Raw genomic sequence first — 56752 nt, 5'->3', positions numbered from 1 at the left:
CGCCGTCTTGCACGACGAGGAACGGGAATCCGCCATTGACGCGCGAGTAGACTAACTGGTCGCGAATATTCTCAAACGCTTTGTCGGTAATCTTCCACTCGTTGCCTTTCTTCTCGAACACATAGAGATCCAAATCAACGGCAAGATCTTTGGTTAAGTAGTTCCGGATGAAGGAGGTATCGGAATCAAATTCCCGTACCTCAAAGATCTTGGTGCGCCCCTGCCCTGGCGTACGATGCAATCGGTCGCGTTCTTCGGTAGAAGGACGGTCCCAACGCCGTTCAATGTCCTCGAAGATCTTAAGTCCAAGATAGTAAGGATTTAAGCTGTTTTTGGACGGCTGTACAACCGATGAATTCAGCTTGGCGAATTCAACCGTCTCCTCACTTGTTAAATCGAGCTCACGTATGATGCGTTGATGCCAATAGGAAGCCCAGCCTTCGTTCTGTTAAGGTGCTTACGAAACAGAGGGAAATCCTGATCCGTCTTGATTGCTAGATCACATCTAACTCGATGTCCAGTTCCTTCTCCCCGTGTACGGTCACTTTGAGAATCAACGTCCCAAGCAGGGATTTGGCCTCTTCAACGGGAAGAATCTCGATGGCCTCGATTAATGTACTGATTTTATTTCCTATTATTTCGCTAAGCTGCTCGATAGGTAATTTTTCGATCATGTTGCTCTGGCTTTGATTTTCTAACAAGATTCGGTCCCTGCGCTGTTTTTCCTCTTCGAGATCGGATAAATCAATCAGTCCGGATGTATAGGCTTCCACTTTACGTTTGTAACGATTTTTGGCAGCTTGTATTCGTTGATGGATTTGATCAGCGGGACTGTTCTCTTTCTCGGCGAATTGGGGGATGAGTTCAAGCGAGAGAGATTGCGATAACATGGATAGGCCGCTCAAAAACGATGACTCCACTTCATTCGCCCGGTATTGTTTGCTTGTACACGTTCCATTATTTTTGTTCGCGGAACAACGGTACACACGATACCGCCGATTGGGGGAACCCGACCAACCAATACTCATCCCAGCACCACAATGGCCGCATTTCAGCAGCCCGCCAAGTAAATGAGGACTGGTTTTGGCACGAGGAGCTATGTTTTGTTTGGTCATTTTGGCTTGAACGCGATCCCACATGACCGTCTCGATAATGACAGGCAGACAGTCGTCGATGACAATCCACTCGGCATCGTCTTTTAACTTGCGTTTTTTCTTGCTAGAATCTGTGCGGTTCCAGACGAATGTCCCTTTATAAACGGGATTGGACAGCATCAACTTGATGGAGCGAATGGACCACTCTTTGTTCTGTTTGGAGGGAAGCCCTTCTTCATTCAATCGCTTCGCAATCGCCAAGAACCCCAAACCTTGATTCAGATACAAATCGTATACCCGTCGGACAATGCTCGCTTCAGATTCATAGATGACAAGCTCTTTTTGTTCGAGATGATACCCGTACGGACTCTGCGTTAGCCATTTCCCTTGGTTAGCCGCATGGAACATATTATCAAGGACCCGTTCACGAATGCGTTCGCGTTCAAATTCAGCTACGGCACCTAATACTTGCAGGGTTAATCGGCCGGATGGTGTGTTCGTGTCGAAGGATTCGCTAATCGAAATAAAAGAGACCTGATGTTCCTGAAACATATCAATGAGCGTAAGTAAATCCAAGAGTCGACGGCTCATGCGATCCAGCTTGGTGACCATGACTTTGGAGATTTGTTCCTTGCGGATGTACTCCATCAAGCGATTAAGCTGAGGTCGATCTGTGCTCTTGGCTGAAAATCCATCATCGATGAAAAGAAGGACCTCTTCTGCCCACCCCATCGCTCGACAATAGGCTTTAAGCCGCTCCTGCTGTTCATCCAAGGATACGCCTTCCCGGGCTTGTTCGTCGGTGGATACACGGCAGTATATCGCTACATATCGGGTTGGGTTGTTATTACCCTGCATAAGATCACCCCCGTTGAGATGGACTGATTTCTCATGTATATGCGCTCGATGTGAAGTTTAAGAATTTGTAGGTTTGTCCTTGCCATTCCTGTACATATGGTGTATTAAGGAGGAGGGGAAATAATGGATGCGAAAATTCGTTTTATTGTGGGGACTTCTTCTCATCAGGTGATATTTACCCAAATGGAGCAAATCGACCAACCCATGATCACGGCGAAGATCATCGAACGTTACTCCGTATTGGAACAGAAAATAAAAGAAAAAGCAGCGTACCACCTCTTGTCGAATATCGTGGGAGCCGAGCATGCGGGCTTCTACACCGTATCTTTCTACGAAGCGAAGCGGGAGTCAACCTGACAAGGTCTGACTCTCTTTTATTTGATCACAGGGCCTGTGTATGTGCCCCATTCGTGTTCGATTTACGGACAAGCTCACCTTGAGTCAAGAGGTGTATACGAAAGTAAAGACTAGTATATAGATGGGGATCTTTCCCTTTCCTATACTAGAACTAGGAAGAGAAGCTGCTGCAAGTAAGCAGCTGCACTAACTATTTTGAGACAATGTGGAGGGGTAGTATGAAGAAAAAAAGTAGAATACTTTTAATCGTCGCATTGATCCTATGCTTGACCATCACTGCATGTGGCAAAGCAACGAAAGAAGTGGAGAAACAGCCGGAGGTGAAGCAGCCGGACACTACTGTAGAACAAAAAGATGAAGTCGTGGAAGTTTCGACCGTTTCGGCAAGTGATCAGTATCTCAAATTTGATTCTGGCGAGAGTTTTGACAAGAACGCGGTCTATGATGCGTATGAGAAAGACGTTGGCGTAAAGATCACGAACAAATGGATAGCTGCCGATGACAATCAATTCAAGGAAAAATTGAAGATGTCCATCGCCTCCAATGATATTCCAGACTTCATGCGGGTCAATGCTACACAGCTGAAAGAGCTGACAGAAGCGGATATGATTATGGATCTGACGGAAGTGTATGACAAGAATGCAACAGACGAAACGAAGAAGTTCCTGATGATGGATGGCGGTATGCAAATGAAGACGGCCACTTTCGACAATAAGTTAATGGGGATTCCGAGTTCGTATAACCCGTACCAATACCAGTATATCTTTCTTCGTACGGACTGGTTGAAGAAATTGAACCTGCCGGAACCGAAGACGATGCAAGATCTATTGACGATCGCCGAGGCGTTCAAAACGAAAGACCCTGGCGGCACCGGGAAACCGTATGGAATTGCAGTAAGCAAAGATCCATTTAACGGGAACACAGGTGTTACAGGACTAAGAGCATTCCTGAATAGTTACCATGCCTATGAAAATATGTGGATTGAAGATGGAAACGGCGGTTTGGTCAATAGTGACATCCAGCCGCAAGTGAAGGACGCGCTTAAGGCATTACAGGATATGTTCAAAAAAGGATTAATTGATCCTGAGTTCGCTGTTAAAGATACGGAGAAAGAAGCAGAGCTCCTCTACAACAACAACATCGGTATCGTATACGGTCAGTCTTGGGTACCGGCTCAGCTCGTTAAAGGTGCTGTGAAGGACGGTAAGGTCGTACAAGAGTGGGGCGTATTCCCGATTCCATCGGTGGATAGCAGTCCTGCACAATCGCAAATCGGATTGGGTGTTGACGAATATTATGTCATCTCCAAGCAAGCAAAACATCCAGAAGGCGTTATCAGGCTGTTAAATCAATACATCGTTACGCAAGCACATCCAACAGAAGAGCAAAAAGTATATGAATACGGTAAGGATAAAGTTGAAAAAGGCGCAAACTACTGGTTGCTTAATCCGCTTCGCGTTGGTAGACAAATAGACAATAACGGCGAAATTCTGCCAAAAGCTATTGAAACCAAAGACGCAAGCATTCTAGAAACAAAGGACCAAAAAACACGGTATGAGCGTGCTATGAAATATGTTGATGGCAGCGATATCAACATGTGGTGGGAATACCTAATTTCGGGACCAAAAGGTGCGGTTTCGAATGTGCCTGCAATTCAACAAAATAAACAGTACCTACAAAACAAATTCTACGGCGCACCGACACCAACGATGGCGGATAGACAGGAAATTCTCATCAAGAAGCGTGATGAAGTCTATTTCAAAATTATGATGAATCAAGTATCTGTAGATGAATTCGATAAATTCGTAGCTGAATGGAAAAAACTTGGCGGCGATGAAATGACAAAAGAAGTCAACGAATGGTACGCAGCTAACAAATAACGAAAAGCAGGTGGATCGAGGGGTTGGACAAAAACAATCCCTCTTTTCTTTAATCTGGTTCCTATTTAATAGTCATACAGCGAGGTGAATGGCATGAATGGTTTAACACGCATGTGGAAGAGAGAGTGGCCGCTTCACTTGATGTTGGTTCCTGGGATCGCATTGGTCCTCATCTTCAGTTACATCCCGATGGCCGGCATTATGATGGCCTTTCAGAAATACGTTCCGAATAAAGGTTTGTTCGGCTCACCCTTTATTGGTCTCAAGAACTTTAAATTATTGATCGAGTACCCGGATATCGGCCGTATATTCTTCAATACGGTATACATTGCCTTGATGAAAATTGTAGCAGGTTTGTTCGTTCCAATCACTATTGCAATATTGCTGAATGAATTGCGGAAAGAATGGGTCAAACGGACCTTCCAGACGCTCGTTTACTTGCCTCATTTTCTTTCATGGGTCCTGTTAAGCGGTATTTTAATCGACGTGCTGTCTCCATCTTCCGGTATTCTCAATCAAGTGCTTGGCCTGTTCGGCATCGATCCAGTTTTTTTCCTAGGAGACAATAAATGGTTCCCTTATGTCATGGTCATATCGGATGTATGGAAAGAGTTCGGATTCGGTACCATTGTCTATCTGGCTGCACTCACGGGTATCAACCCGTCACTGTATGAAGCAGCGGAAATCGACGGTGCAGGACGCTTTAAGCAGACGTTACATGTGACACTGCCTGGGATGCTCCCTATTATCATTTTGATGTTTACGCTCAATATCGGGAATGTGCTGAATGCCGGATTTGAGCAAATCTTCAACCTGTACAGTCCTCCGGTCTATGAAAGTGCGGATATTATCGACACGTTCGTATACCGTATGGGAATTCAGCAAGCACAGTTCGGTTTCGCTACGGCCGTAGGGCTGCTGAAATCCGTCGTCTCTTTTATATTCGTATCTATGTCCTATTTCATTGCCTATCGTGTAGCGAATTACCGCATTTTCTAGTGTAATCGGCGGTAATTCAGAAGGGAGACACATCGTGCATACTAACAGATCATTCGCTAGAAGATTGTTTTTAGTCATCAACTTCATCGTTCTGGCATCTATATCCTTTTTATGCCTTATGCCTATTATTCATATATTAGCAATTTCGTTCAGTTCCGGGGCGGCAGCCTCTGCCGGAAAAGTCACCCTGTGGCCTGTTGAATTCACAACAGCTGCTTATGATAACGTATTTGGAAAACCTGAATATTTGCGCGCATTCTGGGTATCGATTCAGCGTGTTTTTCTTGGAACGGCGGTCAGCATGCTGCTGACAATTATCACGGCCTATCCATTATCCAAAGATTCTCGGCAATTTCGGCTGCGGACCTTCTATGCATGGTTTTTCGTGTTCACGATTTTATTCAGCGGCGGTCTTATTCCCACGTATTTAACCGTTAAGAATCTTGGAATGCTCGATACGATATGGGCTTTGGTACTGCCGGGAGCCGTTGCGGTGTTCAATGTTATTTTGCTGCTGAATTTCTACCGCAATCTGCCCAAAGAACTTGAGGAATCTTCGCGCATCGATGGGGCAAGTCATTTTACAACCTTATGGAAAATATATGTGCCGCTATCGTTGCCGGCACTGGCAACGACAGGTCTTTTCACCATGGTGGGACATTGGAATAGCTGGTTTGATGGTATGATTTATATGAATCATCCCGAGAATTATCCACTGCAAACCTTTTTGCAGACAGTCATTATCAAAATGGATTTTCGTTTTATTAAACCAGAGAATGCCGAATTGATGGTTAAGTTATCCGATCGTACGAGTCGCGCAGCTCAAATTTTCGTAGCGGCATTTCCGATTCTGATCGTCTATCCGTTCTTGCAGCGGTTTTTCATTAAAGGAATTGTGATGGGTAGTGTCAAAGAATAATATCAGAGCACTCTACTAAAACACAGCAGGAGAACAAATGATGAAAAGCCAATTTTTCCTAAAAGACTCCTCCATATTCAAGAAAATAATGGCTGCCTTTCTGGCAGCCTTGTTGCCGCTCATGGCGATCACGTGGATGATTAATGAAAAAGGTTCAGAGAATATTCGAAGCGAAATCTCGGAGTCTGTCCTGAATACGACGCGCTTCTATCTGGATTCGCTCGACAAGGAGGCAGACCGGATTAGCCGTTATTTGCCGAACTATGTGATGGACAGAGACTTGATGGAGATTGCAACCACGGGCAATGACATAAGTTATTACGAACGTGCACGAAAAATACTGGATATCCAGAGACGGCTTGAACTGATGAAGAATTCAAGTCCATTTATTAAGGAAACAAGGGCCTATATCCCTGTAATCGAACGAACGATTCTTAGCAATAAATTCGAAACCTTCCTGAATGAGCAGGAATATGCATCCATGCAACAATATGCGAAGCTGTACGAAGAACCATTCATTTACTGGAATGATCGATTATTTATTTCCATGCAATACCCCATAAATACGGTTAAAAATCCGATATATATTGTAGCGGTTGAATTATCTACGAATAAAATCAAAGAAACATTATCTCAAATCGGGAGCTCGCGAGGCGGTCAAAGCGTGTTGCTCAATTTGGAACGCGGTTGGGACATTGAGAGTGATATGGACCCTGCATTGTTAGAACAGATGAAATCCTTCGCTTCAGATAAACGGGAATTGCAAAAGGACGAAGGTTACGAGACGCTTCTGTATGATGGTAAGCGGTTTCTTACGGTATATAAATACTCTAAACTTTGGAATTCCTATTCCATTACGTGCATTCCTGAAGAGAAAATCTTAGGTTCCCTCCATATGTATCGAACGTTGTTCTGGTGGGCATGTGCACTCGCTGTAGGCATTGTTGTTTTCTTTTCCTATTTTCTAATACGATTCATCTATCGACCGTTAATGAAGCTTGTACATTCCTTCCGGCGCGTACAGCAGAATAGGTTGGAACCCATCGTGATCGATCGCGGAGCCGATGAGTTCGGATATTTGTACCAAGCATTTAACGATACGATCCGATCCTTGAAAACACTAATCGAGGAAAATTACGAGCAGCAAATCAGGAACCAGCGTTCCGAACTGAAACGATTGCAATCGCAAATTAATCCTCATTTTTTATATAATTGTTTTTTTGTGCTATGCCGCTTGATTAAATCTGAGAATCAGAAGGAAAAAGCTTATCAATTCTGCCTATACATCGGGCAATATTTTCAGTTCATTACCCGCAATGACGAGGATGATATTCCGCTGGAGCTAGAGGTTAACCATTCTCGTACGTATGTAGACATGCAATCCATATGCTATGGAGACCGCATTCAAGTCCAGTTCGAAGGGGATGTTCCCGATATCCATGTACCAAGGCTGATTCTACAGCCAATCATCGAAAATGCTTATAAGCATGCCTTGGGCAATATGATTCAACAGGGCGAGCTATGGGTTCATAGTGAACGTGTGGACCATGTGTTTACCATCTATGTCGAAGATAATGGCAGAAGCATCACCGATGAGGAAATCGAACAACTTCAGAAACGGCTGCGTCAATCTTCCAATCGCATGGAGGAGACAACGGGGATTATGAATGTGCATCGCAGAATACAACTACGTTACGGAGAGGAATATGGCATTACGGTGTCACGTTCTGCTCTGGGCGGACTTCAAGTAAAAATCAATCTGAGCGCGAACTAGAGGAGGAATCAGCATGTACCGACTGCTTATCGTCGATGACCTTCCCATCATTGTCGATGGTCTTCTGGAGTTATTCGAGCAGACCCATCATTTGCAACTCGAGGTTATGAAGGCTTATTCAGGTGAAGAAGCTCTGGAGGTACTATCACAACATCGCATTGATATCGTGATTTCCGACATTAAGATGCCTGGACTGGAAGGGATTGAGCTGCTGCAGGAGATTAAGTCCCAGTGGCCCGCCTGCAAAGTTATTTTCTTAACAGGCTACAACGATTTCCAATATGCAAGGAGTGCGATTACTTTCGGTGGCTTCGATTACATTCTGAAAGTCGAAAGCGATGAGAAAATTATTCAGTCCGTAGAACGGGCTATCGAGAAAATAGAGGAAGAAAATAATCAAGAACAGATGATCGCAAGGGCGCAATCCAAAATGAGACTGGCATTGCCCTCGCTGCAAAAAGAGTATATGTGGGGACTTTTTCAAGGGAAGCAGGTAACAGATAGCCAGTTAGCGCAGGCATTCAAAGAAATCGATATCGAGCTCGATGCGACAAGGCCTGTATATTTGCTTATTGGCAGGGTAGACGCTTGGAGAGAGATGTTCACGACGCCGGATAAAGCGTTGTTGACCTATGCACTGCAGAACATTTGCGATGAATATTTGTCTTCCCATGTGAGATGTTATTCTGTCGTCTTCGAGTTATCCAAAATCGTCTGGATGATTCAACCGAAGGTCTCGGATTCACTGTCTGCCGATGCCATCGATGACCAGGATTGGGTTCGAGCGCATCGATATACGAGCGGCATTCTGGAGACCGTACAGGAAACTTGCAAGCGGTTGCTGGGTTTATCGGTTTCTTTCCTTCTAGGAAACGAGGCAACGACATGGGATAACGTATCGGATCGGTTCCACTCGATCAAATATGGTCTCATGCAAGGACACGGATTATTTAATGAAGTTATATTGACCGATAAAGACATTCAAAAGAATGAGGACGGCAATAAATATGGAAGTTATCACGATGGCTTCTACCATGCCCGCGTTCAATTGCTGATGTCTTGCTTAGAGAATAATCATCGGGAGCAATTCAATAAGCTGTACGTCGAGCTGACGTCCATTTGGAATGATCCGGGGATAACGTATGAGCGAAAGACGGAATTGTATCATTCGCTATCGGCTGTATTTCTTTTCTATATTCACAAGAACCGGGAAATTCGGGATTACATAAATACGCAGATGGAATTGGATAAGTTATACCGTCACGGGGATTCCGCTTCATGGACGGAGTTGATCCAATACTTCTGGCAGATGGCGGATTGCTTTTTCGAATGGAATGCGATGCGGGGTACGCAATTGCCGACAGAGGTTGTGAATAAGGTGCACCGCTATATCGAAGAGCATATTGCTACCGATATTTCCTTAAATGCATTAGCGGATTACGTCAGCTTGAATCCTTCGTATTTGTCCCGACTTTATAAGCAAATAACCGGGATTGGGTTATCGAAATACGTGAACGACTATCGAAACCTGACCGCGAAAGACATGCTGTTGAACACGTCGATGAAAGTGAATGAAATCGCGGCTGCCCTGGGGTATAATTCGGCGCTCGCGTTTATACGCTTCTTCAAGAAGCAGAACGAAACGACACCGCAAGATTATCGCATGACTCGGTCTCAGACACCGAATCAAGGTCAATAAATGTATATGAAATGTCAGCAACGATCTCTTTTGCCTCTTCTTCTGCCGCCTTACAATTGAAGTACAAGGTGCACAAGAGGAGGAGAAGTCTTGAAAACATTAACAGCCGTATTACTTGGCGCTGGCAGTCGAGGAAGATTTATTTATGGGCCTTACGCAGAGAAGTTTCCGAATGAATTAAAGATTGTTGCGGTAGCGGAGCCGGACGATGAACGTAGAACTCGGTTTGCCGAGATCCATCAGATCGCGCCAGAGCATGTCTACGATACTTGGGAGAAAGCCTTCGATCAAGGACGTATTGCCGATGTAATGATCATCTGTACACTCGATCGGATGCATTATATACCAGCGATGAAAGCGATGGAGTTAGGGTATCATGTGATGCTGGAGAAGCCGATGTCTCCATCGATGGAAGAATGTATCGAATTAGAGCAAGCTTCGCTTCGCCATAAACGTCTGCTTGTCGTAACCCACGTCCTTCGATATTCCCCGTTCTGGTCTGGGATCAAAAAATGTATCGAAGACGGCGAGCTTGGAACCCTAGGTACGATTCAATTAACCGAAAACGTGGGTTACCTGCACATGACGCACAGTTATGTCCGTGGGAATTGGCGCAATTCGGAGGAGACGAGTCCGATGATTCTGGCTAAATCATGCCATGATCTAGATCTTATCTCATGGCTTATGAATCAGCCATGTACAAGCGTTAGCTCGTTCGGTTCTTTGCTGCATTTCAGAGCGGAGAACGCTCCGGAAGGCTCTACGGATCGTTGCATCGACGGTTGCGAGGTTGAAAGGGAATGCGCCTTCTCCGCGATGAAGATGTATATGCAGCCGCCGGAACATCCTTGGGCTCGCTATATGACGAATGATTTGTCGCAAGAGGGGATCTTGAAGGCGCTTAAGGAAGGACCGTGGGGACGCTGTGTGTATCGCTGCGATAACAATGTCGTGGATCACCAGGTGGTCAACATGGAATTCGAAAACGGAGCGAATGCATCGTTCATTATGTCGGGGCTGACGCAGAGCGGTACGCGTCGGGTTCAAATCATGGGAACGCAAGGCGAGATCATCGGGGATATGGACAAGGGATCCTTTACACTATACCGGTATGTCACGGGCGAGAAGGTTGAGATTGGCTGCAATGTGGCAGGCGATGGCCACGGAGGCGGCGATGAGCGCATGGTAAGCTCATTCCTGCGGAATGTGCGTCAGTTCGATGTGAATCCATCGGCAGGCTTAACTTCGGCGACGGCATCCCTGCAGAGCCATTTGATCGCGTTCGCGTCGGAACAATCGAGATTGAACGCAGGTCAGGCCGTTAAGCTTTCGGACTTACAGAAGAAAGAAGAAATGTCTGTTTAAGTTCAAGATACTAGGAAACCTCTTTCTGAAATGATGGGATACATCATGGATGAGAGAGGTTTTTTTGACATTCAAGAATGTATAACTTTTCGAGAGATTGCCGAAATCAAATTAGGGTGCAGGGAACGGAGCGCGAAATGAACGGACACAGGAGACCTTAATTATGCCAAAAGCACTCAAAATGCAGGGTGAACGGACACAGCAGCTCTTATCATGCTAAACATAAGCTATATACTCATGATTCGAATGGAATAAGAGCATCTAGGTCCGCAACAACGGCTAATCTATGAGCATAGCAAACAATAAGGTCTCTCATGTCCGTAATGCACAAAGAGCTTATTTAGTTTGTTAAAATTTCGTATCTACGACTGCTGAAACTGAAACACCATCATAAGTAACGTACCAATATTAGCAACAGTCCGCTAGATCATAGTACAATTAGTAAAGTTTTAACTGTCATAATCAGAAGGAGGTCGAACATCGTGTCAAATCCGGATGAGAAGAAAATCCATACGTATCATGATTGGCTAACCTGGAATGGATCTTGAGAGTTAATTAACGGAAAAGCCTATACTATGTCGCCGACGCCGACTTCATTACATCAATTTATTGTAGGAGAGCTTCACTTCTCGCTGCGGACATTCTTTCAGAATCGGAGTTGCTTTGTGTTCGTTGCCCCATTTGATGTTTTTTTAGCGAAAGCGGGGAGTATGAATCGCCCGACCATGTCATACAGCCGGATCTTTCGGTTGTTTGTTCGAAAGATCAAATATCCAAGAATGGCTGTCATGGTGCACCAACTGTAATTATTGAAGTGCTGTCACCATTTACCGCCTTGAAGGACTTTAATGAGAAATTCAACTTATATCAGAAGAATGGCGTGCAGGAATATTGGATTGTCGATCCCGGGAATCGAACGGTCCATGTGTATTCGGTGCAGGATTGTGCTTATCAGGTGAGAAACCTGTATATGGAACACGAAACGGTTCAATCTAATGTCTTTAAAGATCTGCAAGTGCCTATGAACAGGCTATTTAGCCTAGAATAAATAGAACAAAAATAACCGGCGAGATGTGTTCTCGATCGGTATACCGGATCTCTGACCTGATAAGGAAGGAGTAGGTGGCAGGTAACTCGATGTAGAACAGAAGAGGGAATGGGTATGGGGGTGGAAAAGCGAAAGCGTCCGCCTTTGAAATTGTGTTATTACCGCTTAAATAAATTCAAACAACACGATTTCAACAGCGGTTGGAACCCCATACCCATCCCTCCCCGAGCGGGAAACGTATGGGTTTGCACATAGAGGTTTGCAGCAGCCCGTCAACGAGATCAATTTTCATATTGTACGACTCCCCGTAAGCCTCGAAGGGCACGAATCTCGATCTTCAGTTCTTTATTCGAGGTATGGGAAACAATGACTCCGTCTTTCGAACGAAGTAATTCTTGGGTTGCCTCCTTGGGATCATGGATCGCTTTAATTAAGGCGACTTCATCCACATATTTGGTATTCCCATCGATATGGGATGCGAGAATTTGCAGCTTAACGTATTGATCAGGGTAAATCTTGCGAACTTCTTCCCATTGCATAGTTGACACCTCCACTTTGGTATTGGTAATTCCATTGTATCAAATAACTAGCAAGAATAAAGCTATCCAGACGATCGTTGATCGTTCGTGGAGAGCTTATTTGCGTAAGCACCTTAGCTCACCGAAGCCCAGCCTTCGTTCATGATTTTCGTCTCCATCTGCGGCCAGAAGTAGAGCATCTCCTCACGCAGCATCGACATGATATCTCGCTGCCAGTCTTCCAGTACAGGTGAGTGTTCTTGAATGAACCACACAATATCTTTCTCCGGTTCCGGAGGGAATTGATTCTGTTGCGGTTGGTCGGTTTTATCCAAAATACTAGCTGGGTCCAAGTCCCATAGATCATCGTACTCTCCGGCTGCTTTGTAGGGTGGGGAGCCATCTTTATTTTGTCTAATGAGTTCATCTGTGTAACGTTTCTTGTCGAGTCGCTTCGGCTTGATCAGTTGGGGGTCGATATGCTCTTGTATGGCTAAGACCGCATCGATGAAACTCTCGACGGCCGCTGTTCCATGCTCCATTTCATATTGGCTCACCCGTTCTGCCGTGGCAGACATACTTTCTACCATGTTGCGGTTGGAAGTGGAGAATCGGATGTTATTTTTGAAAAAGTCGCAGTGAGCTAAGACGTGAGCGACAATCAGCTTATTCTGGATGAGCGAGTTGCCGTCCAACAGAAAGGCATAACACGGATTCGAGTTAATGACGAGCTCATAGATTTTGCTCAGGCCGAAATCGTATTGCATTTTCATTTTATTGAAGGTTTTAACGAATATAAAATTAAATGAAAAATAATTAATATAAATTCCATTCTATTTGTGGAGTCCCGTTTTTACCGTACAGGATAACTGATTTGATGATTTTTCGAATCGCCATTTTCTTTTCTTCATCAGAGAAAAATTCCCAAGCTTCACCAATCTGTTTCACCAGATCATATGCGGACTGTTCATCATGTTTGCTTGGTATTTCTTCAATAATGTCATCAATATCATTTTCAATTACCTCTCGTTGCTCTTCTAAATGTCTAATACGATCACTAACTGCCGATGCTTTTATGTCACCATTTTGAATTGCGTCATAGAGGTTTTCTAAATTTGATGATATTTTTTGTAATTGATCTTGCAATTGACTAAGTAATAATTCATTACTATTTTCATTCACATCAGTAACTGCAAGAAAAATCTCTTTAAATTTTTCTGGGTAAATTCCAATTGATTGTATTTGGTCTGTAACATATTTTTCGACGTTACTTCTATGTGCATAACCTAGTTTACAATTTAGCGTTTTTGCATCTTTTTTTCTAACATGTTGTGCAGCACAAACATAAAACTCATAAAAATATGTTTTGTTATTATTTTGAGTATATCTTTTGACATGAACAATGTTACCACCACAACCACCACATCGAAGTAAACCTGTTAATAAAAAGTCACCTAGTGGCGTAATTCCATCCTTTCGCTTTTTTGATTCAATTTGAGCAGCTTCCCACGTTTCTTCATCGATTATTTCTTCATGGATTCCGTCTACGATTTTCCCTGCATTATGGAATTTCCCTTTATAAACTGGTCTTGCTATCATATCCCTAATGATATTATGATACATGGCACGGTTATTAACTCTTGCTGATGCCCACTCAGATATAGATAAACAAGAGTGTCCATTAAGATACATATTAAAAATTTCTTTTACTATCCTGGCTTCCTCAGGGACAACAAGTAATTGTTGTGTTTCTTTATCCCATGAATAACCAAAGGGGATTCGACCTCCATACCATTTCCCTTCATTTACTCTTTGCCTTCTTCCTGCGGTCAATCTTTCAATTATCATATCCCGATCTAATTGAGCAAATACTGCCAAAACTCCTAACATAGCTTTTCCAAACGGTGTAGACGTATCAATTTTTTCTTGGTGTGAATTAAACGAAACATTATTTTTTTCAAAATGATCTTCTATTAGTTCCAAGATATCTTTTTGTTTTCTACTCAATCGATCTAATTTATAAACGAGAACTGATGTTATTTTTTTTTCTTCAATGTGTCTTAAAAGACGTTTCATGGCCGGTCTATTAATATTCGTTCCTGTATAACCGTCATCAATGTAGAGTTTATAATCTTCCCATCCCTGAGACTTACAATAAAGAATCAGTTTCTCTTTTTGAGATTCTAAAGAAAATCCCTGCTCGGCTTGTTCGTCAGTAGATACCCTAATATAAAGAGCTACAGTCATTGTTAACACCTCACATATCAATGACAATTTTTTTTAACTTGCCTATGATTCTTATGTGACCATCATTTTCAGTCTTGAACATTGGAGGGATCTCGCTGTTTTCAGATTGTAAAATAATCATGTCATTCGATTTAAATACACGTTTCAAGAAAATTTGTTCATCAATTGTTATAGCGGCGATCTCACCATCTTCTACATCATCCTGTTTTTTTATTAATAAAAGATCCCCATCATGAATACGTGCATTAATCATGCTATCACCGCTTGCTCTAACGTAAAAATGATCTCCACCACGTACCCATGTTTTTGGAGTTTCTTCATAACCGTCTATTTCTTCAAAAACAGTTATTCCATTTCCACATGAAACACGGCCAACAATCGGAAGATTTATTACATCATCATCAGAATCATACAAATCAAAAAGATCGGCTTGTTCTTCAAAAAGCTTGTTTTTTGCAACACCGAAATAACTCGATATCTTCTCGATAACACCAGCTCTTGGATATTTTTTTGCTTTCTCCCAATCAGAAATTGTAGAAACACCAACACCCAATACTTCCGCAAGGTCTCCTTGAGTCATACTTTTGCTTTTGCGTAATTTATGAATATTTGTTGCAAAAATTTCTTGAATATTTTTATCTCCCACTTTAGCCGCCCCTTAATATTTATTACATCTTATTATATCGCTAAAAACGAAAAATACAACGCTTTTTACGAGAAATATTTCGTTTTAAGCGAAAAATAATTGTTGCAATTTCGCTTTTAGCGTAATACAATGGGTTCCAAGGAGGTGAGACAAACATGAGTTCGGTACCTGTTTACATGATAAACACCTTGCGGTCATTGAGAACTAAGTTAGGATATTCTCAAAATGAAGCAGCTTTAATGCTTGGAATCAGTGTTAAGACATTGCAAGGTTGGGAAAAGAACGCTGAGAGAATTCCTTATGAAAAAATTAAGTTGATCGAACGAGTTTACAAAACGCCTCAAAACTATATTTTTTTTGGTAAGGAATCCGCTTTTAGCGAAATTTTAAAAAAGTACAAAGCGGTATAACTCCCAGGGTAGTCCTACTTAGGGCCTTGCATAAGTTAGAACAAGGGAGGGAGTGAAAATGCATATTTCTCAATTTCCGCAGGAAACTCAGGACTTTATTTATGAATTATGTTTTAAGGCTATAACCAGAGCAATAAAAGAGGGGAAGTATCCAAAAACAAAAAACCCGGACTATATTGACTCAGAGCCGAAAGGTGAAAAAGACGATTTATCACCCGCTAATTAGCGGGGTTTCCATAGTGGACAAGCCATAGAAGGGAGTATGAACATGCGTATCAGCAGAATTGAAGATTTTTGTTTTCAGCAAAGAGCTAAGTATCTGGATACACCAAACAATGAAATTGATACTGGTTCTTCAGACGTGATCGACTACTGCGCTAACGAAGAATGCGGCGCGGAGATATATGTTGGACAACCAGTATTAAAGATCGGCCATGAATTGGTTTGCACGGGTGCATGTCTGCTTAAGAAGCTTGGGGCTGTAACAGTGATCGCTGGGGAGGGGGTGAACCAAAAGGATGGACGAAGAACTGCAATGGCGGAAACTTGAGCTCAAACGTCTGCGTTGGAAGCTGCAAAGCGGACTCTACCAATGCGATCCTGAAGTGCTGCCGGCTGCGGTTGATTGGCTTAACGGAGAGATTTCAAGGATTGATAACGAAAAACAGCTTCTCGCGGGGTAGGAGCCCGGGAAGCTGCAGAACAAAAAAACAATAAGTTAAGGCCAGTTTATCACTGGTCGGAAGGAGAAGCAAGATGAAAGCTACTGGAATTGTTCGTCGTGTTGATGATTTAGGTCGTGTGGTAATCCCGAAGGAGCTTCGCCGGACACAGGGTATCAAAGAAGGAGATCCAATGGAGATTTTTGTTACTAGCCAAGGCATCGTCTTTCGGAAGTATGTACCTGGCTGCTTCTTGTGTGGTAATTTGGTTGATTTGGCGCTAGTCAATGGAAGAGATATATGTTTGTCCTGCCGCACTTCGGCAAGTCGAACGGTGAAGTAAATTGATCTATTTCAAGGGTGACGAGGTCAAGCTTAAGTCAGGTGAACTAGCAGAAGTTTTAGATACCTGGGGAGTTGCTAGGACTTGGCACAAATTGAAATCTAGCAATGGGAACATCATCTTCGCGATGAGTGAAAATATTGAAATGATCGTAAAACGTCAAGTCGACAAAAAGGGGAAAGGTTGGAAGGCAAAATGATTAAAATCAATAAGCTAGAAATCGAAAACGTCAAACGAGTAAAAGCGGTAAAAATTGAGCCGACATCTTCAGGATTGACAGTAGTTGGTGGTAAGAACAATCAAGGTAAAACCAGTGTACTCGATGCTATCGCATGGGGACTGGGTGGTAATAAATATCGTCCGTCGCAGCCTGATCGTGAAGGATCGGTGGTTCCGCCTTATCTGCACATTACACTATCCAACGGCCTAATCGTTGAGCGAAAAGGTAAAAATAGCGATTTAAAAGTCCTTGATCCAGGAGGCCAGAAAGGTGGCCAACAGCTTCTGGACAGCTTTGTGGAAGAGTTGGCCATTGACCTGCCGAAGTTCATGAATGCTTCCAATCGAGAGAAGGCAAACATCCTACTTCAAATCATAGGAGTAGGTGGCACGCTGTATGAACTGGAAACAAAGGAGAAGGAAGTATACAACAATCGGCGGGCGCTTGGTCAGATTGCAGATCAGAAAGAAAAGTTCGCTAAAGAGCAACCGTACTTTACAGACGCTCCGAAGGAACCTGTCTCCGCTTCGGAGTTGATTCGCCAGCAGCAAGGGATCTTAGCCCGGAATGGTGAGAATCAGCGTAAACGGCAGCGTGTGACGCAGATTCAGGCAGAGTTTGAACAGCATGGTCGTGAAGTGGTTCGGTTGACTGCGATGCTCAACGCTGCCCAAGAGAAGTATAGCCAGGCGCAGAATGACCTAGCGATTGCACAGAAAGATGCGCTCGACCTGATCGACGAGTCAACGGCTGAACTAGAGTCTAACATTCAGCAGATCGACGAGATCAACCGTAAGGTAAGGGCGAATCTGGATAAAGACAAGGCCGAAACGGATGCAGGCGACTACCGCCAGCAATACGAAACACTCTCAACCGAAATCACGGCGATTCGCAAGCAGAAAACGGACCTTCTGACAAATGCAAACTTGCCACTGTCTGGTCTGTCGGTTGAAGATGGTGAACTGATTTATAACCGCCAGAAATGGGATAACATGAGCGGTGCTGACCAGCTAAAAGTTTCCGCGGCAATTGTCCGAAAATTGAAACCTGACTGCGGTTTTATCCTACTAGACAAATTGGAACAGATGGATTTGGAGACATTGCAAGAGTTCGGCCAATGGCTAGAGCAAGAGGGACTGCAAGCTATTGCAACGCGAGTCAGCACGGGTGAAGAATGCTCCATCATTATCGAAGATGGTTATGTCGCAGGGCAGGAGATTTCAACACAGCAGCCTGTGCAACAACCGGAAGCAAAAACGTGGAAAGCAGGTGAATTCTAATGTTTGAGATTACTGGCGGAAAAGTACAGAAGGCCAAAAAGGTTGTCCTTTACGGACCTGAAGGCATCGGTAAATCATCGTTGGCAGCTCAGTTCCCGAACTCGGTTTTCATAGATACTGAAGGCAGTACAACCGAACTGGACGTAAAGCGATTCCCGAAGCCGACCAGTTGGGAGATGATCAATCAGCAAGTCAGATATGCCATTCAGCAAGGTCCGTCCCTGATCGGTACATTGGTCATTGATACCATCGACTGGGCCGAAATGCAGTGCAATGAAAGTGTATGTGCGAGCCACAACAAAAAGGGCATCGAGGATTTCGGATATGGCAAAGGATATATTTTCGCTGCCGAGGAATTTGGACGCTTCCTGAACCTTCTAAGTGATGTAGTCGAAGCCGGAATTCATGTCGTACTGTCGGCACATTCGCAGATCGTCAAGTTCGAGCAGCCAGACGAAATGGGCGCCTACGATCGCTACCAACTTAAGCTCGGGCAAAAGACGAGTTCCAGAACGGCAGCATTGGTCAAGGAATGGGCTGACATGGTGCTCTTCATTAACTACAAGACTTTCAGTGTTGCCGCTGACCAGAAAGGAACGAAGCACAAGGCCCAAGGCGGCGTGCGGACGGTTTATGCAACGCACCACCCAGCTTGGGACGCAAAGAACCGTCATGGCCTACCAGACGAGTTTACGTTGGATTACGGGCAGATCGCACATATCTTCGCTGGAGCTGCTCCAGTTTCACCGCCAACACAGATTGCGCCGCCTACACCGCCGCCGACCGCTGTTGTAGCGCAGACAACTCAAACGGAACCAGCCCAGGTGGCGAGCTCGTCGCAACAACCGGCAGCCGCAACGCCAGAGACGCAGGATGGTTTGAACCCGAATATTCCGCAGTCACTTCGTGATCTAATGGCGCAGCATCAGGTGCAGGAGTACGAGATCCAGTTGGTTGTTAGTCAAAAGGGATACTATCCGAATGATACACCAATTTGCAATTATGATTCATCGTTCATTGAAGGAGTATTGGTGGGGGCTTGGCAGCAAGTGTTTGGCATGATTCAAGATGCTAGAAACAAAATTCCATTTTCATAATACAGGAGGATTAACACATGAATCAAAACATGGAAAGAGAACTAGGTTGGGATGATCAGATTCAAAAGGACGGTGTGGACTTTGTTGTCCTTACCGCTGGTGACTATAATTTCACGGTTTCAAAATTTGAACGTGGTCGTTTTGCTGGTAGCGAAAAAATGCCGGCATGCAATCAGGCTAAATTGGAATTAACGGTTCATTCGCCGGAGCACGGTGATGTTGTCGTATTCCATAACCTGTTCTTGCATACCAAGACAGAAGGTTTGTTATCCAACTTCTTCGCGGCGATCGGTCAGAAGAAGAAAGGAGAACCGCTACGCATGAATTGGAATGCTATAGTCGGTGCAAGGGGTAAGCTGAAGCTGGAAATTAACACTTTCAAAGGCCGAGACGGTGCGGACCGTACCAATAACCAAGTTAAGTCCTTCTATTCTTACGAGGAACTGATGCAGCAACAACCGCAGCAGCCACAATATAATCAGGCTCCACCTCAATATAACCAACAGCAAGCACCATTTCCAACAAACCAGCAAAGCGGTGGATTTACACCCGGCCAGTTTTAGGAGGTAGCCTATGGAACTTAGACCATATCAACAGGAGGCACGTCAGTCTATTCAGACGCAATGGTCTGACGGTGTTCAGCGGACATTGCTTGTCCTACCGACGGGCTGCGGGAAGACGATTGTTTTTTCAAAGGTAATTGAGGACCGAGTGAGGCTGGGCGAGCGCGTGCTCGTCCTTGCCCACCGAAGCGAGCTCTTGGATCAGGCTTCCGATAAGCTGGAGAAATCAACAGGACTGAAAACAGCGACTGAGAAGGCGGATCAGACATCGATCGGTAGTTGGTACAGAGTTGTCGTCGGAAGTGTTCAGACGATGATGCGCGAGAAACGGTTACAGCAGTTCGATAAAGATTTCTTCGATACGATTATTATCGATGAGGCACACCATTGCTTATCAGATAGCTATCAGCGCGTGTTGCAGTATTTCGAGCAGGCGAACGTATTGGGTGTAACAGCCACGCCGGACCGCGGGGATATGCGAAATCTTGGATCATATTTTGAAAGCCTAGCCTACGAATACACGCTGCCAAAGGCTATAAAAGCAGGTTTCTTGAGTCCAATTAAGGCGATGACCATTCCGCTGCAGATCAATCTATCAGCCGTGGGTCAGCAGGCCGGAGACTTCAAAACACAAGACTTGGGTACTGCATTGGATCCATACCTGGACTCTATCGCCGCCGAGATGTGGAAAGTAGCAAGTGACCGGAAGATCGTCGTATTCCTTCCATTGGTTAAGACAAGCCAGAAATTCACCGAGATTTTGAATCGATTCGGCTTTAAGGCTACGGAAGTAAATGGAGAATCACAGGACCGTGCTGAAGTCTTGGCAGACTTCGACGCAGGCAAGTACAACGTTCTGTGCAATTCCATGTTGCTGACGGAAGGTTGGGACTGTCCTAGTGTGGATTGCGTTGTTGTCCTGCGGCCGACGAAGGTTCGCAGTTTATATAGCCAGATGGTCGGGCGAGGTACCCGACTCTTCCCTGGAAAAACTGAATTATTGTTACTCGACTTCTTATGGCATACCGAGCGGCATGAGCTTTGCCATCCGGCGCATTTGATCGCGGAAAATGAGGAGATTGCCAAAGCTATGACCAAGCAGATCGAAGAGGCTGGGATCCCGTTAGATTTGGAAACGGTCGAAAAGCAGGCTGCCGAGGACGTCATTGCGCAACGTGAGGAAGCACTGGCGAAGCAGCTTGAAGAGATGAAGCGACGTAAGCGTGCGCTGGTTGATCCGCTGCAATTCGAGATGAGTATTCAAGCGGAAGACCTGTCCAGCTACGTACCGTCTTTCGGTTGGGAGATGGCGCCGCCAAGTGATGCCCAGGTCAAGACGTTGGAGAAGCTAGGGATTATGCCCGATCAGGTCGACAACGTCGGGAAGGCGACAAAGCTACTTGAACGCCTAGACAAACGGCGTACTGAAGGGCTTACGACTCCGAAGCAGATCCGATTCCTGGAACAGCGCGGCTTTGAACATGTTGGTACGTGGTCGTTTGATTCAGCCAAACGCTTGATCGACCGGATCGCCGGGAACGGATGGCGCGTTCCGGAAGGCATTAATCCTCAAGAGTATCGTTAATAGTATTAATAAGGCGTATGTCCAGACAATTTTCATTGTCTTAACCACATTGGGGGAGGACGAGCAAATGGATGTCTCATACTATTACCCCCACCCGTTTAGTTTCATTAAGTTATAAATCTTCTCAGCCAACCTATACTCTTCATGTGGATTTTCAGTTACCAATAGTTTTGCCGCGACCCATTGGTTTAATAGCGGTGAATACTCGGGGAACTCACGTACAAAAGCGTGGAAATATTTTCTGTCTGTTTCATTAACTTGTCTCATTAAGAAGACCTCCTTAAATTTTCTAAAAGCATTATAAGTACGATGGCAACCGGCTTAACATTTTTGTGAAATCTGTTTACAGACCGGGGAAATTTCAATTGTGTACTTGCTTTGTAGGAATTATAAGCAATATGTAATTTGTTTTTAACAGAAAACTTGTCGAACCTGGTTCGACCATATGGGGAAGTGAAAGAGAATGAAAGCCTTAACGATTCATCAACCGTGGGCGACATTGATTGCCCTTCGAGAGAAAGCATTTGAAACACGGGGTTGGGCAACAAAGTATCGCGGACCACTTGCAATTCATGCCGGCCAGAAAATTGACCGTGAAGCGTGTGAGAAGGAGCCAATCCGGAGTGCGCTGGCGAAGTACGGCTACAAGGCGGACAATCTGCCGACTGGGGCGGTTGTAGCAACATGCAGGATAGAAGAATGTTGGGAGGTTAGTCGTTGTCTTCGTGGGGACGTAGTTCTTGAAAAAGAAGGGGGCAATACAATGCGGGAGGACCCGATCGGAAAGAAAGAAGAGTCCTTTGGTTGGTACGATGATGGTCGGTATGCCTGGGAATTGAGTAATGTTAAGAACTTGATACATCCGGTTTCGGTGAAGGGACAACAAGGTCTGTGGAATTGGGAGAGATAAGCTATGACTGTACCGCGCATTCTACATTATCCCGGCAGTAAGTGGAACTTGGCGGAATGGATCATAAATCATATGCCGCAACATGGGACGTATCTTGAACCGTTCTTTGGATCTGGTGCGGTGTTCTTTAATAAGCCAGCATCTAAGATAGAAACGGTAAATGACATGGACGGCGACGTGGTTAATCTGTTCAAGGTGATTCGTGATCGTGCAGATGAGTTGATTCGTTTGGTTGAGTTGACACCTTATTCGAGGGGAGAATATTACGCTTCTTATGAACAGGATCCTGAAGGAGACGAATTAGAAAGAGCAAGAAGGTTTCTTGTTCGGTGCTGGATGGCGCGTGGTGGAAAAACAAGTGATCGGACCGGATGGAAACACAATATCGATGCGAATAAATGCCCCAACAGCAATATGCCAATTCAATGGTCCAGAGTGCCGGAGCGAATAAGCATGGTTACAGATAGATTGCGTGGCGTGCAGATCGAGCAGCAGGTGGCCGTCGATCTGATCAAGCGATATAACAACAAAGACGTACTAATCTATGCTGATCCGCCGTACATCCTGTCAACACGAAGTAAACGATTGTACAAGTATGAGATGAAGAATGAGGACCATATTGAGTTATTGAATATCTTAGATGCTCATTCCGGTCCGGTATTGTTATCTGGATATGCTCACGATTTGTATGATGAGCGGCTTAAGCACTGGACACGAGAAACCAAGTCGGCAACTGCGGAAATGGGGAGAATCCGGACCGAAGTCCTTTGGATCAATCCAGTAGCTGCGGCACAAATGGGCCAGCTTGTAATGGATATTTAAGGACGTGACCAAACAATAGGGAGAGAAAGTAGGCTAGAGTATGGAACATAAGTTGGATCTAATTGCGCTGCTCACCTACGTTGACCCGGCCTACTTGAGTTATCAAGAATGGGTCAACGTAGGTATGGCATTGAAATATGAAGGTTACACGGCCAGCGATTGGGACGATTGGAGTAAGCGTGATATGGGGAGATATCATCCTGGCGAGTGCTTCAAGAAATGGACATCGTTCGAGGGAACAGGTAACCCAGTCACTGGTGCAACAATTACGCAGATGGCGAAGGACAATGGCTGGATGCCGCGTTCCGGTCGCGATGACCATGAGCTGGGCTGGGAAGACGAGATTTCCGGAGATTACGTGGTCGTTGATAAGAACTGGGTTGAGGGAAAAGAGATCCACGAGCCTAAAGACTGGAATCCAGTGCAGCAGCTGACCACGTACCTAGAAACGCTGTTCGAAGCATCGGAGAATGTCGGGTTCGTTACAGACACTTGGCAGAATGATGATGGCAAGTATCTGCCCACAAGGGGCGCATGGGACCGGACGGCAGGCGAGTTGATCCAGCTGCTCAATCAATGCGATGGCGATATCGGATCTGTACTGGGTGATTACAACCCGGAAGCAGGCGCGTGGATCCGGTTTAATCCGTTGGACGGCCGTGGCGTGAAGAATGAGAACGTGTCTGAATTCCGCTATGCGCTGGTCGAGTCCGACACGATGGACATTGAGAAACAGAACGCCATCATGCGGGAACTTGAGCTGCCGATCGCTGTCATGGTATACAGCGGTGGAAAGAGCCTGCATGCAATTGTCCGGGTCGATGCAGCCAACTATGACGAGTACCGTAAACGGGTGGATTATCTATATGAAGTCTGCCGGAAGAATGGAATAAATGTTGATAGTCAGAACAGGAACCCGTCCAGATTGTCCCGAATGCCAGGAGTGGAACGGAAAGGTAAGAAGCAATTCATTGTTGATACCAAGATCGGAAAAGGCAGTTGGGAAGAATGGCAGAATTGGATCGAGGACATTAATGACGATCTTCCGGATCCGGAGAAACTAACGGACTTTTGGGACAATATGCCGAAACTGGCGCCGCCATTAATTGAAGGTGTATTACGACAGGGTCATAAAATGCTAATTGCAGGGCCGTCAAAGGCTGGTAAGTCTTTCGCATTGATTGAGTTATCTATTGCTATTGGAGAAGGTGCTAATTGGCTGGGATGGGCGTGTACACAAGGTAAGGTATTATACGTGAATCTTGAGCTGGACCGGGCGAGCTGCTTACATCGTTTTAAGGATGTATATCAGGCGCTTGGGCTGCCACCGCGGAACATCGATAACATAGAAATATGGAACCTGCGGGGCAAATCGGTACCGATGGATAAGCTGGCGCCGAAACTGATCCGGCGAGCAGCCAAGAAGAATTATATTGCCGTCATCATTGACCCTATTTATAAAGTTCTGACGGGTGACGAGAACAGCGCCGACCAGATGGCACACTTTACAAATCAGTTTGACAAGATCGCTACGGAACTTGGTGCAGGCGTAATTTACTGTCACCATCATTCAAAGGGGTCCCAAGGCGGCAAGAAGTCAATGGACCGGGCCAGTGGCAGCGGCGTATTTGCCAGGGATCCGGACGCGCTGATTGACCTTGTAGAACTAGATGTGACGGAGGACCTGTTTAAGCAGGAGGAGAATAAAGCAATTTGCGCAATATACAAGCGATATTTTCAACAGTATAACCCGCAATACTTGGAAAATTCCGTCTCCCAAGATGATGAGCTTAGTGCGAAGGCGATGGAGGAACATTCACGCCGCGCCATCTACAACACAGAACAATCTGCAGCCCAGGAGGAAATAAAGAGAGCTGTGAAGAGTGTTCGTGGTCGATCTGCTTGGCGCGTAGAAGGCACGCTACGAGAGTATGCGAAGTTCGCGCCAGTGAACATGTGGTTCCAGTATCCGGTTCATAAGGTGGATGATGTGGGCAGCTTGAAGGATATCAATCCAGAAGGTGATGCACAGCATCCTTGGCAAAAGGCTGCTGGTAAGAGGAAGGACAAGGCAAAGGAACAGCGTAGGAGCAAGGCCGAGGAGTTCGAGGACGCTGTGAACAACTGTAACATGGGCGAGTCGCCGACAGTGAAAGATCTATCAGAATGGTACTCAACAACTGGAAAAACGGTAGCTGAACGAACAATAAGAGATTGGATTGCTAAGTACGGATACGTCATAGATAGAAATAACGGCAATGTTGTTGTTAAAAAGGACAGCGACGACCATGAAAATCCGCCGCAATAAAAACATGCCGCGCGGCGGCGGATAACATGAATTTATGGTCGTCGCCGAACGGCGGATATACGTTTTTTATGTTTCATGCCGAACGGCGGATATACGGCGGGGATTGGGTACGTTATGGTGGACGCCGCCGGGTGGCGGGGACCCTATATATAAATATATAAGGATAGGGAGTGGCGTGACGCAAGCGCCCCTCCCCCTCCCCTACATTTATTTGAAAGCCCGCCGCAAAAATATGGGAGAAAAATGGAAGTGATAGAATGATGACGGAATTCTTCATGCCGATGAAAAAGGTTCCGACTGTGACAGCTCAGCAAAAACAAGTCACCGTCATAAATAACAAGCCAGTGTTTTATGAGCCTGATGAGCTTAAGACAGCCAGGGCAAAACTAATGGCTTACCTCGGGCAGAATGTACCGAAAGTGAAATACACAGGTCCTGTTCGCTTGATCGTAAAGTGGTGTTTTCCGCTGGTTAAGGGACGCGAGGACGGACAGTACAAGCATACTAAGCCCGATACAGACAATTTGCAGAAGCTGCTAAAAGACTGCATGACGGATTGTGGATACTGGAAAGACGATGCCCTCGTTGTATCCGAGATCGTAGAGAAGTTTTGGGCAACGCTTCCTGGAATCTATATCAAGATCGAAGAGGTGTAGCCTATGGATTACAAAGTGTTTTACGAGGACGTTGTCGATTGGATCAACCAGGCAAATCAAGCTGCTGCTAGATTTGGGATGAGTAATTCAGAGTTTTGGCAGTGGGTGGCTGAGTCGTCCGGGGCATTATGCCTGAAATATCAGGACAACCGGTTGGTAGTGAAGCAAATGGCTATGATGGTCGAATGGCTCGAAGAAGTTTACGAAAGTAGGCAAACAGCATGAACTGGAAAGGCATACGTGAGTGAGGTGAAAATTATGAAAATGACGACAGCTTATGCTTTCATATGGATTTCGTGTTCAACAGCAATTACAGCAGGGATCGTTGTTACAGGAAGTCTAGCGCCGTTATGGGCTTTGCTTATTCCGGCAATGATTTCGGTAAGCGCTAGAACGGAGGATGAAAGTTGAGTAAAAAACGAAGACCATATAATTTGCGATTTAAGGTTTGTATCAAATGCCATAAGCGCTATAGATTAGCGTATTTTACTAAGAATAAATGTGAGGTGAAACTAGATGGATGAACACCATGTAATTGAACAGTTGAGTCAGTATCGGCAGAAGCTAGCGCGGATCCGTGTGCTTTCGACCTATGATATCGGATCAGGTATAACAGTCTCCCGATTGAACGGGGACGATCAGCTGCAGGAACTGCATCGCAAATTGCGCTGTGTGCCATCATACATGTATCTGAGCAAGCGTGAGCAAAAGCTGGAGACAACGGCACATGCATACTTGCAGCGGTATCCTTCAGGAGTAAAATCGCAGCTTGCAGAGATTCCGACACAAGGAACTGATGGAGAGGATAGCAAGCTGCTTCGAGAAATCAAGCAGAAGATCGAGAAGGTAATTGCGGCCCGAGGCTGGGAGATGAATGACCTTGATGCAGTGCTTGAGAGATTGGCGGAGTTCCAGGATTTGCAGGCCGAAGTGAAACGGATTGATACAGTGATTGAGGCGTTGGAAACGTATAAACCTGATTACGTTCGGTTGTTAAGATTCGTCTATCTCGAAGATAAATCAGTCCAGGAGGCATTGGATGGACTAGGAGTTTCCAAAACTACATTTTACGATCTCAAGCGAAAAGCGCAAGCAGAATACGTGCTTCTAGCGCAGTGATAATTTTTCCGTACAAATTCCGTACTAAACACGAACAAAGACAGGAACACAAGCCATTTTTTCCGTGATATTATGATAGTGTCAGAAGAAATATAGATATTAAATAATTCTTTAGTCCTACGTTGTGTGAAATTAGAAAATAATGTATAGTATAAAGACACAAACGTTAAAGGTGAGATTAGAATGTCTTTCGGCTTGACTGTTTTTCGAGCAGTTTTAATCTTTATGAATTTTGTAATGCTGAATTTTCAACCAACTACTGATACTGAAATCAAAATCTTTTTTGCATCAAGAACAGTATTTTTTCTGATGTTAGTTATTGACTACGCCTGTGTTGCGTATTATAGTAAAGGGTTGGAAAAAATAACTTCGGTCGTAGGATTAGCTTTTTCAGCAATTTTCTCAATAATTGACGGGGCAGGAGTTTTAGGACTGTTAGTGCTGAAGCATAATGCTAGCGGATATTTTATTACTGGGAATACTCAAAACTTTTTAACCCAGTTAATTATTCCATTTAATGCCAATGTTTATGTTTTAATTAGTTGGATCGTGATTTGTGCTGTTCTTGGTTTTGAAGTACTAAATCGAGGACTAAGAGGGATTAGCGAAAAAGAACCTGTAAATGTACCAACTTAGGAGGCGATCAATATGTTGACAAACACACATTTTGTAATTTTAGCAGTAGTGTTTTTGTTGTTCTCTCTTCTTGGAGTTATTTTCAGGATTCTTTACTATTCTGATGTTGGAGTTAAGTTTTACTTCATAAGGTTCAGCAATGTAGTCCTTCTCACATTAGTTTTCCCTGTTATTGCATATCGTGAACTTGTGAAGCACAGAACTGATTATATCAGTAAAATAAACAAGGATAGTGAATTATCTGAGGAACAAAAGAGCATGCTAAAGAGGAAAATAAGTTCGAATAACACAATATTACTCCGAGTTATTTATAACTCTGTAAGAAGATTTAAAGAAAACTTAGATTTTAATATTAGGTTATTAAACCATATAAAGAATGAGACAGGGAATGAAATAAGAGTTAAGGTAAAAATAAGTATTGAGATTAAAAAGATTAAAGAGAATCAAGAAAATTTTCAGGATAAAGTATTATCTATGTTTGCTTAAAATAAAAAAGCATCCTTCGGGGTGCTTTTTCTTTTTCTGCAAAACAAACATAACGCCGGAGGTGGTGAGCATGAAAGATGTATAAAAAAGCAGAGGCCGATTATCAACGGGGCATGAAATACAAGGAGATCGCCGATAAGTACGGCGTCTCGCTCAACACCGTCAAGAGCTGGAAGCAGCGCCATGGCTGGGAGCGAAAAAAGGGTGCATACACAGATAAAGGTGTGCACACAAAGAAGACAGGCGCACCGTCGGGCAATAAAAATGCAGTCGGCAACAAAGGCGGGGCTGCACCTAAAGGCAATTCCAACGCTGTTACTCATGGATTCTTTAAAAAATACTTCCCCGAAGAAACAGTGTTGATCATGCAAGATATTGAACAACGATCGCCTCTTGATATGCTTTGGGATAACATCATGATTCAATATACTGCCATCGTTCGGGCGCAACGGATTATGTATGTTAAAGACCAAACTGATACCACAACGACAAAGATCGAGGAGAAGGGCGGCAACGTTTGGGGCGAGAAATGGGAAGTGCAGCACGCTTGGGACAAGCATGCAACCTTCCTACAGGCTCAGAGCCGTGCAATGGGGGAATTACGCTCTCTTATTAAGCAGTACGAGGAAATGTGTCGCCAAGGGTATGAGGACGAAGAACAACAGCTTAGAATACGTAAACTTAAGGGCGATGTTGCTAAGATAGAGAAAGAAGTAGCAGGTGACAAAAATAATCCTATCGAGATCCGCATTACGCGCAAGGGTGATACATCATGATCGAGAAAGAGGTAAACCCACACTTTGAGGACTTTATATTCGATTGGACCCATAAGTTTTACTTTCTGGTTGGTGGTTATGGTTCATCGAAAAGTTATCATGTCGCCTTAAAATTGGTGCTTAAACTGCTGGAAGAGAAGCGAACAGCGCTCGTTGTCCGTGAGGTATACGACACGATCCGAGACTCTTGCTTTGCATTGTTTGAGGAAATATGTATTGAAATGGAACTTGATGATCACATAAAGTTCGTTACTTCACCAATGCAGATACGTTTTCCGAATGGATCCAAGATCATATTTAAAGGTATGGATAAGCCGGCTAAGCTGAAATCAATTCACAACGTGTCTATCATATGGATCGAGGAATGTTCTGAGGTCAAGTATGTTGGATTCAAGGAGCTTATCGGCCGTTTACGGCATCCAACACTAGACTTGCATATGATTCTATCCACGAATCCAGTCAGCACATCGAACTGGTGCTACAAGTATTTCTTCAAGTATAAGAAAAACTTTATTCTGGATGATGAAGAATTGTATCGCGAGCGCGTTGTGATCATAAAGAACACATTATATCACCATTCAACGGCTGATGATAACTTATTCTTGCCCAAAAGCTATATTGAGCAGCTTGAGGAGCTGCAGGTGCACGATCCAGATCTATACCGCATTGCCCGTAAAGGTCGATTTGGTGTTAATGGTAAAGTGGTCCTTCCTCAGTTTGTAGAATGGTCGCATGAAAAAGTTATGGATGCCATCATGGAAATACGGTCGCCTATTAAAAGGGCGGGGATGGACTTCGGCTTCGAGGAATCGTACAACGCTCTTGTAAGGCTTGCAGTGGACCATAAGGAGAAAATCCTTTATATCTACTGGGAGTACTACAAAAACAAGATGACGGACGACAGGACAGCCATTGAGATCATCGAATTTAAAAACTCTGGTGAGCAGATACGCGCCGATAGCGCGGAACCTAAGACGATTCAGTATTATAAGCAGATGGGATTCAGAATGCGGGCTGCTAAGAAGTTCCCAGGATCACGCTCACAGTATACGAAGAAAATAAAACGATTCAAGAAAATCATATGTTCCAGCAATTGTCCGAACGTTATCGGGGAATTAAAGGACCTAACATACGCCGTGAATAAGGACGGAGAGATTATTGAAGATGAATTCAGTATCGATCCCCATACATTCTCGGCTATTTGGTATGCCTTAGACGATTACGAAGTGTCTGATTTGAAAGGTAATGTCACCTATGAATAGAAAGGAGGATACAAATTGAGCCCGGAAATGCAGGAGATTAGCAGAATATTGCAAAATGGCGCTGCTTCAGCGATGAATTTGGAACAAATCATCCAAACAGAAATAAGTGAGTGGAAGACGTCTGAAAAACGGAAATTGATGCTTGTCGGAGCGCGGTACTATCGAAATCGAACAGACATCATGGATCGAGAACGAACAGCTATCGGAGAAAATGGCGTCAAAGAGATTGTAGGCAATCTTGCTAATAACAAATTAGTTAATGCTTTTGTGCGTAAACTAGTCGATCAGAAGGTTGGTTATCTACTTTCCAAGCCATTGAGTATACAGACAGATAATCCAACCTATCAAGCTGAACTTACTGCGTTTTTTGATAAGTCGATGCTTCGAATGCTTCAGAACATTGGTAAAGAAAGCATTAATAAAGGGATTGCTTGGTTACACGTTTACTATGATACAAACGGACAACTGTCGTTTAAGAGAATACCGTCCGAACAAATCATTCCACTGTGGAAAGATGAAGCTCATTCCGAGTTAGACGCCGTAATCCGGATGTATGAAGTTGAGGTTTATGAAGGCATACGACGGACAATCGTTAATAAGGTCGAATGGTGGGATACGAATGGTGTACGTCGGTATACAACTCAAGGAGGGTTAACACCTGATATTGAGGCAGGGGACGAAGGGTCTCATTTCGGTGTTAATGTAAATGGAAAAGAACAAGGATTAAATTGGGATCGAGTACCATTCATAGCTTTCAAATATAACGAAGAGGAACAACCTTTAGTTGAGATTATCAAGTCACTGGTGGATGACTACGATAATAAAAAGTCTGATAACGCCAATAACCTAGAGGACTTACCAAACAGTATATACGTTGTCAAAGGTTTTGGTGGATCAGAAGCAGGAGAAATCAGAAAAAACCTATCAACTTTCCGCATTGTTAAGATTGATGATACGGATAGCAACTCTGGTGTTGATACGATTAGTTTGACGATAGATACCGAAGCCTTTAAAACGCATATGAGCATGAATCGTAAGGACATTTACGAGTTCGGCCGCGGTGTGGATACTCAGTCTGATAAGTTAGGCGGCGATAAGAGCGGGGTTGCACTAAGGTTCCTATATGCCGATTTGGATATGGATGCAAACATAATAGAAACAGAGTTCCAAGCGGCACTAGAACAGTTGCGCTGGTTTCTTGATGTTCACATTGCTAATACAGGATCAGGTGATTATTCAAATGATTCTGTTGATTTCATTTTTAACCGAGATATTGTGATCAACGAGACAGAAGCAGTAGATAATGCTGATAAAAGTAAAGGTGTTATTTCTGATGAAACCATTGTCGCTAACCATCCATGGGTAACAGATGCCAAAGAGGAAATGAACCGTTTGAGCAAGCAACGTGAGGAAGAAACAAAAAGGATGGCTAATGCAGATTATCCGGGGTTTACAGTTCCGCCAGCGGGTGAATAACGATGAAGTCACCCGAATATTGGGCAAAACGTAGCGAAGGTATTGGGGCGAGGCAATTTCGGAAGGCAGATAGTTACCAAGAGCGATTAGATCGAGAATATAACCGCTCAATACGCTTGATGAGTAAGGATATTGAAACCTTTTATGAGCGATTTGCAGTTAATAACGAGGTTGATATTAAGGCAGCACGTAAGATACTAAATGCAAACGAGCTTAAAGAGTTTAAAATGTCCTTGGAAGAGTTCACAGCCCTCTCAAAAGATAATGCAGATGGTCGGTACACTCAGATCCTTAACAACGTCTATTATAAAACCCGCGTAAGCCGATTAGAGGCGTTGCAGGTCCAAGTGAATCATCATGTCGAAATGTTATTTGCAAAGCAACATAAGGGCATGTCAGGGCTTCTGGGCGATGTATATACCGATACCTACTATCGGACGTTGTTCGAGCTACAAAAAGGTATAGGAATCGGTGGGACATTTGCCAAAGTGGAATCTAACAAACTCGAAAAAATGTTGTCTACGAAATGGATAGGGGCCAATTACAGTCAAAGGATATGGGGCAACCGTAGCAAGCTTATTAATGAGATTCAAACGGTATTGTCTAGATCGTTTTTACGAGGAGATAACGTAAAAAGGGCTTCGCGTGATTTAGCCGAACGCATGAATGTGTCACGATCCAATGCACAGCGACTCATCCAAACAGAAACGGCGTTCTTCGCAGGGCAAGCCACTGCAGCAAGCTACAAATCTAGTGGCATTGTAAAGCGATATGAGGTGCTTGCGACACTAGATGGTAGAACGAGTAAGATATGTCGTAATCAAGATGGGAAGGTTTATCGATTGAGCGAAATGGGAGTAGGGGTAAATTACCCGCCATTCCATGCACGCTGCCGAACAACAGTTGTTCCTTATTTTGATGATGAAATTGATGCCGGTGAACGTAGCGCTGTAGATGCAGAAGGCAATTCAATCTATGTTCCCGGGGACATGAAATACGAAGATTGGAAGAAGGAATATCTCGATTCGCCAAATAAACCAAAAAGTGGTATTATTGAATCGAAGTCTCCTCTTCGTTTTTCGACTGAAAGCGAGGTCAAAGCTTGGGAAGAAGAAGTTACACCTTCTTGGCTCAACAAATTAACAGGTGATGAAAAAACAGCTATACGGACATATACAGGCGCTGCGTATGACGATATAAATGATTATTTAAGAGGGAAGAAACATCATACTAATTTTGCTGAGGTAATTCGAGGCATAAGTACTGGTTTAAGTAAGTTCAACCTTTCTAATGATTTAGTGGTTTATAGAGGACTGAAGGATTATGTTTTTGATGTCCCTGTGGACCAATTAAAAGGTCACATATTTAAAGATTCTGCATTTATGAGTACGAGCTTCTTAGAAAAGAGTAGTGAAGACTTTGCTGGTAAAGTCATGATAGAGTTAACCATACCAGCTAAGTCCAAAGGCGCATTTATTAATCCGATAAGCAAATTCAAGGATACAGAATATGAATTCCTGTTAGATAAAGGAACATCGTTTGAAATTCTTGAAGTTAAAGAAGTAAATGGGGTTTTAAAACTGGTTGCGGAGGTGTTGGAACTTGAGTAAATCATTTAGAACTGAAAGATTCACGTGGGAAAAAGGCGATCTTCAGGTGGTTGCGACTCCTGAACAGTTACAATGTCATGATTGTCGTTTCAGGACCGATCGAACTGCTAAGTGTGAGAAGTTCACGAAATGTAAACCAGATTATGTACTGAAACGATTAAAGGATTGCCCTGAATACGAGAAAGAATAGAAGCACTTACGTAATCAAAAACGTGAGTGCTTTTTTCATGCCGTCCTTTTGGTATTGCGGACGTAAAAGAACAAGACATCACCGGACGCGACCGGGTAAAAAGCGAAGATGAATGGAGGAATTAAATGTGAATAAGGAACAATTTATTGCACTAGGACTGACAGACGAGCAAGCAGATAAAGCGGCAGCAGCTTCACAAGATGAGTTGAAAGGGTTTGTTCCTAAGGCTCGTTTTGATGAGGTGAATGAAGCTAAGAAGAAGTTTGAAGGCGACTTGTCGGACCGAGATAAACAGTTAGTTGATTTAAAAAAGGCCGCCGAAGGAAACGAGGAGCTTAAGAACCAAATCGAGACACTTCAGGCCGATAACAAAACGGCTACAGATAAGTACACTACCGATATGAAGGATCTACGTGTGAGTACGGCGCTTAAACTAGCGTTAGGTAATGATGTGCATGATACAGACCTGGTGTTATCACTCCTGGATAAAACGAAAATTGAGATAGACGAAGCTGGATCAATTAAAGCTGGCTTCGACGATCAAGTGAAAGCCTTGCGAGAGAGTAAGGCTTTTTTGTTTGCAGAAAAGCAGGAAGATAAGGGTTTTCAGTTCAAGGGAGCAAAACCCGTAGAAGGAAAAGGTGACAACGGCGGGGGAAGTGGGCAAACAGGCGATTTTGGTAAACGTCTAGCGGATTTCGCTAAGAGTAATGAGGGCTTGGATAAAGCTCGTGCATCTTATTTTGAGTAATGGAGGCTGAATAGAAAATGAGTAAATATGTTGAAACGAAATATAGCAATAAAAAAGAAATTTTGAAGTTTCCTGATCACTATGTAGCGGTAGCCGTGACAGTAGACGATGCTGGGGTAACAGCTAATGCACACGGTAAGAAGATCGTTCCAGCCGGTACCATTTTAGGCGGCGGCGTTCTAATTGACTCTAGCAAACTAGCTAAGAAAGCTAAAACAACTGCGGATATATCAGATGCTGATGGTGTGCTATTAAATGATACAGATGTTACGTATGGTCCTGCGCCGGGCGCAATGGTGATTCACGGCTTTATCGATATGGGTAAAATCCCGAATGCGCCTGATGCTGCTGAAACGGGTACATTGAAACAAATCACATTTTTGAAATAAGGAAGGATGATAACAAATGAATATTTTTGATCTTGTTAACGCGAAAAACGTAGCAACCTATTACCTTGCTAACCCATCAAACACGATCCCATACTTGGGGGCTACATTGTTTCCATCAAAGAAACAACTAGGGCTAGATTTGAGTTGGATCAAAGGATCCCGAGGACTACCGGTTGCATTAATGCCATCTGAATTCGATACAAAAGCAACACTGAGAGATCGTATTGGATTCAGCAAGGTAGACACAGAAATGCCATTCTTCCGTGAAGCGATGCGAATTGGTGAAAAGGATCGTCAAGAACTTAACAAACTTGCTGCATCCCAAAACGAGGCACTGATTATGCCTGTTATCAATGCAATCTATGATGATGTAACAAATTTGGTCAACGGTGCACAAGTGATTCCGGAACGAATGATCATGCAACTCTTATCCACGGGTAAGATCAGCATTACTGCGAACCGACTTGACTACGACTACGACTACAAAATGGCGGCATCACATAAAGAAACGTTGACTGCTGATGCGAAGTGGAGCAACCCTGATGCGGATGTCGTAGGGGATATTAAGACATGGCAGGATACGGTTGAAGATGACACTGGGTCCCGTCCAGTAAACGCAATCTGCACGCGTAAGACTTGGAACTATATTCTCCAGAACAAAGCTATTCGGTTGGATATGAACCCACTGGGTGGACAGAACATCATTATGACAGATGCAATGATGAAGCAGTATCTGCAAACGAAACTTGGGGTAAATGTTGCTGTTTATAACAAGAAATTTGCCATTCAAGACGGCAGTACGAGCCTGTTCTATCCCGATGATGTATTTACACTCATTCCGGATGGAACACTTGGAAATACCTATTATGGTACAACACCTGAAGAATCTGATCTTATGGCTGGCAGCACAGCAGCGCAAGTATCTATCGTAAATACAGGCGTGGCGATTACAACGATTAAGGAACCGCATCCAGTTAACGTCGAAACTATCGTATCGGAAATCGTGCTGCCATCATTTGAAACGATCGACACTATCTTTATTGCGAAAGTTGCTTAGTTTAGTAGGAGGGGAGTGATCCTCTCCTTTACTTTCCTTGAAAGGGGTAAGACTTATGACCGTCAAGCCAAAAAAAGACAAAGCAAACCTTGTTGAATGGATTGAGAATGTTAAATATCGTGGAAAACGATATCGAGCTGGCGAATCGGCTGAAATCAACGAAGAGGACCGCGATGAGCTTATTGCAGATGGTGTTATTAGAGCGGAGGACGAGTAATGGATGTTCCTGATATTTGGGCTATCATAAAACTACGCCTTGGGCTAAAAGATGATGAATTGCAACCTTTAATGGAAACCTACATTGAAGAGATCGGCAACCGTATCATGCATTATTGTAGTGTATCTACCGTGCCTCCAGGACTCAAATTAGTTTGGGTATCAATGACAATAGATGCAGTACGTATCGATCAACCAAATATTGATGAGGTAGCTGATACTGCAGGGCGTGGTGAAACGATAAAGATTGGGGATACATCGACGTCACCTTCTAATGCCTCAGGTGGGCTAACAAACGTTTCGAAATCGTCTATTGATGCGGTTGTACTTAACTATCGTGTTGATCTTAACAGGTATCGTCGGATGAGGTGGTAGTATGAACTACTCACGGCATCGAAAGCAAATGGAAAAGATGTATGAGGACCTTGCCACCATCAAGCGTTGGGAGAAGACGAAAGTCAACGGTGAAACGAAATTCGATTGGGTTGTAAAGCTTATGGATGTTCCTTGTCGGCTATCTCAGAAAGCTCTTGCTTCCAACGGACAAACGGAGACTACGAATCAAATCGCATATGAAACGAAATTGTTCATCTCGCCAGATATCGAAATTAAGCAAGGTGATTTAATAGAAGTTACTCGCGGCACTGTAATCCGGGCATACGCTGCTGGAGAACCGTTCCCGTACCCAACGCACCAAGAAATAAGCATCCAGCGGAAAGATAAGGCATAACCATGGCAAATTGGGGCAAGTTTGAATTTGGCGAGTTCGAAAACTTTGCAAAGACAATAAAAAAATCTCTAGATGAACGAGTTATTGAGCGTTGGATCCGTGAATTTTTATTGGAAATGGCCTACCGTGCTGAACGTAAAATAAAAAAACGAACTAAAGTCGGTGAGACTGGTGATCTACGGCGTAATTGGACAGTTGGTAAGGTCGAGCGCCGCGGCAACTCCTTTGTTGTGGAGATATACAACAATACGGACTATGCATCGTTCGTTGAGTACGGGCACCGCACTGGTGAAGGCTTGACCAAATGGGTTGAAGGCCGTTTTATGATGACGGTATCCATGAAAGAGATTGAGCGCGATCTACCCAAGTTTATTGAGAAAAAGCAAATGGAATTACTCAATCAGATCATGAATGGCAGGAAGGGGTGACGCCGTGGGGGTTGTAACAACAAATAGCATTCGAGGCGGTGTCATCCTGGCACTGTCTCTTTTGTTTCCGGACATGGATGTCTATGGCGAGAAGATACCAGAAGGATTTGAAACACCATGTTTATTTGTGAAGTTGTTGACCGCAGCACAAGACAAGGAAATGAACAGGCGCTATAAACGCTCTTATCCCTTTGATATCCACTTTTTCCCTCATGGTCATGATTACAACCGGGAAGGTCATGAGATGGCTGAACGGCTTTATGACGCGCTCAGGATAGTAGATATTAACGGCGATCTGTACAAGGGGACCGGCATGAATCACGAGATTGTAGACGATGTGCTGCATTTCTTTGTGGACTTTAATTTCCATGTACTTTCTCAAAAAGAAGATGAACCGGTAATGCAAACACTGGAACAAAAAGGAGTGATCAAATGAGCAAACCAGCAGCAGTGACCACATATACCAAGGAACAAGTATTAGGCTCGCAGCGCTTTTCGAACGTCCAAAAGGATATATTAGGAGCACTTTTGGGTGGAGATCAGGAATGTACATTGGAACAAGCGGAAAAGCTTATCCAGGAATTTGAAAAGAAGGAGGTTCGCTAATGCCAGGAGGAACATGGGTTACCCAAAACAAAGTACGGCCAGGCGTATATATCAATTTTGTAGGGGAAAGCAAGCCCAACGGGGCAGTCGGTGAGCGCGGTATTGTTACTATGCCATTACCGCTGAGTTGGGGGCCGTCTAAACAAGTCATTGCAATCAATGCGGGCGATAATGTCAGCGATGTGCTTGGATATGACATAATGTCTCCACAACTTATATTGGTGCGAGAGGCTCTAAAACGAGCTAAGACACTCTTGCTTTATCGTTTAAATACTGGCACAGCCGCAAAGGTCACAGCCGGTACACTGACAGCAACAGCCAAATATGGCGGTGTAAGAGGCGACCATATCAAAATCATTGTTCAAAAAAACATTGATGACGATACGAAATTTGATGTTACAACCGTTTTTGCTGGGCAGGCAATAGAATTGCAGTCAGTCAAGAAGGTAGAAGATTTGAAGTCTAATGCCGTTGTGGTATTTAGCGGTAGCGGAGCATTAGAAGTGACTGCAGGCGCGTCGCTCACGGGGGGCGCCGATGGCACAACCACGAATCAAGATCATACAACGTATTTGGAGGCCATCGAAGTACACGACTGGAATACTGTGGCGCTACCAAGTACAGATGCAAGTCTGAAATCCGTGTATGTATCGTTCGTGAAGCGACTTCGAGATAAAGAAGGGGTAAAGATTCAAATTGCCCTTGAAAACTATCCAGCAGCCGATTTTGAAGGTGTGATAAGCGTTAAGAATGGTGTTATCCTATCCGATGGAACTAAACTCACCGCTGCACAAGCAACGGCATGGGTAGCTGCTGCAACGGCAGCGGCGAACGTTAACGAATCCATGACGTACACAGCTTACGACGATGCCGTGGACGTAGACAAACGATATACAAACTCGCAAATTGAAGCGGCTTTGCTCAACGGCGAGTTTGTTTTTGTTGCAAACAATGGACGGGCGGTAGTCGAGCAAGATATTAATACCTTCACATCATTCACACCGGAAAAGGGAAAGCAGTTTGCTAAGAACCGTGTTATTCGTGTCTTGGATAGCATCGGAAACGACCTTAAACGTATCTTTGAACGCTCCTACATCGGCAAAGTAAACAACAATGATGATGGACGCTCTATCTTCAGGGCGCAATGTACGACATACCTGAACACGCTGCAGAATATTGCAGCAATCAAAAACTTTGATCCGCAGACGGATGTAGTTGTACTGCCTGGAGACGAGGTGGATTCGGTATATACGGAACTGGCAGTTCAACCGGTAGATGCTATCGAGAAAACCTATGCGAAAGTGAGGGTGAAGTAATATGAGTTTTTTGAAGGCCAAAGATACCATCTCGGGTCAAGAGGGACGGGCATATGGAATTATCAACGGACGAAACGAAGAGATGTTTTTTGTGAAAAAATTGGAAGCCAAATTAGAAAAGGAAAAGACCGATATCAAGACACTAGGCCGCAGAGGTACACAGCATAAAGCAACCGGATGGAGCGGTAGTGGAAGTATGACGATCTACTATGTTACATCATTGTTCCGTCAGATGATGCTTGATTATATCAACAAGGGGATCGACACATACTTTGACATCCAAATTGTTAACGAAGATCCTACATCAAGCATCGGAAAACAGACGATCATCCTAAACGATGTGAATTTGAATGGTGTTGTTATCGCTATGCTTGATACCGGCAGCGATGCTTTGGAAGAAGATATCGATTTTACATTTGAAGGCGTAACGATGCAAGATCAATTTAAAGCCCCGACATTGGGATAGGAGGAAATATAGATGAGTAATTTGAGCGCATTTTTTGCACAAAACGTACCAACTGAAGTAGTGGAGGAATTGGTGGTATCGCAACGTTTTAAGGGGAAAGAAGAGAAGCCAATCCCTTGGAAAATCAGAAGCATGACAGAAGAAGAAAACGCCGCTCTACGTAAGGCGTCAATGAAAAAGATTAAGGGTAAAGGCGGTGTGTATAGTCAAGAGATTGACTTTGAAGAATACACAGCGCGGTTGGTTGCTACCAGCGTCGTATTTCCTGAACTGAAGAATGCAGAATTACAGCAGTCTTACGGTGTCATGGGTGCTGAAGCGTTGTTGAAAAAGATGCTACTACCTGGGGAATACACAGTGCTTTTACAGAGTGTACAGTCATTGAACGGCTTCGATAAGTCTGAACAGGATTTGATTGAAGAAGTAAAAAACTAATGAACGAGGGCGATGCTGAGACGCATTACGCTTACTTCGCCCTCCATAAACTTAAAATTATGCCTCATGAATTAATGGCTTTGGGAAAGCACGAAAGAACTGCTATTTATGCAATGATAGATATTAGAGTCGAGGAAGAAAAGAAGGCTGAGAAAACAAGAAAGAAATAGACCACATCTCCTATATTTGGTAGTATAGATAGTGAATATCAGCTATAAGGGGATGTAATTTATGAGGGTAATACGTAATATACTTGCAGCAGTATCTTTTGTGTTGACGGCTTTCTTTTTTGTATTCTTCATATATACATTGACACAGCCTGATATGCGTACAGGAAAGATTATCGGAATCATAATGTTTCTTGTCTTCATCATCTGTGGTTTTCTTCTCCGAGTTCCATCTAAAAAAAGTGTTGAGGCAAAAGAAAGGATGGAATCACTCGGAATACTTGCAACAGTGCCACTAAAACATGTGGAAGGTCTGCCATTAGCAGAAAACTCACATTGCATGGTGTCAGTTGCTGAGGACAAAGTGATAATTGAAGGTGGCGGAACCGACTTTAATATCGGAGTGTCCCAAATAAGAGCGGCTGAAATTAAAACAGATGTGGAAATTGCGAACATCGTACATAGCAGCGCAGCGAAGGGGATTGCCGGTGGATTGTTATTTGGTCCGATCGGACTTGTGGTTGGTTCGAGAGCGATGAACAAGGAGAAAAAGACATATTCATATTACCTGGTCATTAATTACACAAATTCAGCTGGGGAACTTGCTGTTGTTATGTTTGAGTCCGGCACAGATCCTTTCGTTGCTAAGAAGATAACAAGCAAGTTAAAACCACTTATCATTAACAATCCAAAACAAACAGTGCAATTATAGGAAATTAATTATAGCGTCCCAACCGGGGCGCTTTTTTCATGCCCTAAAACCCGAAAGGGGGTGGTTCAATGGCGACAATCGCTTCTAGTTTGGCCTTACATGACAATATGACTTCAGTCCTTAAATCAGTAACAAGTGCTATGAATATGACAGTGTCATCTATGAATGACATGCATTCTACTATGGGAAAGACATTTGATACAACAAAGATCGATGCTGCCAGACGAAGCATTCGGCAAGCTGAAGCAGCAATACAAGGCATGCCGGCCCCAATTGAACAGAGCACACGAAAACAAAAAGAGTTTAATCAGCAACTAAAAAACGGATCATCTACGGCCAACGACTTAACCAAGAAAATAATGGGATTTGTAGCTGCATATGCAGGGCTGCGAACCATTACAGGGATGTTAGGCGGCGGCTTTGAGATGTTCAAAAACTTTGAACAGAGCATGGCAAATGTCCGCGCCATAACAGGTGCTACGCCAGAAGAATTCATGGCGCTTCGGAACGAAGCCAAGCGATTAGGTGAAACAACCGTATTCAGCGCGTCAGAAGCTGCAGATGGGATGAAATACCTTGGTATGGCTGGTTGGGACGCAATGAGCATCATTGCTGGTATGCCTGGCTTGTTAGACCTAGCTGCTGCAGCTGGTGAAGACCTTGCTCGTACTGCCGACATTGTATCTGATACCATGACCGGTTTTAGGTTGTCCGCTGAAAAGGCGACACATGTTGCTGACGTATTCGCATACACGGCCACAAAAAGTAATACTAACGTATCGATGATGGGTGAAACGATGAAGTACGTTGCGCCCGTGGCGGAGAGCTTTGGAGCGTCGATTGAGCAAACGTCAGCGATGATCGGTATCATGGCTAACTCTGGTATTAAAGCCAGCCAAGCAGGTACATCTATGCGGGCAGGCTTTTTGCGTATGGCCGACCCTAAAGCACGCGCTGAAATGTCGCTGGAACAACTCAATGTGTCTTTTATAGATGCTAAGGGTAACATGAAGGACGTCGTAACCATTGTTGACGATTTATATAATGCCTTTGGTCGTTTGACGGACGGAGACAAACTGGCAGCAGCACAACGTATATTTGGTACTGAGGCCGCTACAGCTTGGCTTGCGGTGATAAAAGAAGGACCGGATGCTTTGGTCAAGTTTACTCAAGCTCTGGAACAATCGGACGGCGCTGCTGCGAAAATGGCGGAGATCATGAACAACACAACTACTGGTAAGATAAAACTGTTCTTGTCGGAGATAGAAAGTATTTGGATTGACTTTTACGACGGGCTTGCTTCACAAGGTGTTGGTGATGTATTCAGTACTGTGTTAGATGCACTTGCAAATGGGTTGCGGCGTATTCTACCTATTTTCAACGACATCATTATTGGCGCTGGTAATGTCGTTTCGTTTGTTCAAGATAACTGGACGACAATCGAGCCAATAATTTGGGGGATTGTTACAGCACTAGGAGCTTGGATAGTAGCAACTAAAGCGCAAGCAATCGCGGAAGGTATGAAAACTGCTGCTACAACGTTTGGCACGCTTGCTATATTCGCTCAGACTTTGGCGGTCGGTGGACTGCGAATGGCATGGGCAGGATTAAATGCTGTAATGAAGGCAAATGTATTCATTTTTATCATCTCTGCGATTATTGGTTTGATTACATGGCTAATACATCTTTGGAAGACAAACGATAACTTTGCTGCTGCCTGGGAGCGTACATGGAATAATATTTTTGGATTTTTTGATCAAGTACCGATCTTTTTTACGTGGGTTGGAAATGGGATTGTAAACGCATTTCAGTGGGCAAAAGTAGAATCGCTTAAACTGATGGAATCACTAGTTAACGGTGTGATAGATGGGATTAACTGGTTGATAGAGAAGCTAAATAGTCTACCTTATATTCAGATGGATGCGATCCAGCAAGTGAACTGGTCGGCACAAGCAGCAACAGAGGCAGAGGCAATAAAACAAGCTGGAGACGCATCGCTCAAAGCTATGAAGGACGAAGCTAGTCGTAAATCTGCTGTACGCGAATTAGAAGTCCAAAACATGTTGAAAAATCGTCAGGAAGAGCGTGACGCTGCAGCGAAAGCACAGAAAAATTCAACTGCTAAACTTGAAGGTCAAAGCCAAATCAAGGGTTCCGGTGGTTGGGGTGATGGTACGCAGCGACTCAAGGGGATTGATGAGGTTGGCAAGGTTAAAAAGGTCGAAGGCAAGGTTGATGTTGCTTCGGAAGACCTGAAGGTGATGAGAGAACTTGCGGAGATGAAGAATATCCAAAACTTTGTGAGCCTTACTCCTACGGTAAGCGTTGGTAAGGTTGATATCAAAAATGGTGCGGACGAAAAATCGTTCATTGCTCATATTACTAAGGAACTACAAGAACAAATTGTTACATCCGCTCAGGGGGTGTATGGAACATGAGTTACGGCATACAACTGAGTTACAACAATAAAGAAGAGGTTATTGATTTGCCAGTTATGCCACCCTCTATAAGCGTTAATGAGGGTAGCAATGGCAAAGACTATAATGTTGTGGGGCTTGGGGAGATCAATGTCATCAAGGATGCGAAATTAACTGAATATGAGTTTAGCAGCATCTTTCCGGGTCACCTTTACCCGTTTGTTCATACAGAAGATCTACTGTCCCCGGGTGTGTACGTCGAATACCTAAATCGCTGGAAGAGAACAAGGCGTCCCATCCGATTTATCGTCAAAAGTGATTTGTACGATATCAACACGCCTGCAAGTATTGAGTCGTTTGAATGGAAAGAAGTGGCCGGGACACAGGATATAGAGTATTCAATCAAACTCAAAAAATACATCTTTTACGCCGCCAAGCAGGTTAAAGTAACGAAAGCAGATGCAACTGGTAAGACCGAGGCAAAGAGTACTACCAAAACCCAAAACACTCGGCCTAACGAAAAGGTACCACCTAAGACATACACAGTAAAAAAAGGTGATACCTTGTCCGCAATAGCCAAGAGAACATTAGGTGACGCCAGCCGTTGGAAAGAGATCCAAAAGCTAAACAACATGTCCGATGCCGACGTGAAAAAACTCAAGATTGGACGAGTGCTGAAGATTCCTGATGCTAAGGCGGTGGCGAAAAAATGAGTATTGAAGTGATATTGGATAACAAAAACGGGAACGTGTGGAACATATCCGAGATCGTTTCCGGAATCACATGGAAGACATCAAGGTTCAGCGGAGCCGGTAGTTTGGATTTTACCCTTATTAAAAATGCGATCTACCAAGCGACAGCATTTACTTACCAAAACGGCGATGTTATAAGTGTCAAGAAAGATGGCGAAAAGGTTTTTTACGGATACATCTTTTCTATCGATGGTGGCAAGGACGAGGACGTAAAAATCAAAGCTTACGACCAAATCCGTTACCTGCAAGCTAATGACACGTACAAGTTTACCGGTGCTACAGCGTCGGAAGTGATTAAGCGTATTGCAAGTGATTTTAAGCTTAAAACCGGCTCAATCGTGGATACCAAGCATAAAATTACTATGCTTGAAGACAACAAAAAGCTATTGGATATAATCTATAAAGCGCTTGACTTGACGATTATTAACACCGGCAGCAACTATGTTTTTTATGACGACTTTGGCAGTTTGGCGCTAAAGAACGTTAAGGATTTGCTGGTTGATATATATATTGGTGAAGGCAGTTTGTTGACAGATTTTAACGTTAAAACATCTATCGATTCTGACACTTACAATCAGATCGTATTGTACAAGGACAACGAAAAAACGAAGAAACGAGAAAAGTATGTCGCGAAGGACAGCGCCAACATAAAGAAATGGGGCGTGTTGCAGCTTTACGAGAGCGTCGATGAAAACATGAATGCTGCTCAAATTAATAAGTACTTGGATGCGTTGGCAATAATAAAGAATCGAGAGACAAAGGAAATGAAAATAGAAGCGATCGGAGATATCAGGATCAGGGCTGGAAGTTATGTCCGCATACTCATAAGTGAGTACGGCATAAACCAGCCTTTTCTTGTGGACGCTTGCTCGCATTCCTTTGACGGGGCCGAACATATGATGCAGCTGGAGTTGAAAGTGATATGAATTTACTTGAACTCATAAAGAAAGCCGCAAGCGATGCCGTGTATGCTGCCAGTCCCGTAAATGTCGTGTTTGGCACTGTGATTAATACTAGTCCGATTGAAATAAATGTGGATCAACGTCTATCACTAACCGAGGAATTTTTGGTAGTAGCAGAAAGCACACAGGAATTAAAAGTAGAAATTGAAGGAAAAGAATACGAAATTCGGCGTGGTTTGCAAAGGGGCGATATCGTTTTGCTGCTACGCGTGCAGGGCGGACAACAATATGTGGTTTTGGATAGGGTGGTGTGACAATGATACCTGAAGGATCAAGTATTGAAGATGGACTGGAAGAGGTAGAGGAACCATCCAAGACGTGGTTGGTGGACTTTGCTTCAGGTCGGGTTGTGGGTATGACCGATAACTTGGAAGCTATCAAGCAGGCTGTTTTTGTGGCGCTGTCAACCAATAGATATGAACATCTTATCTATTCTGACGAGTATGCCAGCGAAATAAGCAGTCTAATAGGTTCAAATCAAACATTTATCGAATCCGAGCTTAAGCGCATGATCGAAGAGGCGTTAATGCCAGATGACCGTATTTCGGGCATTGAAAATCTTACCGTAGAGTATGGCAGCGATCAGTTACTTGCAAAGTTTACTGTTATTACATCTTACGGAAAGTTTGATGCCGAACAGCAGGTGGTGAAGTAATGTACGAAGATAAAACATTTGAAGCAATACTAGATCTGATGCTGGCTAGAGTGCCTAATGACGTAGACAAGCGCGAAGGATCAGTTATTTATAATGCTTGTGCTCCTGCAGCGTGGGAATTGGCACAAATGTATATGGAAATGGATGTGATTCTACATTTGGCCTTTGCATCCACATCCAGCGGGGAGTATTTAACACTTCGAGCAGCTGAGATGGGAGTAAATCGCAGTATGGCAACAAAAGCACAACGAAAAGGGATATTTTACGCAGCCGGAGAGGCATTAATAGATGTCCCAATCGGCACACGGTTTTCTATAAATGCTGTGAACTATGTAGTATTGAGCAAGATTGATACAGGGCAATTCATCCTTGAGTGCGAGACAGCTGGGGAAGCAGGAAATTCTCCAGTAGGTGCTTTATTACCCATAGATTATGTTTCTGGCCTAGCCCGTGCTGAGTTAACAGACATATTAACAGAGGGTATAAATGAGGAATCAGACGAAAAACTTTTAACGAAATACCAATTACGTGTCCAGCAGCCATCCACATCCGGGAATATCTATCAATACAAACAGTGGGCTATGGCTGTCCAAGGAGTGGGCGACGCTAAAGTATTCCCTTTGTGGGATGGTCCTGGCAGTGTAAAGGTCGTGATTGTAAATAGTGATAAGCAACCTGCAGGCCCCGCTTTGGTGGCTGAGACAGTCTCCTATATCGAGAAGGTGCGGCCCATCGGTGCAGCTGTAAAAGTAGTATCCGGAGTAGGCAAAGCGATAACCGTGAAGGCTACTGTGACCCTTGCCTCTGGTTACACATTGCAAAGTGTGTCGGATGGATTAAAAGCGGCGCTGACAGATTATTTAAAAAGTATCGCCTTTGAAATGTCTTATGTAAGCTACGCACGTATAGGTACTTTGTTGATGGGTGTTCCCGGCGTGCTAGATTATTCCGCGCTATCTTTAAACGGTGGTTACATCAATATTGCGTTGGCTGATGAAGAAATACCTGTTTTCGGCGCGGTAGATTTGGGGGTGTGATAGATGTCTTATCCCGATCAGGTGGACCAATTTACGGACAAGCTGAATAAAAAGCTTGATGGAAGCGTGTATGTGATTGAAGAAATACTTACGATCACCGGGGGATTATTTGAGGGGTTACTTGCACACGACAACATCACCAACAACAGCATAAGGGTCTATACTGGCCCTAAGCTAACCGGTAAGGAAATCACCGATTATGTCATATCCATCCCATCAGATACACCTTGGCGTAGATCCATAAAAATCTTTGCAGATGTCCCGAAGGTTTACGTTACTTATGAAACAGACGGTGACATCGTAGAGGCTGATGATATAAACCAATTACAGGTTAGCATCACATCGACGCAAGCAGAGATTGAGAGGTACAAAGAAGAGGGGATTATTGATGGTGGATATTTTTCGAGGGGGAAGTGATACATTTTGGCACAGCAAACAATACGTGTTCGACGAGGCACAAAGGCAGAATTAGTCGCTTTAGGTGCATTGTTGTCCGGAGAGATGGGTTTTTGTACTGATACGAAAGAGGTATTCATTGGGGACGGTACTGTAAATAACTTTGTGGGGAGAGCAATGTCGGGGACAGAGGCAGCACGCCCAGCAGCTGCTAATCTAGGGCGGTTCTATTACGTCACAAGTGGTACAAACTCAGGTTACTTGTACTTTGATACAGGGACGGCATGGCAACGTGTGAATGCACAAAAACTCTCTGAACTAACAGGAACACTTGATGATATTAGTGATGGCGCTACCTACGCAAAAGTTAAAAAGGCCGACATCACGAATGGACAAGTTAACAAAGTGTCAGATGGGACGAATACCAAGACAGCTGCAGAAATCAAAACGCACATTGACGATGCAACATTACATCGTAAGATTAATGATTCCAGCACAGGTATTATCGATTTATGGTCTGCTCAAAAAATTAATACCGAAATTTCTAACGCCATTCGAGGTTTAAGTTGGCAGGATAGTGTGGGATCCAGAGTTATTACTATTCCCCCCGGATCGCCAACTTTGAATAACAGGTACATCATCCCTGCGAACGCTACGGGAGTATGGGCAGGAAAAACGAATCAAATAGCCCACTGGAATGGTACATCATGGATTTACTATACTCCAACAATAAGCTGGGCTGTTTATGTTCACGATGAAAATAAAAACTACACATACAATGGAACATCATGGGCACGAAGCGGTGAAGCCAACCAAAACATTATTGCTGGTGATGGACTTGGAGGCGGAGGCCAAGCAGACACCGTAACACTATCCGTCGGGGCTGGGAATGGTATTACAGTGGGGACAACAACAGTCTCTGTAAAGGGGGCAAAAGGAATTACCGTTGATGCAAGCGGAGTGTCAGCAAACATTGATAATAGCAGTATTGTAAATGATGCCGCTAATGGTAACCGACTCATGGTTGCTGTAATTGATGGCGGTACATTTTAGGGGGATAGAGTATGCCAAGGAAAGCACTGATACAAATCCGTAGAGGCATAGAAGCAAATATCGGTACATTGGCCTTAGGTGAGTTAGGTTACTGTACTGATAATAAAAAGTTGTATATCGGGACCGATTCGGGGAATGTGCTGTTGGTGGCGGCTCAGACAGCCGGGGATATGCTTAAAAGCATCTATGATACTAATAATGATGGCAAAGTAGATAAAGCAGAAGTGGCTGAATCAGTTCCGTGGGCAGGTATAACGGGTAAGCCTACGTCTTTTGTTCCGGATGCACATGAACATAGTAGAGTACAAAAAATAGATAAGAGGGATAGAAAACCCGCCGACACATCAAAAGGGTACGCTGAATTTGTATTTACCTCACTTGGAGGAATGACGGGTGCAAGCAATTCTGATTATCAGGATATGATTGTGCTCAATATGTATCAAGATGTCTCAGGAGGTATGGTGAATGCCCTGGTATTTGATAAAAAACAAATGAAAATATTGCATTATCAAGCAGCACAGACTGCAACAACCTGGGGAGCACCCAAAACACTGGCCTATTTATCGGATGTTATGCCCAAGGGTCCATTAACGTGGAACCAACTTAAGGGGGTGTGATATGTACGGACAATATCAGTATGGAACCTTGCAGTATGGAGCGGAAACCGAAAAAGGAAGTCCAATAGACATCTTTACACCTGATCTGCTTGAATACCTACCAAAATATTGGTATGACATTACTGAAATGGTATGTATCCAGGACACGGCCGCCGCCGAAATTGGAACAACTAAATTTTCAATCGATGATGTTTTGAAACAAGTTTTTGTTAAAACGGCAACATGGGGATTAGAGCTATGGGAAAGGGAGCTGGGACTCACTACCGATAATACTAAGCCTTATGAGCGTAGACGAGAAATGATATTGGCGAAGCTGAGAGGATCAGGGACCACAACAAAAGAAATGATCAAAAGTGTAGCTGCAGCTTTCAGTGGTGGCGAGGTAAAGGTTTTTGAGTATCCCTCGGAATACCGGTTTGAAGTTCAGTTTATTGGAGTGATGGGGATCCCACCTAACATGGCCGGGCTTATGCAAGTGTTGGAGGAGGTTAAGCCGGCACATCTGACCTACAACTTCAAGTACTCTTACACTTGGTGGGATACGTTGAAGCAATTAACATGGCAGCAAGCAAACAGTAAGTCATGGAGCGAATTAAGAACTTATAAGGGAGAGTGAGCCTATGAAGACAACCGGGAATCTAGCGTTGAAGAAACCGGAAGGCACCGATATTGTTAATATCGATGACCTTAACGCGAATATGGATATATTGGATACGGAGGTGGTCAAGAAGGCGTCTGCTACATCTGATGGCAGGATAAGTAAAGAGGATTGGTCCAAATTAAACGGGATTGAGGCAGGGGCGAATAAATATGTCCATCCTGCAAATCATCCACCTAGCATAATTGTCCAGGATGCAAGTAACCGCTTTGTATCAGATGCAGAAAAGACTGCTTGGAATTCGAAGGAAACACCTACAGGAGCACAAGCCAAAGTAGATGCACACGCTAACCGAAAAGATAACCCGCATAGTGTTACGGTTGCCCAAATAGGTGCTGAGACACCTTCAGGGGCGCAAACTAAAGCAAATACAGCGGAGAGTAACGCCAAAAGTTATGTTGACGCAAAGGCATGGCAGAAACACAGATTAACAGATGATTCAGGTGTTGCTACTGTTATTGGAGACTTAAATTTAGCGGATAATACTGGTTATTATATGGGTTCTAACATGCTGAATGCACCTACTGCAGACTGGTATTACGTCGAGGTAATTAGACATAATCCCATTTGGTGTGTTCAAAAAGCTATTAATTTTAATAGAGATTCATTCTATATGAGACGAAAAGAAAATGGAACATGGAAGCCTTGGAGCCAAGACCTTTTTACATCTGTCAGTGACGGTAAAAACGCTATTGCAGGCGCGATTGCTGGCAAAGGTGTTCCTGCAAGCGGTAGCGACGCATTCGCAGTATTAGCAAGTAAGATTGGGCAGATAAACACAGGGAAAAACTTTAGATACTTAGAGTTCGGAGAGACAACAGGGTTCCAAACCATTGAACTTGGGTGGGAGTGGCAGGCAATACTATGTACAATTGAATACCCTGTCCCAGGAAGAGGATTGGCCATTATGAGAGGTGGATTTACTCTACAATCAGAAGGGAGTTATATTCCATATATAAGTCCTTTCGATATGACAGCAACAGGGTTCGGGATAAATTACTACGCCGAGGCGAAGAGAACAAGGGTCTATGCATACGGAAAATAACAAGGAGGTTTAACCATGGAAGAAACGTTGATTATTTACGACACAACAGGATATATCATTTATCAAGCATTTGGTAACTTTAGGGAGCCTGTCGGTATTCCATTTTTGAAGGTATCTATACCTGACGGGAAACGTGTATCAAAAGTAGACGTATCAGGAGAAACGCCAACGGCTGTATTCGAAGATTTGGCAAAGTCAGATATAGAACTTTTAAAAGTATCGAATGAAGAGTTGAAAAAGTCCATAGCTGAATTAACGATATTGATTGCAACGCCACAAATTTAAATAATGGAGAATGATGAAGATGACATTTACAAAAGATAGCGGATTGGTAAAGGTTTGGGTTAGCTTGGTGATGGCAGGAACATATAAGCTTGAGCAAGTGCCGCAGCTCTCTAATCTTAAGACAGTCGTTACAGAAGTGATCAACAGAACAGCAGCTTAAGCGCCGCCGATATGGTAGGCGCTATTTTTATGCCCTCGGGAGTCTGGGGGCTATTTTATTTGAAAAGGAGAATGACAATGGAAACGGTTTTGAAATGGTGTGTTGCTTTAATTACTAGCTCTGTAACATATTTTTACGGGGGGTGGTCGGCTGTGTTAGGTGCATTACTTGCATTTGTTATTTTCGATTATATCACTGGTGTTGTTGCGGCTGGATCCTCGGGAGAGTTAAAAAGCAAAAAAGGATTAATCGGGATTGCACGTAAAGTGTTCATTTTCGCTATGGTGGCCGTAGGTCACTTGGTGGATGGAATCCTAGGTGATAGTCATATGTTGAGGGATACAATTGCATATTTCTACATTGCCAATGAGGTATTATCGATTATTGAAAACGGTGGCCGGTTGGGTGTACCGATCCCACCAGTTATTGTACAAGCAGTTGAAGTATTAAGAGGGAAAGGCGGTGCTAAGAATGACTAAAGTTGTGGTTATCGACGCAGGGCATGGCGGTAAAGATCCAGGAGCAATTGGCAACAACCTTCAAGAAAAAATGATTGCGCTACATATCGCAACCGAAGCAGCTAAAAGACTAGAGCAGCTATATGATGGTGTGAAGTGTATCTTAACTCGATCTACGGATGTATTTCTAGAATTGAAAGAACGCACCGATCTAGCGAATAAAGCAAAGGCAGATGTGCTGGTTAGTGTGCACTGTAACGCCGGTGGCGGTACTGGGGGGTTCGAGTCATTCCGTTATACATCTGCATCGGCTGCTTCATCGGCGTTTCAAGATGCGCTGCATACCGAAATTATGTCCAGACTTAATCCGTTTGGAGTGAACGATCGTGGTGTGAAGGCGGCAAATTTGCATATGTGCCGCGAATCAAAAATGCCAGCAGTTTTGACCGAGAACCTGTTTATCGATGTTCTTGCCGATGCTAATCGATTAAAACGTAATGATGTCATAGAAGCAATCATTGCAGGCCATGTTGCCGGTGTGGCGAAATACTTGGGACTAAAAGTAAGGCTAGTTAACGTTACAAATTATGGAGAGGATAAAGATAACTTGACACTTACAAATTATCAAATGCAGGTATTAGTGAAAACATTAAATGATTTATTAAAAAGTGGTGTCATTACAGATAAGACATGGGTAGAAAAAGCGGAGCAAGGACTTCTTTCAGTTTCAGAACTAGCTTGGTTAATACTAATAATATTAACAAGAGCTAACATTAATCAGTAAATGTTTTTTTTCGGATGTTATTGGGGGCCGATGTACTCAGTTTCTATTCTTTTAGGGACTTTGTTAAGGTGCTCTTTTTTTGCTATTTCCTCGAGTTCTGATTTATTAGTGATAACTTTATTTTGGAGATCAGCTCGGCTATTCTTGTTAGGTGAAATTAAAATAACATCGTCTTTTAGAACTATGTTAATCAATAAGATAATGGAAGCTAGTAGCATTAATAAGAAAATAAATTTCTTTTTCAATTTTAGATCCCTTCTTTTTTTGAATTTTCTTCATTATACAATAAAATGGAAGGGAATTACAAATGGAGGGGATATATATCCCCTCCATTTGTTTTTAGTAAAGTGTTTTCTTGATGTATGCACCATCAGCTTTATAGCCAAATCCTTCGCCAAGGTAAACCATTCCACCTACACTATTATCCATCCCATAAACTTGATATGATTTTTTATGGTATGTAGTATATATCTGTATATGCATATGCTCGCCAGCTGCAATTGGTGTATTGCTTTGATAGCGGATTGACTCAGTACTTGAAATGTTGAATCCGAGTGAACTACTAAGTAGACTTGCAGAAGCACCAAAAGTACCAGTTACAGAATTTGATTTTTGTTCCGTTTTATCAATTACGAATGTGTCTGGTCCATCGATATAAAATTCTCTATACAAATCTGATGAGGCATTATAAAATCCACTTCCAAAATCTTTAATGTTCATAATATCGTACCAGAGGATAGCTCCAAGAGCGGAAGGTGATTCTGGAATTTCTTGCGTGATCTCTGTGTTTGGATTAGGAATATATTCATATTCGATTCTTTTTGGTAATTTGCCATTATACTCTAGATTTTCTTTTAATGCTATTTTTTTTATTTCAGCGGGGTCTGTTATTGTGATTTTATTTGAATCTCCATTAAGCGATTTTGTTGTATGAATCGGAATTCTTTGATCTTTTTCATCAACATTTGACACATCTTGTGCGAATGCATTAACAGGAATGGACAATGACAACACTGTAACAATAGATAAAATTAGACTTTTTAATTTCATTTACTTATCCTCCTTGTTTGTTGGTTGTCCTACTTCAGAAGAGATAATGAGTAAATAATTGGTTCACCACCCTTATATTACTTTGTGAAGTTTAACAACCGTCAATGAAATACGTGATTTTACATTATCTCTAATCTATATACTAAACTACTAAAAATTGTAATTCACCGAAAATCGTGTTGCGATTATCCGAAAACCGTATTGCGGAATAATATATGCATCATGCATATTGTTGCGTGGTCCGCAAGAAAATTGTTATTAAATGTAATTAAAAGTTATATAATGCTATAGGGCGTAAAAGAAGTCAAATATTGCGGTGACCGCAATGAACTCGAAAGAAAACTTAAAAAAGCCCCGGATTACTCCGAGGCTCTTTTCATTTTATCATCTGATTTTACTAATTTCATTTTGTTGTCAGGCATTGGATAGCTTCCATTATTTATTGCTCTGGTAATTGCATTGAAACAAAGTTGGTATAGAGTAGCCTTTGGAAATTGATCAATATGCATTCACACCAAGCCTTCGTCATCTGATTTTAAATATTCAGAACCCTGCCCACAGTTATGTATACAAGGTTGATTGAAATAGCAAATCCCCACTGGCTCTTGCTGGTGGGGCATCTTTTTATTTTTTTTTGAATTTCCAAGCGCTAGAGATTTTTGCTGATGCTGAACATATATCATGATGGTAGTATATTAATCTTAAAACTAGTTTAATTAGATAATATATGAATATCTAATAATACTTGTCCGTTTCAAGATGATAGATTACCACATATATTAAGGTGTAGGGCCTTACAATAATATGAAAGCTAGGGGTTGGTTTACATGGCAATTATTAAACCATTTTTAACGTCTTCAAGGTTCGATTCTACAATTGGAGCTGGAACAGGCACAGGTGCCACATTTGCAATTGCGGCAACTGCGTTCGATAATGATGCTGGAGTTGTAGCCACTGCATTTCCTAGTGCATTTGCTTATTACAATCTCTACATTAATGGAGTTCTTCAACAAGGTAGTACGTCAACAATCACAACTACAACAATTACCATTCCTAACGGTGATGCTGAAAATGCTGGTACACCAGTAACTGTAGAATTCGTTATCAACTAACAGTTAGATAAATCCCAGGCGTATTTTTCCGCTTGGGATTTATCTTTTTTTGTAGCTTTACTAATTCAGATCAACCCCCATGTGGCTACATATTCAAGGTGTGACGTAGCATGACGACGGTCGACCGCATAGAATGTATGAATGCAGAAATTGATTCAGTAAAAAAATTACTATGCGTAAGGAGTAGTCTGATGATGACTTATGAATGGAAAAGTAACCTAGTGAGTAATTCATATGTCAGACGTAGTCAGCACCTAGTTATCACACCATCAGGTTGCCCAGACATTTTTCCTGGCAAACCGTGCCCCCCTAATCCGTGTCCTCCGATTATACTGAAGACAGAAACCTTCCAGTATACGACTATTTCTGATGGAACAAATAATCAGTACACAAGCAATGATGCAGTGCTGCAATTCAGTACTTCCGGTATACTCGATCCTAACGGTATATCTATTGTTAATCTGTTTATTAATGGGATCCTTCAATCCTCAAATTTATATGTTGTACATCAGGATGTTTTAATTTTAAATGAAGCTCCTTATCAAGGTGTTCCCATCATCCTTCAGTTTATTAAAATCACCACAGTTTAAATGGAACTCGAACGATTAACAGGTGATAAGAAGTGATTTGGGCGTGAAATAAACATTTAGTAATTAACCGTGTTTATAGAGTGACAATACCCCACTGGCTTCAAGGCTGGTGGGGTATTTTTTTGTGCTGATCACTCCAAGGCTCTTTATTCTGTTGCACAAATAAATAAGCACGGCGCCATAAAAAAGGAAACCATGCAATCGAAGGGTGACGAGGCTCTTTGAGATATACTATGCAAAGAATATGTTTACTGTGCATTTGACGGGTAGGTTAACGTAACAATTTCAAGACTTATGTTAATTACGAGCCATCTCGACGGATCTTTCATATTTCAATAATTTGATTCCCGCACCATCCTGGATCCATTCGGGAGTTACGTGAAAAGTTAATCGATCTACATTATTTACATTGCCTGGTTTAACGTAGACTGTGACAATGAATCCTCCATGCTCATTGCCCGATCCATATCTTATTGTATTATATTCATATTTGGGTTCAAAGCTGCTGCTGTGTCCCTGAGTGATGTTATATTCCATTGCAGCATGGACTGTTTTACCTAAGCATGTTCTGAGCTAACGGGCAGTTTAGTTTCATAAGGAATAAGACAAATTGGGTATGATAAGGGGCAAATGTGAAAATGAGGTGCACCCTGATGGTTAAACAATACCTAATTATAGGAATTTTATTATTCGCTCTTGCCCCTTTACAAATTGCTAAAGCAGAACCTTTTTCTGAAGGGTGGTATGTCACAACAGAGGATATTATTGCAGATATTGTTTTTTCATCCATTGATAAGAGAATCGAAAAGGAGTACGGGCACAATGTTTTTGGTTGGAAACGAGGAAGAATCGTTGGTATTGATTACAACAAGAACCATTCTTATGATATTTCTATGAGGATTGAAGTTCCCTCCAAAAGTAATTCGTCTGACTATGTAGAGGACCTAGTTAAAGTAAGAATATATCCAGCCTGCGACAGCCCTAAAATTGCTTGTAATCATAATTTCAAGGTAGTTATATTAGATTACAATCATTTGTCCCAATAAGATTTCACTCATCCGAAAGTGTTTTGAACGTTGAACTAACGGGCAGGTTAATCGAATAGTTAATCACGGATTTTGCAATTCAGGAGGTAAATCATATGTAGCTAAATGGGTGTGGTTAATTAACTCTACTGAAGGTCCATACGAAATTCGATACGTTAATCGGTCTTTTCCTACTGGAACATGGTGTCCTGCAGTCGGCTCAATTTCAAATGAAATTTCTAATTTGAAGCCACGGAATCCATTTATTCTTTTGGTTTCGGTTACTTCAATTTTCCACGGTGTAATTTCAGGCGAAAAAGTTTTTGAAATATTTGGGCGGTAATAGTTATCAAGAACTTCACTAATATAAGGAGTTAGCAAGTTCATGAGCATATCCTGTAGCCTAAGTTCTTCTGAGTCCTCAACGGGTTGATTTGCCGAAGCTATATTGGTTTGAAAAGAAGAAACAAGAACAAGCGATAAAAAAAAAGAAAAGATTATTTTTTTCATTTTATTTACAGACTCCTTTTATGGTTATTATTTACCAACTCCTTTAATTTATGTGGCTTATTAAGCTAACGGHGCTNDGRYANAGTATHNATSSGYAS

General features: G+C 43.2%; 70 protein-coding genes and 2 pseudogenes (1 of these 72 cut by a window edge). 63 read left to right on the top strand and 9 right to left on the bottom strand.

Going from position 1 to position 56752, the window contains the following annotated elements:
- Both BVG16_RS15925 and BVG16_RS15920 read right to left on the bottom strand, forming a co-directional pair.
- Nucleotides 1-445: pseudogene (locus BVG16_RS15925) on the bottom strand (SpoVR family protein); its annotated part reaches 194 nt to the left of the window's first position; the annotation flags it as partial.
- Between the two features lie 49 nt (nt 446-494).
- A complete protein-coding gene (locus BVG16_RS15920) occupies nt 495-1952 on the bottom strand; it encodes a recombinase family protein (RefSeq protein WP_078499673.1) in 1458 nt (485 codons plus the stop codon).
- Nucleotides 1953-2075: 123 nt separating this feature from the next.
- Between BVG16_RS15920 and BVG16_RS15915 the strand changes: the two genes are divergently transcribed.
- The 8 genes from BVG16_RS15915 (at nt 2076) to BVG16_RS33860 (ending at nt 11993) form a co-directional block, all read left to right on the top strand.
- Nucleotides 2076-2309, top strand: a complete 234-nt coding sequence (locus BVG16_RS15915) for a hypothetical protein (protein ID WP_078499672.1) — start codon at nt 2076-2078, stop codon at nt 2307-2309.
- 218 nt (nt 2310-2527) lie between these two features.
- Complete coding sequence (locus tag BVG16_RS15910; RefSeq protein ID WP_078499671.1) at nt 2528-4189, top strand: extracellular solute-binding protein; 1662 nt, start codon at nt 2528-2530, stop codon at nt 4187-4189.
- A gap of 93 nt (nt 4190-4282) precedes the next feature.
- On the top strand, nt 4283-5188 hold the full coding sequence (locus BVG16_RS15905) for an ABC transporter permease (protein WP_198957486.1): 906 nt from the start codon (nt 4283-4285) through the stop codon (nt 5186-5188).
- Nucleotides 5189-5222: 34 nt separating this feature from the next.
- Complete coding sequence (locus BVG16_RS15900; protein ID WP_078499670.1) at nt 5223-6107, top strand: carbohydrate ABC transporter permease; 885 nt, start codon at nt 5223-5225, stop codon at nt 6105-6107.
- A 40-nt stretch (nt 6108-6147) separates the two neighbouring features.
- Nucleotides 6148-7881 (top strand): sensor histidine kinase, encoded by a 1734-nt coding sequence (locus BVG16_RS15895; RefSeq protein ID WP_078499669.1) that lies wholly within the window; start codon nt 6148-6150, stop codon nt 7879-7881.
- Between the two features lie 13 nt (nt 7882-7894).
- Nucleotides 7895-9580, top strand: a complete 1686-nt coding sequence (locus tag BVG16_RS15890) for a response regulator (protein ID WP_078499668.1) — start codon at nt 7895-7897, stop codon at nt 9578-9580.
- 90 nt (nt 9581-9670) lie between these two features.
- On the top strand, nt 9671-10945 hold the full coding sequence (locus tag BVG16_RS15885) for a Gfo/Idh/MocA family protein (protein WP_078499667.1): 1275 nt from the start codon (nt 9671-9673) through the stop codon (nt 10943-10945).
- A 730-nt stretch (nt 10946-11675) separates the two neighbouring features.
- Nucleotides 11676-11993 (top strand): Uma2 family endonuclease, encoded by a 318-nt coding sequence (locus tag BVG16_RS33860; protein WP_332888791.1) that lies wholly within the window; start codon nt 11676-11678, stop codon nt 11991-11993.
- Between the two features lie 281 nt (nt 11994-12274).
- Here the strand turns inward: BVG16_RS33860 and BVG16_RS15875 are convergent, their stop codons facing one another.
- From BVG16_RS15875 to BVG16_RS15860, 4 genes and pseudogenes are all read right to left on the bottom strand, one after another.
- A complete protein-coding gene (locus tag BVG16_RS15875) occupies nt 12275-12532 on the bottom strand; it encodes a hypothetical protein (RefSeq protein WP_078499666.1) in 258 nt (85 codons plus the stop codon).
- Nucleotides 12533-12654: 122 nt separating this feature from the next.
- Nucleotides 12655-13305, bottom strand: a pseudogene (locus tag BVG16_RS15870) (SpoVR family protein); the annotation flags it as partial.
- A gap of 22 nt (nt 13306-13327) precedes the next feature.
- Nucleotides 13328-14758 carry a recombinase family protein gene (locus tag BVG16_RS15865; protein WP_078499665.1) on the bottom strand — a complete coding sequence of 477 codons (1431 nt, stop codon included), beginning with the start codon at nt 14756-14758 and terminating at the stop codon, nt 13328-13330.
- A 10-nt stretch (nt 14759-14768) separates the two neighbouring features.
- Entirely contained in the window at nt 14769-15404 is a 636-nt protein-coding gene (locus BVG16_RS15860) for a LexA family protein (RefSeq protein WP_078499664.1), read from the bottom strand.
- A gap of 155 nt (nt 15405-15559) precedes the next feature.
- Here BVG16_RS15860 and BVG16_RS15855 point away from each other — a divergent pair, with 155 nt between their 5' ends.
- The 9 genes from BVG16_RS15855 to BVG16_RS15820 all read left to right on the top strand — a co-directional run bounded on the left by BVG16_RS15855 (nt 15560) and on the right by BVG16_RS15820 (nt 21564).
- Entirely contained in the window at nt 15560-15814 is a 255-nt protein-coding gene (locus BVG16_RS15855; RefSeq protein WP_078499663.1) for a helix-turn-helix domain-containing protein, read from the top strand.
- A 58-nt stretch (nt 15815-15872) separates the two neighbouring features.
- Nucleotides 15873-16040 (top strand): hypothetical protein, encoded by a 168-nt coding sequence (locus BVG16_RS32855; RefSeq protein WP_158081711.1) that lies wholly within the window; start codon nt 15873-15875, stop codon nt 16038-16040.
- A gap of 42 nt (nt 16041-16082) precedes the next feature.
- On the top strand, nt 16083-16364 hold the full coding sequence (locus tag BVG16_RS15850) for a hypothetical protein (protein WP_233147056.1): 282 nt from the start codon (nt 16083-16085) through the stop codon (nt 16362-16364).
- Nucleotides 16333-16497 carry a hypothetical protein gene (locus BVG16_RS32850; protein WP_158081710.1) on the top strand — a complete coding sequence of 55 codons (165 nt, stop codon included), beginning with the start codon at nt 16333-16335 and terminating at the stop codon, nt 16495-16497. Before BVG16_RS15850 ends, BVG16_RS32850 begins: the two co-directional genes overlap by 32 nt.
- Nucleotides 16498-16570: 73 nt before the next feature.
- A complete protein-coding gene (locus BVG16_RS15845; RefSeq protein WP_078499662.1) occupies nt 16571-16819 on the top strand; it encodes an AbrB/MazE/SpoVT family DNA-binding domain-containing protein in 249 nt (82 codons plus the stop codon).
- Between the two features lie 195 nt (nt 16820-17014).
- The gene (locus BVG16_RS15835; RefSeq protein WP_078500112.1) at nt 17015-18319 is read left to right on the top strand and encodes an AAA family ATPase; all 1305 of its coding nucleotides are present in this window, start codon (nt 17015-17017) and stop codon (nt 18317-18319) included.
- Entirely contained in the window at nt 18319-19416 is a 1098-nt protein-coding gene (locus BVG16_RS15830; protein ID WP_078499660.1) for an ATP-binding protein, read from the top strand. The genes BVG16_RS15835 and BVG16_RS15830 overlap by 1 nt, the downstream gene beginning before the upstream one ends.
- A 17-nt stretch (nt 19417-19433) precedes the next feature.
- Nucleotides 19434-19979, top strand: coding sequence for a hypothetical protein (locus BVG16_RS15825; protein ID WP_078499659.1), 546 nt, complete (start codon nt 19434-19436; stop codon nt 19977-19979).
- 10 nt (nt 19980-19989) lie between these two features.
- Complete coding sequence (locus tag BVG16_RS15820) at nt 19990-21564, top strand: DEAD/DEAH box helicase (protein ID WP_078499658.1); 1575 nt, start codon at nt 19990-19992, stop codon at nt 21562-21564.
- An 84-nt stretch (nt 21565-21648) separates the two neighbouring features.
- Here BVG16_RS15820 and BVG16_RS15815 read toward each other — a convergent pair whose 3' ends face one another.
- Entirely contained in the window at nt 21649-21831 is a 183-nt protein-coding gene (locus tag BVG16_RS15815; protein ID WP_078499657.1) for a hypothetical protein, read from the bottom strand.
- Between the two features lie 196 nt (nt 21832-22027).
- Here BVG16_RS15815 and BVG16_RS15810 point away from each other — a divergent pair, with 196 nt between their 5' ends.
- From BVG16_RS15810 to BVG16_RS15625, 43 genes are all read left to right on the top strand, one after another.
- Nucleotides 22028-22474, top strand: a complete 447-nt coding sequence (locus BVG16_RS15810) for an ASCH domain-containing protein (protein WP_078499656.1) — start codon at nt 22028-22030, stop codon at nt 22472-22474.
- Between the two features lie 3 nt (nt 22475-22477).
- Nucleotides 22478-23296 carry a DNA adenine methylase gene (locus BVG16_RS15805; protein ID WP_078499655.1) on the top strand — a complete coding sequence of 273 codons (819 nt, stop codon included), beginning with the start codon at nt 22478-22480 and terminating at the stop codon, nt 23294-23296.
- 40 nt (nt 23297-23336) lie between these two features.
- Complete coding sequence (locus tag BVG16_RS15800) at nt 23337-25604, top strand: AAA family ATPase (RefSeq protein ID WP_078499654.1); 2268 nt, start codon at nt 23337-23339, stop codon at nt 25602-25604.
- Nucleotides 25605-25630: 26 nt separating this feature from the next.
- Nucleotides 25631-25765: a hypothetical protein gene (locus tag BVG16_RS33715; RefSeq protein WP_269845601.1), complete on the top strand. Its 135-nt coding sequence runs from the start codon at nt 25631-25633 to the stop codon at nt 25763-25765.
- A 96-nt stretch (nt 25766-25861) separates the two neighbouring features.
- Entirely contained in the window at nt 25862-26260 is a 399-nt protein-coding gene (locus BVG16_RS15795) for a RusA family crossover junction endodeoxyribonuclease (protein WP_198957485.1), read from the top strand.
- Nucleotides 26261-26263: 3 nt separating this feature from the next.
- A complete protein-coding gene (locus BVG16_RS15790; protein ID WP_078499653.1) occupies nt 26264-26485 on the top strand; it encodes a hypothetical protein in 222 nt (73 codons plus the stop codon).
- 33 nt (nt 26486-26518) lie between these two features.
- Nucleotides 26519-26671 (top strand): hypothetical protein, encoded by a 153-nt coding sequence (locus tag BVG16_RS32845; protein WP_158081709.1) that lies wholly within the window; start codon nt 26519-26521, stop codon nt 26669-26671.
- 105 nt (nt 26672-26776) lie between these two features.
- Nucleotides 26777-27379: a DUF1492 domain-containing protein gene (locus tag BVG16_RS15785; protein ID WP_078499652.1), complete on the top strand. Its 603-nt coding sequence runs from the start codon at nt 26777-26779 to the stop codon at nt 27377-27379.
- Nucleotides 27380-27562: 183 nt separating this feature from the next.
- The gene (locus BVG16_RS15780) at nt 27563-28015 is read left to right on the top strand and encodes a hypothetical protein (protein ID WP_078499651.1); all 453 of its coding nucleotides are present in this window, start codon (nt 27563-27565) and stop codon (nt 28013-28015) included.
- Between the two features lie 12 nt (nt 28016-28027).
- On the top strand, nt 28028-28501 hold the full coding sequence (locus BVG16_RS15775) for a hypothetical protein (protein WP_078499650.1): 474 nt from the start codon (nt 28028-28030) through the stop codon (nt 28499-28501).
- Between the two features lie 77 nt (nt 28502-28578).
- On the top strand, nt 28579-29277 hold the full coding sequence (terS, locus tag BVG16_RS15770; protein WP_078499649.1) for a phage terminase small subunit: 699 nt from the start codon (nt 28579-28581) through the stop codon (nt 29275-29277).
- Nucleotides 29274-30539: a PBSX family phage terminase large subunit gene (locus BVG16_RS15765; protein WP_198957484.1), complete on the top strand. Its 1266-nt coding sequence runs from the start codon at nt 29274-29276 to the stop codon at nt 30537-30539. Before terS ends, BVG16_RS15765 begins: the two co-directional genes overlap by 4 nt.
- 15 nt (nt 30540-30554) lie before the next feature.
- A complete protein-coding gene (locus tag BVG16_RS15760; protein ID WP_233147055.1) occupies nt 30555-32015 on the top strand; it encodes a phage portal protein in 1461 nt (486 codons plus the stop codon).
- Between the two features lie 2 nt (nt 32016-32017).
- Entirely contained in the window at nt 32018-33625 is a 1608-nt protein-coding gene (locus tag BVG16_RS15755) for an ADP-ribosyltransferase (protein WP_078499647.1), read from the top strand.
- 317 nt (nt 33626-33942) lie between these two features.
- Nucleotides 33943-34566 (top strand): phage scaffolding protein, encoded by a 624-nt coding sequence (locus BVG16_RS15745; protein ID WP_078499645.1) that lies wholly within the window; start codon nt 33943-33945, stop codon nt 34564-34566.
- A 17-nt stretch (nt 34567-34583) separates the two neighbouring features.
- On the top strand, nt 34584-34955 hold the full coding sequence (locus BVG16_RS15740) for a hypothetical protein (protein WP_078499644.1): 372 nt from the start codon (nt 34584-34586) through the stop codon (nt 34953-34955).
- Nucleotides 34956-34971: 16 nt separating this feature from the next.
- On the top strand, nt 34972-36012 hold the full coding sequence (locus BVG16_RS15735; RefSeq protein ID WP_078499643.1) for a major capsid protein: 1041 nt from the start codon (nt 34972-34974) through the stop codon (nt 36010-36012).
- Between the two features lie 55 nt (nt 36013-36067).
- Entirely contained in the window at nt 36068-36229 is a 162-nt protein-coding gene (locus BVG16_RS32840; RefSeq protein WP_158081708.1) for a DUF7210 family protein, read from the top strand.
- Nucleotides 36229-36603, top strand: a complete 375-nt coding sequence (locus BVG16_RS15730) for a DNA-packaging protein (RefSeq protein ID WP_078499642.1) — start codon at nt 36229-36231, stop codon at nt 36601-36603. The genes BVG16_RS32840 and BVG16_RS15730 overlap by 1 nt, the downstream gene beginning before the upstream one ends.
- Before the next feature lies 1 nt (nt 36604).
- A complete protein-coding gene (locus BVG16_RS15725) occupies nt 36605-36958 on the top strand; it encodes an ABC transporter ATP-binding protein (protein WP_078499641.1) in 354 nt (117 codons plus the stop codon).
- 2 nt (nt 36959-36960) lie between these two features.
- Complete coding sequence (locus BVG16_RS15720) at nt 36961-37386, top strand: HK97 gp10 family phage protein (protein ID WP_078499640.1); 426 nt, start codon at nt 36961-36963, stop codon at nt 37384-37386.
- 4 nt (nt 37387-37390) lie between these two features.
- Nucleotides 37391-37822: a phage tail terminator family protein gene (locus BVG16_RS15715; RefSeq protein WP_233147054.1), complete on the top strand. Its 432-nt coding sequence runs from the start codon at nt 37391-37393 to the stop codon at nt 37820-37822.
- Nucleotides 37819-37992: a hypothetical protein gene (locus BVG16_RS32835; protein ID WP_158081707.1), complete on the top strand. Its 174-nt coding sequence runs from the start codon at nt 37819-37821 to the stop codon at nt 37990-37992. The genes BVG16_RS15715 and BVG16_RS32835 overlap by 4 nt, the downstream gene beginning before the upstream one ends.
- Nucleotides 37992-39308, top strand: a complete 1317-nt coding sequence (locus BVG16_RS15710) for a phage tail sheath family protein (RefSeq protein WP_078499638.1) — start codon at nt 37992-37994, stop codon at nt 39306-39308. Before BVG16_RS32835 ends, BVG16_RS15710 begins: the two co-directional genes overlap by 1 nt.
- Before the next feature lies 1 nt (nt 39309).
- Nucleotides 39310-39774: a phage tail tube protein gene (locus tag BVG16_RS15705; protein ID WP_078499637.1), complete on the top strand. Its 465-nt coding sequence runs from the start codon at nt 39310-39312 to the stop codon at nt 39772-39774.
- A 12-nt stretch (nt 39775-39786) separates the two neighbouring features.
- Nucleotides 39787-40209, top strand: a complete 423-nt coding sequence (locus BVG16_RS15700; RefSeq protein WP_078499636.1) for a phage tail assembly chaperone — start codon at nt 39787-39789, stop codon at nt 40207-40209.
- Nucleotides 40209-40379, top strand: a complete 171-nt coding sequence (locus BVG16_RS33145) for a hypothetical protein (RefSeq protein WP_198957483.1) — start codon at nt 40209-40211, stop codon at nt 40377-40379. The genes BVG16_RS15700 and BVG16_RS33145 overlap by 1 nt, the downstream gene beginning before the upstream one ends.
- A gap of 61 nt (nt 40380-40440) precedes the next feature.
- Nucleotides 40441-41088: a hypothetical protein gene (locus tag BVG16_RS15695; RefSeq protein WP_078499635.1), complete on the top strand. Its 648-nt coding sequence runs from the start codon at nt 40441-40443 to the stop codon at nt 41086-41088.
- A gap of 68 nt (nt 41089-41156) precedes the next feature.
- Nucleotides 41157-43526 (top strand): phage tail tape measure protein, encoded by a 2370-nt coding sequence (locus tag BVG16_RS15690; protein ID WP_078499634.1) that lies wholly within the window; start codon nt 41157-41159, stop codon nt 43524-43526.
- Nucleotides 43523-44218, top strand: a complete 696-nt coding sequence (locus tag BVG16_RS15685) for a LysM peptidoglycan-binding domain-containing protein (RefSeq protein ID WP_078499633.1) — start codon at nt 43523-43525, stop codon at nt 44216-44218. The genes BVG16_RS15690 and BVG16_RS15685 overlap by 4 nt, the downstream gene beginning before the upstream one ends.
- Entirely contained in the window at nt 44215-45183 is a 969-nt protein-coding gene (locus BVG16_RS15680) for an XkdQ/YqbQ family protein (RefSeq protein WP_078499632.1), read from the top strand. The genes BVG16_RS15685 and BVG16_RS15680 overlap by 4 nt, the downstream gene beginning before the upstream one ends.
- Entirely contained in the window at nt 45180-45473 is a 294-nt protein-coding gene (locus tag BVG16_RS15675) for a DUF2577 domain-containing protein (protein WP_078499631.1), read from the top strand. The genes BVG16_RS15680 and BVG16_RS15675 overlap by 4 nt, the downstream gene beginning before the upstream one ends.
- Nucleotides 45474-45475: 2 nt before the next feature.
- Nucleotides 45476-45874 (top strand): DUF2634 domain-containing protein, encoded by a 399-nt coding sequence (locus tag BVG16_RS15670; RefSeq protein WP_078499630.1) that lies wholly within the window; start codon nt 45476-45478, stop codon nt 45872-45874.
- Complete coding sequence (locus tag BVG16_RS15665; RefSeq protein WP_078499629.1) at nt 45874-46911, top strand: baseplate J/gp47 family protein; 1038 nt, start codon at nt 45874-45876, stop codon at nt 46909-46911. Before BVG16_RS15670 ends, BVG16_RS15665 begins: the two co-directional genes overlap by 1 nt.
- Nucleotides 46912-46914: 3 nt before the next feature.
- Complete coding sequence (locus BVG16_RS15660; protein ID WP_078499628.1) at nt 46915-47328, top strand: phosphoglucomutase; 414 nt, start codon at nt 46915-46917, stop codon at nt 47326-47328.
- Nucleotides 47329-47334: 6 nt separating this feature from the next.
- Nucleotides 47335-48360 (top strand): DUF2793 domain-containing protein, encoded by a 1026-nt coding sequence (locus BVG16_RS15655; RefSeq protein WP_158081706.1) that lies wholly within the window; start codon nt 47335-47337, stop codon nt 48358-48360.
- Nucleotides 48361-48371: 11 nt separating this feature from the next.
- Nucleotides 48372-48977, top strand: coding sequence for a hyaluronate lyase N-terminal domain-containing protein (locus tag BVG16_RS15650; protein ID WP_078499627.1), 606 nt, complete (start codon nt 48372-48374; stop codon nt 48975-48977).
- Nucleotide 48978: 1 nt separating this feature from the next.
- Complete coding sequence (locus tag BVG16_RS15645) at nt 48979-49593, top strand: YmfQ family protein (RefSeq protein ID WP_078499626.1); 615 nt, start codon at nt 48979-48981, stop codon at nt 49591-49593.
- Between the two features lie 4 nt (nt 49594-49597).
- Nucleotides 49598-50680 (top strand): pyocin knob domain-containing protein, encoded by a 1083-nt coding sequence (locus BVG16_RS33140; RefSeq protein ID WP_198957482.1) that lies wholly within the window; start codon nt 49598-49600, stop codon nt 50678-50680.
- A 15-nt stretch (nt 50681-50695) separates the two neighbouring features.
- Entirely contained in the window at nt 50696-50965 is a 270-nt protein-coding gene (locus tag BVG16_RS15635; protein WP_078499625.1) for a hypothetical protein, read from the top strand.
- Between the two features lie 19 nt (nt 50966-50984).
- The gene (locus BVG16_RS33135) at nt 50985-51125 is read left to right on the top strand and encodes a hypothetical protein (protein ID WP_198957481.1); all 141 of its coding nucleotides are present in this window, start codon (nt 50985-50987) and stop codon (nt 51123-51125) included.
- 77 nt (nt 51126-51202) lie between these two features.
- Nucleotides 51203-51604: a phage holin family protein gene (locus BVG16_RS15630; RefSeq protein ID WP_078499624.1), complete on the top strand. Its 402-nt coding sequence runs from the start codon at nt 51203-51205 to the stop codon at nt 51602-51604.
- The gene (locus BVG16_RS15625) at nt 51597-52367 is read left to right on the top strand and encodes an N-acetylmuramoyl-L-alanine amidase family protein (RefSeq protein ID WP_078499623.1); all 771 of its coding nucleotides are present in this window, start codon (nt 51597-51599) and stop codon (nt 52365-52367) included. The genes BVG16_RS15630 and BVG16_RS15625 overlap by 8 nt, the downstream gene beginning before the upstream one ends.
- A gap of 339 nt (nt 52368-52706) precedes the next feature.
- Here the strand turns inward: BVG16_RS15625 and BVG16_RS15615 are convergent, their stop codons facing one another.
- Nucleotides 52707-53417 carry a hypothetical protein gene (locus tag BVG16_RS15615; protein ID WP_078499621.1) on the bottom strand — a complete coding sequence of 237 codons (711 nt, stop codon included), beginning with the start codon at nt 53415-53417 and terminating at the stop codon, nt 52707-52709.
- A gap of 827 nt (nt 53418-54244) precedes the next feature.
- Here BVG16_RS15615 and BVG16_RS15610 point away from each other — a divergent pair.
- From BVG16_RS15610 to BVG16_RS15600, 3 genes are all read left to right on the top strand, one after another.
- Nucleotides 54245-54529: a DUF4183 domain-containing protein gene (locus BVG16_RS15610; protein WP_078499620.1), complete on the top strand. Its 285-nt coding sequence runs from the start codon at nt 54245-54247 to the stop codon at nt 54527-54529.
- A gap of 191 nt (nt 54530-54720) precedes the next feature.
- The gene (locus tag BVG16_RS15605; RefSeq protein WP_078499619.1) at nt 54721-55119 is read left to right on the top strand and encodes a DUF4183 domain-containing protein; all 399 of its coding nucleotides are present in this window, start codon (nt 54721-54723) and stop codon (nt 55117-55119) included.
- A 653-nt stretch (nt 55120-55772) separates the two neighbouring features.
- Nucleotides 55773-56165 carry a hypothetical protein gene (locus BVG16_RS15600; protein WP_078499618.1) on the top strand — a complete coding sequence of 131 codons (393 nt, stop codon included), beginning with the start codon at nt 55773-55775 and terminating at the stop codon, nt 56163-56165.
- 63 nt (nt 56166-56228) lie between these two features.
- On the opposite strand, the gene BVG16_RS15595 is transcribed toward BVG16_RS15600, so the two are convergent.
- On the bottom strand, nt 56229-56654 hold the full coding sequence (locus tag BVG16_RS15595) for a DUF3888 domain-containing protein (protein ID WP_078496412.1): 426 nt from the start codon (nt 56652-56654) through the stop codon (nt 56229-56231).
- Nucleotides 56655-56752: the final 98 nt, after the last annotated feature.

Origin of the sequence: Paenibacillus selenitireducens, assembly GCF_002021565.1 — a bacterium.
In the GTDB taxonomy this organism is placed as follows: Bacteria; Bacillota; Bacilli; order Paenibacillales; family Paenibacillaceae; genus Paenibacillus_K; species Paenibacillus_K selenitireducens.
This window is presented reverse-complemented; position numbering and strand designations above follow the sequence as displayed.

Coding starts and splice junctions, on each gene's coding strand:
- BVG16_RS15875 (WP_078499666.1), bottom strand. CDS start 12,532: ATGCAATGGGAAGAAGTTCGCAAGATTTACCCTGATCAATACGTTAAG.
- BVG16_RS15680 (WP_078499632.1), top strand. CDS start 44,215: ATGAGTATTGAAGTGATATTGGATAACAAAAACGGGAACGTGTGGAAC.
- BVG16_RS32840 (WP_158081708.1), top strand. CDS start 36,068: ATGACCGTCAAGCCAAAAAAAGACAAAGCAAACCTTGTTGAATGGATT.
- BVG16_RS15830 (WP_078499660.1), top strand. CDS start 18,319: ATGTTTGAGATTACTGGCGGAAAAGTACAGAAGGCCAAAAAGGTTGTC.
- BVG16_RS15895 (WP_078499669.1), top strand. CDS start 6,148: ATGAAAAGCCAATTTTTCCTAAAAGACTCCTCCATATTCAAGAAAATA.
- BVG16_RS15920 (WP_078499673.1), bottom strand. CDS start 1,952: ATGCAGGGTAATAACAACCCAACCCGATATGTAGCGATATACTGCCGT.
- BVG16_RS15600 (WP_078499618.1), top strand. CDS start 55,773: ATGGTTAAACAATACCTAATTATAGGAATTTTATTATTCGCTCTTGCC.
- BVG16_RS15755 (WP_078499647.1), top strand. CDS start 32,018: ATGAAGTCACCCGAATATTGGGCAAAACGTAGCGAAGGTATTGGGGCG.
- BVG16_RS15615 (WP_078499621.1), bottom strand. CDS start 53,417: ATGAAATTAAAAAGTCTAATTTTATCTATTGTTACAGTGTTGTCATTG.
- BVG16_RS15630 (WP_078499624.1), top strand. CDS start 51,203: ATGGAAACGGTTTTGAAATGGTGTGTTGCTTTAATTACTAGCTCTGTA.
- BVG16_RS15685 (WP_078499633.1), top strand. CDS start 43,523: ATGAGTTACGGCATACAACTGAGTTACAACAATAAAGAAGAGGTTATT.
- BVG16_RS15705 (WP_078499637.1), top strand. CDS start 39,310: ATGAGTTTTTTGAAGGCCAAAGATACCATCTCGGGTCAAGAGGGACGG.
- BVG16_RS32850 (WP_158081710.1), top strand. CDS start 16,333: ATGGACGAAGAACTGCAATGGCGGAAACTTGAGCTCAAACGTCTGCGT.
- BVG16_RS15670 (WP_078499630.1), top strand. CDS start 45,476: ATGATACCTGAAGGATCAAGTATTGAAGATGGACTGGAAGAGGTAGAG.
- BVG16_RS15605 (WP_078499619.1), top strand. CDS start 54,721: ATGATGACTTATGAATGGAAAAGTAACCTAGTGAGTAATTCATATGTC.
- BVG16_RS33140 (WP_198957482.1), top strand. CDS start 49,598: ATGAAGACAACCGGGAATCTAGCGTTGAAGAAACCGGAAGGCACCGAT.
- BVG16_RS15610 (WP_078499620.1), top strand. CDS start 54,245: ATGGCAATTATTAAACCATTTTTAACGTCTTCAAGGTTCGATTCTACA.
- BVG16_RS15810 (WP_078499656.1), top strand. CDS start 22,028: ATGAAAGCCTTAACGATTCATCAACCGTGGGCGACATTGATTGCCCTT.
- BVG16_RS15845 (WP_078499662.1), top strand. CDS start 16,571: ATGAAAGCTACTGGAATTGTTCGTCGTGTTGATGATTTAGGTCGTGTG.
- BVG16_RS15625 (WP_078499623.1), top strand. CDS start 51,597: ATGACTAAAGTTGTGGTTATCGACGCAGGGCATGGCGGTAAAGATCCA.
- BVG16_RS15775 (WP_078499650.1), top strand. CDS start 28,028: ATGTTGACAAACACACATTTTGTAATTTTAGCAGTAGTGTTTTTGTTG.
- BVG16_RS15835 (WP_078500112.1), top strand. CDS start 17,015: ATGATTAAAATCAATAAGCTAGAAATCGAAAACGTCAAACGAGTAAAA.
- BVG16_RS15910 (WP_078499671.1), top strand. CDS start 2,528: ATGAAGAAAAAAAGTAGAATACTTTTAATCGTCGCATTGATCCTATGC.
- BVG16_RS15725 (WP_078499641.1), top strand. CDS start 36,605: ATGAACTACTCACGGCATCGAAAGCAAATGGAAAAGATGTATGAGGAC.
- BVG16_RS15890 (WP_078499668.1), top strand. CDS start 7,895: ATGTACCGACTGCTTATCGTCGATGACCTTCCCATCATTGTCGATGGT.
- BVG16_RS15690 (WP_078499634.1), top strand. CDS start 41,157: ATGGCGACAATCGCTTCTAGTTTGGCCTTACATGACAATATGACTTCA.
- BVG16_RS15660 (WP_078499628.1), top strand. CDS start 46,915: ATGTCTTATCCCGATCAGGTGGACCAATTTACGGACAAGCTGAATAAA.
- BVG16_RS15795 (WP_198957485.1), top strand. CDS start 25,862: ATGATGACGGAATTCTTCATGCCGATGAAAAAGGTTCCGACTGTGACA.
- BVG16_RS15790 (WP_078499653.1), top strand. CDS start 26,264: ATGGATTACAAAGTGTTTTACGAGGACGTTGTCGATTGGATCAACCAG.
- BVG16_RS32855 (WP_158081711.1), top strand. CDS start 15,873: ATGCATATTTCTCAATTTCCGCAGGAAACTCAGGACTTTATTTATGAA.
- BVG16_RS15695 (WP_078499635.1), top strand. CDS start 40,441: ATGAGGGTAATACGTAATATACTTGCAGCAGTATCTTTTGTGTTGACG.
- BVG16_RS32835 (WP_158081707.1), top strand. CDS start 37,819: ATGAGCAAACCAGCAGCAGTGACCACATATACCAAGGAACAAGTATTA.
- BVG16_RS15730 (WP_078499642.1), top strand. CDS start 36,229: ATGGATGTTCCTGATATTTGGGCTATCATAAAACTACGCCTTGGGCTA.
- BVG16_RS15825 (WP_078499659.1), top strand. CDS start 19,434: ATGAATCAAAACATGGAAAGAGAACTAGGTTGGGATGATCAGATTCAA.
- BVG16_RS33715 (WP_269845601.1), top strand. CDS start 25,631: ATGAATTTATGGTCGTCGCCGAACGGCGGATATACGTTTTTTATGTTT.
- BVG16_RS15675 (WP_078499631.1), top strand. CDS start 45,180: ATGAATTTACTTGAACTCATAAAGAAAGCCGCAAGCGATGCCGTGTAT.
- BVG16_RS15765 (WP_198957484.1), top strand. CDS start 29,274: ATGATCGAGAAAGAGGTAAACCCACACTTTGAGGACTTTATATTCGAT.
- BVG16_RS15650 (WP_078499627.1), top strand. CDS start 48,372: ATGCCAAGGAAAGCACTGATACAAATCCGTAGAGGCATAGAAGCAAAT.
- BVG16_RS15780 (WP_078499651.1), top strand. CDS start 27,563: ATGTCTTTCGGCTTGACTGTTTTTCGAGCAGTTTTAATCTTTATGAAT.
- BVG16_RS15820 (WP_078499658.1), top strand. CDS start 19,990: ATGGAACTTAGACCATATCAACAGGAGGCACGTCAGTCTATTCAGACG.
- BVG16_RS32845 (WP_158081709.1), top strand. CDS start 26,519: ATGAAAATGACGACAGCTTATGCTTTCATATGGATTTCGTGTTCAACA.
- BVG16_RS15905 (WP_198957486.1), top strand. CDS start 4,283: ATGAATGGTTTAACACGCATGTGGAAGAGAGAGTGGCCGCTTCACTTG.
- BVG16_RS15850 (WP_233147056.1), top strand. CDS start 16,083: ATGCGTATCAGCAGAATTGAAGATTTTTGTTTTCAGCAAAGAGCTAAG.
- BVG16_RS15915 (WP_078499672.1), top strand. CDS start 2,076: ATGGATGCGAAAATTCGTTTTATTGTGGGGACTTCTTCTCATCAGGTG.
- BVG16_RS15735 (WP_078499643.1), top strand. CDS start 34,972: ATGAATATTTTTGATCTTGTTAACGCGAAAAACGTAGCAACCTATTAC.
- BVG16_RS33145 (WP_198957483.1), top strand. CDS start 40,209: ATGAACGAGGGCGATGCTGAGACGCATTACGCTTACTTCGCCCTCCAT.
- BVG16_RS15635 (WP_078499625.1), top strand. CDS start 50,696: ATGGAAGAAACGTTGATTATTTACGACACAACAGGATATATCATTTAT.
- BVG16_RS15800 (WP_078499654.1), top strand. CDS start 23,337: ATGGAACATAAGTTGGATCTAATTGCGCTGCTCACCTACGTTGACCCG.
- BVG16_RS15855 (WP_078499663.1), top strand. CDS start 15,560: ATGAGTTCGGTACCTGTTTACATGATAAACACCTTGCGGTCATTGAGA.
- BVG16_RS15785 (WP_078499652.1), top strand. CDS start 26,777: ATGGATGAACACCATGTAATTGAACAGTTGAGTCAGTATCGGCAGAAG.
- BVG16_RS15595 (WP_078496412.1), bottom strand. CDS start 56,654: ATGAAAAAAATAATCTTTTCTTTTTTTTTATCGCTTGTTCTTGTTTCT.
- BVG16_RS15740 (WP_078499644.1), top strand. CDS start 34,584: ATGAGTAAATATGTTGAAACGAAATATAGCAATAAAAAAGAAATTTTG.
- BVG16_RS15720 (WP_078499640.1), top strand. CDS start 36,961: ATGGCAAATTGGGGCAAGTTTGAATTTGGCGAGTTCGAAAACTTTGCA.
- BVG16_RS15865 (WP_078499665.1), bottom strand. CDS start 14,758: ATGACTGTAGCTCTTTATATTAGGGTATCTACTGACGAACAAGCCGAG.
- terS (WP_078499649.1), top strand. CDS start 28,579: ATGTATAAAAAAGCAGAGGCCGATTATCAACGGGGCATGAAATACAAG.
- BVG16_RS15665 (WP_078499629.1), top strand. CDS start 45,874: ATGTACGAAGATAAAACATTTGAAGCAATACTAGATCTGATGCTGGCT.
- BVG16_RS15710 (WP_078499638.1), top strand. CDS start 37,992: ATGCCAGGAGGAACATGGGTTACCCAAAACAAAGTACGGCCAGGCGTA.
- BVG16_RS15805 (WP_078499655.1), top strand. CDS start 22,478: ATGACTGTACCGCGCATTCTACATTATCCCGGCAGTAAGTGGAACTTG.
- BVG16_RS15700 (WP_078499636.1), top strand. CDS start 39,787: ATGAGTAATTTGAGCGCATTTTTTGCACAAAACGTACCAACTGAAGTA.
- BVG16_RS33135 (WP_198957481.1), top strand. CDS start 50,985: ATGACATTTACAAAAGATAGCGGATTGGTAAAGGTTTGGGTTAGCTTG.
- BVG16_RS15815 (WP_078499657.1), bottom strand. CDS start 21,831: ATGAGACAAGTTAATGAAACAGACAGAAAATATTTCCACGCTTTTGTA.
- BVG16_RS15645 (WP_078499626.1), top strand. CDS start 48,979: ATGTACGGACAATATCAGTATGGAACCTTGCAGTATGGAGCGGAAACC.